Origin of the sequence: Blautia sp. AF34-10, from assembly GCF_003477865.1 — a bacterium.
Taxonomy (GTDB): Bacteria; Bacillota; Clostridia; order Lachnospirales; family Lachnospiraceae; genus Fusicatenibacter; species Fusicatenibacter saccharivorans.
This window is the reverse complement of sequence record NZ_QUED01000005.1, coordinates 1-57,671: the sequence shown is the minus strand read 5'-3', so window position 1 is coordinate 57,671 and position 57,671 is coordinate 1. Positions and strand designations below refer to the sequence as shown.

General features: G+C 48.3%; 49 protein-coding genes, 2 pseudogenes and 1 riboswitch (1 of these 52 running past the window's edge). Of the genes and pseudogenes, 11 read left to right on the top strand and 40 right to left on the bottom strand.

The features are described from left to right. From DWZ60_RS04435 to DWZ60_RS04420, 4 genes are all read right to left on the bottom strand, one after another. Positions 1–2,030 carry the 5' portion of a YfhO family protein gene (locus DWZ60_RS04435; RefSeq protein ID WP_119221308.1) on the bottom strand. It extends 730 nt beyond the left edge of the window, so the window shows 2,030 of its 2,760 coding nt (coding positions 1–2,030); it begins with the start codon at positions 2,028–2,030; its stop codon lies off the left edge, out of view. Next, positions 2,027–3,118: a glycosyltransferase family 2 protein gene (locus tag DWZ60_RS04430; protein ID WP_118595911.1), complete on the bottom strand. Its 1,092-nt coding sequence runs from the start codon at positions 3,116–3,118 to the stop codon at positions 2,027–2,029. Before DWZ60_RS04430 ends, DWZ60_RS04435 begins: the two co-directional genes overlap by 4 nt. A gap of 90 nt (positions 3,119–3,208) precedes the next feature. After that, the gene (locus tag DWZ60_RS04425) at positions 3,209–4,969 is read right to left on the bottom strand and encodes a sensor histidine kinase (RefSeq protein ID WP_118699790.1); all 1,761 of its coding nucleotides are present in this window, start codon (positions 4,967–4,969) and stop codon (positions 3,209–3,211) included. After that, the gene (locus DWZ60_RS04420; RefSeq protein ID WP_118640573.1) at positions 4,935–5,648 is read right to left on the bottom strand and encodes a response regulator transcription factor; all 714 of its coding nucleotides are present in this window, start codon (positions 5,646–5,648) and stop codon (positions 4,935–4,937) included. Before DWZ60_RS04420 ends, DWZ60_RS04425 begins: the two co-directional genes overlap by 35 nt. Positions 5,649–5,706: 58 nt before the next feature. Between DWZ60_RS04420 and DWZ60_RS04415 the strand changes: the two genes are divergently transcribed. From DWZ60_RS04415 to DWZ60_RS04385, 8 genes are all read left to right on the top strand, one after another. Then, positions 5,707–5,937, top strand: a complete 231-nt coding sequence (locus DWZ60_RS04415) for a hypothetical protein (protein ID WP_119208260.1) — start codon at positions 5,707–5,709, stop codon at positions 5,935–5,937. A gap of 75 nt (positions 5,938–6,012) precedes the next feature. Beyond that, positions 6,013–6,948, top strand: coding sequence for an ABC transporter permease (locus tag DWZ60_RS04410; protein ID WP_226906422.1), 936 nt, complete (start codon positions 6,013–6,015; stop codon positions 6,946–6,948). A gap of 12 nt (positions 6,949–6,960) precedes the next feature. Next, positions 6,961–7,176: a hypothetical protein gene (locus DWZ60_RS17865; RefSeq protein WP_243038209.1), complete on the top strand. Its 216-nt coding sequence runs from the start codon at positions 6,961–6,963 to the stop codon at positions 7,174–7,176. Beyond that, positions 7,164–7,823 carry a carbohydrate ABC transporter permease gene (locus DWZ60_RS04405; RefSeq protein ID WP_243038208.1) on the top strand — a complete coding sequence of 220 codons (660 nt, stop codon included), beginning with the start codon at positions 7,164–7,166 and terminating at the stop codon, positions 7,821–7,823. The genes DWZ60_RS17865 and DWZ60_RS04405 overlap by 13 nt, the downstream gene beginning before the upstream one ends. A gap of 102 nt (positions 7,824–7,925) precedes the next feature. Further along, on the top strand, positions 7,926–9,644 hold the full coding sequence (locus DWZ60_RS04400; RefSeq protein WP_117812980.1) for an extracellular solute-binding protein: 1,719 nt from the start codon (positions 7,926–7,928) through the stop codon (positions 9,642–9,644). A 195-nt stretch (positions 9,645–9,839) separates the two neighbouring features. Then, entirely contained in the window at positions 9,840–10,628 is a 789-nt protein-coding gene (locus DWZ60_RS04395) for a glycoside hydrolase family 3 protein (RefSeq protein ID WP_119221307.1), read from the top strand. Then, complete coding sequence (locus DWZ60_RS04390; RefSeq protein ID WP_119221306.1) at positions 10,613–12,802, top strand: glycoside hydrolase family 3 C-terminal domain-containing protein; 2,190 nt, start codon at positions 10,613–10,615, stop codon at positions 12,800–12,802. The genes DWZ60_RS04395 and DWZ60_RS04390 overlap by 16 nt, the downstream gene beginning before the upstream one ends. Positions 12,803–12,880: 78 nt before the next feature. Continuing rightward, a riboswitch (FMN riboswitch) is annotated at positions 12,881–13,009 on the top strand. A 215-nt stretch (positions 13,010–13,224) separates the two neighbouring features. Further along, positions 13,225–13,866, top strand: a complete 642-nt coding sequence (locus tag DWZ60_RS04385; protein ID WP_022461231.1) for an ECF transporter S component — start codon at positions 13,225–13,227, stop codon at positions 13,864–13,866. A 288-nt stretch (positions 13,867–14,154) separates the two neighbouring features. Here DWZ60_RS04385 and DWZ60_RS04375 read toward each other — a convergent pair whose 3' ends face one another. The 16 genes and pseudogenes from DWZ60_RS04375 to DWZ60_RS19250 form a co-directional block, all read right to left on the bottom strand. Then, positions 14,155–15,144 carry a hypothetical protein gene (locus DWZ60_RS04375; protein WP_119221305.1) on the bottom strand — a complete coding sequence of 330 codons (990 nt, stop codon included), beginning with the start codon at positions 15,142–15,144 and terminating at the stop codon, positions 14,155–14,157. Then, the gene (locus DWZ60_RS04370; protein WP_117812976.1) at positions 15,144–15,875 is read right to left on the bottom strand and encodes a putative ABC transporter permease subunit; all 732 of its coding nucleotides are present in this window, start codon (positions 15,873–15,875) and stop codon (positions 15,144–15,146) included. The genes DWZ60_RS04375 and DWZ60_RS04370 overlap by 1 nt, the downstream gene beginning before the upstream one ends. Then, positions 15,868–16,593, bottom strand: coding sequence for an ABC transporter ATP-binding protein (locus DWZ60_RS04365; protein WP_055221955.1), 726 nt, complete (start codon positions 16,591–16,593; stop codon positions 15,868–15,870). Before DWZ60_RS04365 ends, DWZ60_RS04370 begins: the two co-directional genes overlap by 8 nt. Before the next feature lie 380 nt (positions 16,594–16,973). Next, positions 16,974–18,280 (bottom strand): annotated as a pseudogene (locus DWZ60_RS20630) (alpha-L-fucosidase). Between the two features lie 45 nt (positions 18,281–18,325). Next, positions 18,326–19,696: an MATE family efflux transporter gene (locus DWZ60_RS04355; RefSeq protein WP_119221304.1), complete on the bottom strand. Its 1,371-nt coding sequence runs from the start codon at positions 19,694–19,696 to the stop codon at positions 18,326–18,328. A 200-nt stretch (positions 19,697–19,896) separates the two neighbouring features. After that, positions 19,897–22,116: a beta-glucosidase BglX gene (gene bglX, locus DWZ60_RS04350; protein ID WP_119221341.1), complete on the bottom strand. Its 2,220-nt coding sequence runs from the start codon at positions 22,114–22,116 to the stop codon at positions 19,897–19,899. A 248-nt stretch (positions 22,117–22,364) separates the two neighbouring features. After that, a complete protein-coding gene (locus DWZ60_RS04345; protein ID WP_119221303.1) occupies positions 22,365–23,960 on the bottom strand; it encodes a response regulator transcription factor in 1,596 nt (531 codons plus the stop codon). Beyond that, on the bottom strand, positions 23,938–25,680 hold the full coding sequence (locus DWZ60_RS04340; protein ID WP_119221340.1) for a sensor histidine kinase: 1,743 nt from the start codon (positions 25,678–25,680) through the stop codon (positions 23,938–23,940). The genes DWZ60_RS04345 and DWZ60_RS04340 overlap by 23 nt, the downstream gene beginning before the upstream one ends. A gap of 191 nt (positions 25,681–25,871) precedes the next feature. Continuing rightward, positions 25,872–26,774 (bottom strand): carbohydrate ABC transporter permease, encoded by a 903-nt coding sequence (locus DWZ60_RS04335; protein WP_117510373.1) that lies wholly within the window; start codon positions 26,772–26,774, stop codon positions 25,872–25,874. Between the two features lie 12 nt (positions 26,775–26,786). Further along, positions 26,787–27,725 (bottom strand): ABC transporter permease, encoded by a 939-nt coding sequence (locus tag DWZ60_RS04330; protein ID WP_117761461.1) that lies wholly within the window; start codon positions 27,723–27,725, stop codon positions 26,787–26,789. Between the two features lie 150 nt (positions 27,726–27,875). Then, a complete protein-coding gene (locus tag DWZ60_RS04325; RefSeq protein ID WP_117812971.1) occupies positions 27,876–29,399 on the bottom strand; it encodes an ABC transporter substrate-binding protein in 1,524 nt (507 codons plus the stop codon). A 142-nt stretch (positions 29,400–29,541) separates the two neighbouring features. Then, positions 29,542–31,332 carry an ABC transporter ATP-binding protein gene (locus tag DWZ60_RS04320; protein WP_119221302.1) on the bottom strand — a complete coding sequence of 597 codons (1,791 nt, stop codon included), beginning with the start codon at positions 31,330–31,332 and terminating at the stop codon, positions 29,542–29,544. Beyond that, a complete protein-coding gene (locus DWZ60_RS04315; RefSeq protein ID WP_119221301.1) occupies positions 31,304–32,620 on the bottom strand; it encodes a nucleotidyltransferase domain-containing protein in 1,317 nt (438 codons plus the stop codon). The genes DWZ60_RS04320 and DWZ60_RS04315 overlap by 29 nt, the downstream gene beginning before the upstream one ends. Next, positions 32,617–33,108 carry a S24/S26 family peptidase gene (locus DWZ60_RS04310; protein ID WP_117801268.1) on the bottom strand — a complete coding sequence of 164 codons (492 nt, stop codon included), beginning with the start codon at positions 33,106–33,108 and terminating at the stop codon, positions 32,617–32,619. The genes DWZ60_RS04315 and DWZ60_RS04310 overlap by 4 nt, the downstream gene beginning before the upstream one ends. Continuing rightward, positions 33,105–34,028, bottom strand: coding sequence for a hypothetical protein (locus DWZ60_RS04305; RefSeq protein WP_117801267.1), 924 nt, complete (start codon positions 34,026–34,028; stop codon positions 33,105–33,107). Before DWZ60_RS04305 ends, DWZ60_RS04310 begins: the two co-directional genes overlap by 4 nt. Positions 34,029–34,188: 160 nt before the next feature. Beyond that, a complete protein-coding gene (locus tag DWZ60_RS19250; RefSeq protein WP_330422100.1) occupies positions 34,189–34,800 on the bottom strand; it encodes an AAA family ATPase in 612 nt (203 codons plus the stop codon). A gap of 205 nt (positions 34,801–35,005) precedes the next feature. On the opposite strand from DWZ60_RS19250, the gene DWZ60_RS04290 reads away from it, so the two are divergent. From DWZ60_RS04290 to DWZ60_RS04280, 3 genes are all read left to right on the top strand, one after another. After that, positions 35,006–35,344 (top strand): PqqD family protein, encoded by a 339-nt coding sequence (locus DWZ60_RS04290; RefSeq protein WP_022462364.1) that lies wholly within the window; start codon positions 35,006–35,008, stop codon positions 35,342–35,344. Then, on the top strand, positions 35,341–35,748 hold the full coding sequence (locus tag DWZ60_RS04285) for a hypothetical protein (RefSeq protein WP_118640580.1): 408 nt from the start codon (positions 35,341–35,343) through the stop codon (positions 35,746–35,748). The genes DWZ60_RS04290 and DWZ60_RS04285 overlap by 4 nt, the downstream gene beginning before the upstream one ends. Positions 35,749–35,868: 120 nt before the next feature. Further along, the gene (locus DWZ60_RS04280) at positions 35,869–36,990 is read left to right on the top strand and encodes a radical SAM protein (RefSeq protein WP_119221300.1); all 1,122 of its coding nucleotides are present in this window, start codon (positions 35,869–35,871) and stop codon (positions 36,988–36,990) included. A gap of 194 nt (positions 36,991–37,184) precedes the next feature. Here DWZ60_RS04280 and DWZ60_RS04275 read toward each other — a convergent pair whose 3' ends face one another. The 20 genes and pseudogenes from DWZ60_RS04275 to DWZ60_RS17230 form a co-directional block, all read right to left on the bottom strand. Further along, the gene (locus DWZ60_RS04275; protein ID WP_279220312.1) at positions 37,185–37,604 is read right to left on the bottom strand and encodes a glycoside hydrolase N-terminal domain-containing protein; all 420 of its coding nucleotides are present in this window, start codon (positions 37,602–37,604) and stop codon (positions 37,185–37,187) included. A 97-nt stretch (positions 37,605–37,701) separates the two neighbouring features. After that, a complete protein-coding gene (locus DWZ60_RS04270; RefSeq protein ID WP_442857790.1) occupies positions 37,702–39,879 on the bottom strand; it encodes a glycoside hydrolase family 3 C-terminal domain-containing protein in 2,178 nt (725 codons plus the stop codon). Positions 39,880–40,078: 199 nt separating this feature from the next. Then, on the bottom strand, positions 40,079–40,684 hold the full coding sequence (locus DWZ60_RS04265; RefSeq protein WP_022462444.1) for a type IV toxin-antitoxin system AbiEi family antitoxin domain-containing protein: 606 nt from the start codon (positions 40,682–40,684) through the stop codon (positions 40,079–40,081). A 316-nt stretch (positions 40,685–41,000) separates the two neighbouring features. Then, positions 41,001–41,956, bottom strand: a pseudogene (locus tag DWZ60_RS17855) (pyridoxal phosphate-dependent aminotransferase). Between the two features lie 245 nt (positions 41,957–42,201). Further along, the gene (locus DWZ60_RS04250; RefSeq protein WP_119221296.1) at positions 42,202–43,866 is read right to left on the bottom strand and encodes a peptide ABC transporter substrate-binding protein; all 1,665 of its coding nucleotides are present in this window, start codon (positions 43,864–43,866) and stop codon (positions 42,202–42,204) included. Between the two features lie 92 nt (positions 43,867–43,958). Further along, on the bottom strand, positions 43,959–44,984 hold the full coding sequence (locus DWZ60_RS04245) for an ABC transporter ATP-binding protein (protein WP_117801253.1): 1,026 nt from the start codon (positions 44,982–44,984) through the stop codon (positions 43,959–43,961). Next, positions 44,977–46,020, bottom strand: a complete 1,044-nt coding sequence (locus DWZ60_RS04240; RefSeq protein WP_119221295.1) for an ABC transporter ATP-binding protein — start codon at positions 46,018–46,020, stop codon at positions 44,977–44,979. Before DWZ60_RS04240 ends, DWZ60_RS04245 begins: the two co-directional genes overlap by 8 nt. A gap of 5 nt (positions 46,021–46,025) precedes the next feature. Beyond that, positions 46,026–46,568 carry an ABC transporter permease gene (locus DWZ60_RS17850; RefSeq protein ID WP_243038207.1) on the bottom strand — a complete coding sequence of 181 codons (543 nt, stop codon included), beginning with the start codon at positions 46,566–46,568 and terminating at the stop codon, positions 46,026–46,028. A gap of 8 nt (positions 46,569–46,576) precedes the next feature. Continuing rightward, positions 46,577–46,930 carry a hypothetical protein gene (locus DWZ60_RS17845; protein WP_243038206.1) on the bottom strand — a complete coding sequence of 118 codons (354 nt, stop codon included), beginning with the start codon at positions 46,928–46,930 and terminating at the stop codon, positions 46,577–46,579. A 12-nt stretch (positions 46,931–46,942) separates the two neighbouring features. After that, positions 46,943–47,857 (bottom strand): ABC transporter permease, encoded by a 915-nt coding sequence (locus tag DWZ60_RS04230; RefSeq protein ID WP_118601248.1) that lies wholly within the window; start codon positions 47,855–47,857, stop codon positions 46,943–46,945. A 96-nt stretch (positions 47,858–47,953) separates the two neighbouring features. Further along, positions 47,954–48,292, bottom strand: coding sequence for a P-II family nitrogen regulator (locus tag DWZ60_RS04225; RefSeq protein WP_022462439.1), 339 nt, complete (start codon positions 48,290–48,292; stop codon positions 47,954–47,956). A gap of 42 nt (positions 48,293–48,334) precedes the next feature. Next, a complete protein-coding gene (locus DWZ60_RS04220) occupies positions 48,335–49,546 on the bottom strand; it encodes an ammonium transporter (RefSeq protein ID WP_119221294.1) in 1,212 nt (403 codons plus the stop codon). A 75-nt stretch (positions 49,547–49,621) separates the two neighbouring features. Further along, positions 49,622–49,960: a P-II family nitrogen regulator gene (locus DWZ60_RS04215; protein WP_055221847.1), complete on the bottom strand. Its 339-nt coding sequence runs from the start codon at positions 49,958–49,960 to the stop codon at positions 49,622–49,624. A 249-nt stretch (positions 49,961–50,209) separates the two neighbouring features. Then, a complete protein-coding gene (locus DWZ60_RS04210; RefSeq protein ID WP_158581214.1) occupies positions 50,210–51,019 on the bottom strand; it encodes a 2-hydroxyacid dehydrogenase in 810 nt (269 codons plus the stop codon). Further along, on the bottom strand, positions 51,016–51,243 hold the full coding sequence (locus tag DWZ60_RS17840) for a hypothetical protein (RefSeq protein ID WP_243038205.1): 228 nt from the start codon (positions 51,241–51,243) through the stop codon (positions 51,016–51,018). Before DWZ60_RS17840 ends, DWZ60_RS04210 begins: the two co-directional genes overlap by 4 nt. Before the next feature lie 88 nt (positions 51,244–51,331). After that, positions 51,332–52,705, bottom strand: coding sequence for an MATE family efflux transporter (locus DWZ60_RS04205; RefSeq protein ID WP_119221339.1), 1,374 nt, complete (start codon positions 52,703–52,705; stop codon positions 51,332–51,334). Between the two features lie 689 nt (positions 52,706–53,394). Then, positions 53,395–53,664, bottom strand: coding sequence for a hypothetical protein (locus tag DWZ60_RS04200; protein WP_022462435.1), 270 nt, complete (start codon positions 53,662–53,664; stop codon positions 53,395–53,397). A gap of 1,002 nt (positions 53,665–54,666) precedes the next feature. Next, positions 54,667–55,824 carry an FprA family A-type flavoprotein gene (locus tag DWZ60_RS04195; RefSeq protein WP_118640593.1) on the bottom strand — a complete coding sequence of 386 codons (1,158 nt, stop codon included), beginning with the start codon at positions 55,822–55,824 and terminating at the stop codon, positions 54,667–54,669. Positions 55,825–56,179: 355 nt separating this feature from the next. After that, the gene (locus tag DWZ60_RS04190) at positions 56,180–57,247 is read right to left on the bottom strand and encodes a helix-turn-helix domain-containing protein (protein WP_119221293.1); all 1,068 of its coding nucleotides are present in this window, start codon (positions 57,245–57,247) and stop codon (positions 56,180–56,182) included. Between the two features lie 187 nt (positions 57,248–57,434). After that, positions 57,435–57,671, bottom strand: a 237-nt coding sequence (locus DWZ60_RS17230; RefSeq protein ID WP_158576303.1) for a hypothetical protein, incomplete at its 5' end; no start/stop codon positions are given.

Below are 57,671 nucleotides of genomic sequence, written 5' to 3'. Positions count from 1 at the left end.
ACCACCTGGTCTGTCACGTAGGCAACCGGCGCTGCGGATATGGCACGATAAACCTGAAAGTCCCCGTAATCCCGGTACAGTTCATACCCTTCCGGCCGTGTTTCTGCCAGAATGTACTTCACGCCCATGAGCTGCCAGAACAGCGGATCATCGGAAACCGTCTGCATCATGCGGTTGCGGAAGGCTTCATTAATCCCATACGTCTCGTCCCGGAATTTCTTATATTCTGCATTGTATGCCGAGGAATAAATCGTCGAAACATTCTGCCCAATATCCCATATCCGGTTGACGTTCGCAAGGTTCTGTCCGCCGTCTCCATACTGCTCCATACGGTACCAGCCGGGATCCTCCGCACGGATCTCGCGGATTGCCGCTGCAATCTTGCTGTCCGTCAGAGCTTCATACGTTTTGCGCGGGATCATCACATGCTTTTCCTGATTGATTGCTTTTCCGGCAAATGCAAGAATCACAGCACTAAAGACGAGCGGTAGAAACGGAAGCTCTCTGCCCCGCAGCTGTTTTTTTGCCGGAAACCACCGCCATGCCAGATAGCACGCAGTCACACAGATCACATCCAGTATGCCGAGATGCCAGTATGGTTCAAAGTATGTCTCTTGCTTTGCATTCCACATCAGAATCAGAACTATGAGGTACGGAAACAATTCTCGCAGCTCTGTCATGACTTTGCGCTTAAAATTCCCGGTGCTTCGATTTTTTCCACACTCCCGCTTCCGGACAAGCTGGTTTTCCACATAAAGCCCGACTTCTGCACAGAGGACCGGAAGAAACGGGATGAATACTTTATCTTTGCTGTACAGGCCACCGTTCAGCAGATAGCCGAACAGGGGAATACAAAAGAATACCAGCAAAAGGAAGGACAACAGTTTCTCACGCAACCGGCTCTTTCCGATCACTCTGCCCAAAAGCGCCACCCCCGCAAATGCGGAGAGGCCAATGCCATACGGCGTGTAGCAGAGACGCAGGATCAGAAACTGCGGTTTCCACATCGCCGGATCGGTAAAAAGTCCTGCGATGCCGCCCGCTGCGGTGCCGCGTCCGCCCTCGCCGCTGCCGCCGAACAAGGCGGCAGCCGATGGGATCAGCAGAATACCGGAAAGAAGGATTCCTGCGAGGACCGGAAGCGCAAAGCGGATTGCTGCGCCAAAAAAGCTCCGCAAACCCACCAAGGTTTCACCCGTTCCGGCAGATTTTTCACCTGCCCTCTGCTTTTTCTCTGCCCCGGCCTTTTGATTCCGCGACACTTTTCGATTCTCCTGTTCCGCTTCATACGCAGCATTTTCTGTACCGCATTTCAAATACTCCGTCACCGCATACGCCGTGAGCGCAAGCAGCCCGCCGACCGAAAAATAAAAGCTGGTCAGAATCATCCCAAGAACGGAAAGAATCAGCAGACCGCTCTTTCTCTTCTGAAAATGGCGGTCCACGCCCAGCAGAGCCAGCAGCAGAAACGGCATATAATTGACAAACATAAGCTGATTATAGGAATGATATAGAAGTGCGGTAGAACACGTAAAGAAAAGTGATGTAAAAAGACAGTTGCCGTAATGCAGACCCTTTTTGCTGATCCATCGATAAAAAAGCACTGCATCCGCCGCATACAGCAGCGCGGAGGAACCCATCACCCACAGGTCCATCGGGATGAACGGGAAAAGGTAGGATAACAGCATGGTCGGACTCAGCAGTCCGTAGTAGGCAAAATGGTAAATATTCTGACCTCCTCCCAGATTCCATGCGAAATCCGGGAAGAGGTTTCCGGTCGCGTAAAACCGCTTCCGGAAGTAATCGGCAAGGGTGCTGTGCTGGCTGATCCAGTCAATCGAGGAGCCGAATACGCCGTATTGCAGGACGAACAGCCGGCACAAAAGCAAAGAAAAGAAAAACAGACCAGCCGCCGTAAAATCCTTTCCGGTAAGACCTTCCAAGAAGCCGTTCCGCCGTCCTTTCGGCTGGCCTTTCTTTTTCCGTGATTTTCCCGGCTCTCTTATTTCCTTTAAGATTTCCTTTTTCATGCCCGGATTTCTCCTCTTTCAGACGCATGGCGTTTGTCGGCATACTCTGGAAAATACACGTTTTTCTTTTCTGCCGTATGGGTATCTTTTCTTCTCTTTGCAGCACTCTCCTGCTTTTTCACCGGCTGCACACTGTGCATCTTGACCGTCTCTTCACTCGTCTCCTTTAAGAGATAGATCGGACGGTGCTTTGTTTCAAGATATGTCTTGGAAAGATAAATGCCTACAATGCCCGTGCAGAAAAGCTGTACACCGCTCACCAGAAAAAGGATGCATGCCATCGACGGCCAGCCCGCAACGGGATCGCCAAACAGCAGCGTTCTTCCGATGATGAACACGATCAGAATCATAGAAATCAGGAAAAAAAGCACGCCCATGACAGATGCAAGTGACAGCGGGGCTACGGAAAAACCTGTGATGCCGTCGATTGAGTACGCAAGGAGCTTTCGAAGTGGCCACTTTGATGTTCCGGCGCAGCGGTCCTCGTGCTCAAATTCCAGCCATTCTGTGTGAAAACCGACCCATCCGAAAATCCCTTTGGAAAAGCGGTTGTACTCACTCATTTCCAGCACGGCATCCACCATTTTGCGGCTCATCAGACGGTAGTCCCGTGCACCGCTTACAATCTCTGTTCTGGAAAGGCGGTTGATCACACCGTAGAAGGCATTTGATAAGAAGGATTTGATTTTTCCCTCGCCCTCCCGTGAACTGCGGCGTGCCGCTACACAGTCACAGGTGCCGCTCTGCAGCATCGCGTACATTTTCGGAAGAAGGGACGGCGGATCCTGAAGGTCGACATCCATCACCGTTACGTAATCGCCTTTGGCCGCCTGCAGTCCGGCGTACATGGCTGCCTCTTTTCCGAAATTTCTCGAAAACGAGAGGTAACGGCAGCGCATATCCTTCTGCGCAAGCCGGCGCATCTCAAACAGGCTGTGATCCTTCGAGCCGTCGTCAACAAAGATCAGCTCGAACTGAACCTTCTGCTGTTCTTCCATCTCATCCATCTGACGTACCATCGTCTCGTAGTAAACCGGAATTGCTTCCTCTTCGTTGTAGCATGGTATGATAATACTGATTGTCTCCATTTTTTTCCTCCCGGGGATTACATACTCTCTCAGAATCCTTCTGCAGATCCTTCCTGCTGCAATCCCGCTTCTGTCTCATTCTTATGCAAGTCAGGTTTTTGTGGCTGTTTCTCCCGCTGCAGAATCCTCGCCTGCCTCCGGGAAACGCAGGATGACTTTAAACAGATCGCCGTCTGCCGCAAGCTCCATGCGGCCGCCCATGTTGGCCGTGTAGCTTGATGCAATCGCAAGGCCAAGGCCGTGCCCCTCGCTCGTCCGTGATTCGTCGCCGCGCACAAAGCGTTCCATCATTTCCTCCGCTTCAAAATTCATCTCATAGGCGGAAATGTTTTTCATCGTCACGAAAATCTCCCCGTTTTCCTTCCCTGCGTCAATGTAAACTCTCGTTCCGCCCAGGCTGTATTTCAGGATATTTTCCACGAGATTCTGTATCACGCGGTACATTTTCCCATTATCCCCAAGGAACGGAAGCGGCTCATCTCCGAGCGCCGTGCGAAACGACAGATTGCTCTGCGCAATCGCATCGTCCATATCGGCGAGGGTCTGCTCGATCAACCGTTTCATATCCATTTTTTCCATCTGGAATTTTTCGGTTCCGCTTGTCGATTTGGAGAGCTCGAAGAGGCTTTGGATCATCTCCTTTAGCTGTTCCTGTTTCACAGAAATCACTTCGACGTAATCCTGTGCCGCCGGTGTCAGATCCTCTTTTTTCAGAAGATCCGTATAGCCGACCATCGAGGTGAGCGGTGTTTTCAGATCGTGCGATACATTGGTAATCAGGTCAATTTTGAGACGCTCCGCCTGCATCTGTTTTTCTACGCTCTTCTGCATAGCGCTCTCAATATTTTCCAGCTCTGCAAATGCCGGATACAGCAGAGATTTTTCGGATATTTCATGGATCCGGCTTTCCATGCTGCCTTCTGCCATCGTATGGATCTGTTCCATCAAAAGACCCATCTCCCGGTTCAGGCGACTGCGGTATGTTTTCCAGGCAAACAGAATTAAAATCAGCGTGGTCAGCCCAAGAAGAATGACAAACAGTACCTCGCCATCCATTCCGTTTATCAGTCCGGTGATCATGGTAATCACGATCAGAAGTTCCGCAATCAGTGCCACACGGAACGGCCATTTACTCTGACCGGCAAGCTGCCGTTCCAGGCTGGTCCGATCTCTGTAACGCTTCCTTTCTCTGCAAAAAAAGGACATTTCTCTCAGTTGTTTCTTTTCATAGCGACAGACAAGAATGCCGGCACTGAGAAGGAAAACGCCACAGATTCCAAAAAACAGAAGACCTGTCTGCACACACTCTATTACAGTACCCCATTCGGCAACAATGCGGTATCTGGCATAGCTGTGCCGGAGCGGCTGAAGCCATCTGAAAAAAGCAAATCCTCCGACAAGAACCAGAAGCTCATTTGGCACCTTTTCGGATTTTTTCAGAAACAGCTGCTCTTTCTCTGCTTCCGCAGCGGCTCTTGCCTCAAACTGCATCTGCCGGGATTTTTCTATTTCATCTGTCTCGGACTTATCTGCGGCTGCCCCTTCGCTGCTTTTTGCTGTTTTTCCCGCTTTTTCCGGTTCGCTGCCGGCAAAAGCAGTCATTTTCGAGTTCCCGGTATTTTTTCGGAATTTCCATACCAGATACAAGGCTGCGGCTATGCCCAAAACGCCGACTACCGTCACTCCAATGCCGATACCCCATTCGATGCTGCGCCACATTCCCCATTCGAATTCACTGGCCCATTTCCGCAGAAGCTTTCCGCACAAAATCAGTACCATAGAAAGATCGAGAAGCATCCACAGCAGGATGCGTTTTTCAGTCTCCGTTAATTTTTTCAATTTTGTATCCAATTCCCCACACCACCTTTAAATATTTCGGATTTTTCGGCGTAATCTCAATTTTCTCACGAATGCGCCGGATATGAACCATGACGGTATTTTCTACACTGTAAGCATCCTCCTGCCAGACCTGACTGTAGATTTCTTCGGCCGAGAACACGTAGCCGGGATGCTCCATCAAAAGCTCCATAATTTTGTACTCGGTTGCGGTCAGGCGGACAGGTTCGCCGTCCACCAGGAGTTCTTTGGTGTTTCGGTTCAGCAGCAGACCACCGTTTTTCAGGATATCCTGGTCTGGCATGGTTCCGTTTGCGGCGCCTAAGGAAAAGTAACGGCGGAGCTGGGATTTGACACGTGCCATGAGTTCGGCGGTATTATACGGCTTTGTCACGTAATCATCGGCGCCCATCGAAAGTCCGATGACTTTATCGCTCTCTTCGGTTTTCGCGGAAAGCATGATAATCGGGATGTTGTTTTTTTCTCTTATTTTCATCAGGGCGGAAAGGCCGTTCATTTTGGGCATCATGACATCGAGCAGGATCAGATGGATCTGTTCGGTCATGAGGATGTCGAGTGCCTCCATGCCGTTGTAGGCTTTTTTTACCCTGTAGCCTTCCAGTTCTAATAGTTTGCCGAGAGATCTTACGATTTCCCGGTCGTCGTCTACGACTAATATGTTGTATTGGCTCATCTCGTTTTTCCCCTCTTGGTTCTATGGTGTTTATCATAGCAGAGAAAACGGAGATTATTTGGATAAAAAACTGACATTTTTCTTAAAATGTAATCCCCCATTACGTTTTCCTGCTTTTTTTACAAAAAAAACACTGATTGGTAGAGTTGTAAGCTGGTGTAAAAAAATAAAAACAAACGCATATAAATTAGTAAAAATGCCTGCCATAGCACCTGAAAATGTGGAAAAAGATAAAAAAAGTCAATATAAGTGGACAAAATACACAATATCAAACGGGGATTTTATTTGATATGATGTAAATATCACAAACAATCAAAGAAAATGCGTAATAAAAACGCACAAAACAACGGAAAGGATGGGGAGTATGGCGAAGGAAAAAATGAAAAAGAAAAAAGGAGAGAAAATTACCCCTGCAATCTTGTGGAAACAGCGTTGGCTGCTTGTGATGTCAGTACCATTTGTAATCTGGCTGATTATCTTCAAGTACATTCCGCTGTGGGGATGGACCATGGCATTTCAGGAGGTAAAACCTGCGACATTTGCACTTCCGATCTGGGAGAGAACCTGGGTTGGATTTCAAAATTTTACAGATGCATTCAAAGACCGTCTGTTCACACAGACATTAATCAACACATTGGGAGTAAGCTTCCTTGACATCGCGGTTGGAACGATCGCAGCAATCGCATTTGCGGTTCTTCTGAACGAGATGTTCTTTATGAAGTTCAAAAAAGTAACGCAGACCATTTCTTATCTGCCGCACTTTGTATCCTGGGTTATCATTGCAAGTATTGCAAAGAATATTTTCAACGACGGCGGTGTTGTTGACAGTATCTTCGGCAAGAACCTGCACCTGATGAGTTCCAACTCACCGCTTATCTGGGTAACCATTATCCTGATTAACTGCTGGAAAGAGGTTGGCTGGAACGCAATTATTTATCTGTCCGCCATGGCAGGTATTGATCCTGGTCTTTACGAGGCCGCTGATATGGACGGTGCAAGCCGTCTGCAGAAGATCTGGCACATCACTCTGCCGGGTATCCGACCGACCATCATTGTACTGCTGATTATGAGCATCGGTGGCGCCCTGAACGTAGGTATGGAGCGTCAGATGCTTCTTAGTAACCCGCTGGTTGAGGATCACACGATGGTACTTTCCTGGTTCTCTTATAAGAGAGGTATCGGAAACAGCAACTACGGTCTTGGTACCGCAATCGGTGTATTCCAGTCTGCAGTCAGCGTTACCCTGCTGCTGATCGCCAATAAGATTGCCGGTCTGGTAGGCGAAGATAAACTTATGTAGGAGGACGCGAATATGAACAAGAAAGCAAAAAAATTTGACTACGTACTGGCGGTAATCTTCGTATTCCTCGTCATCATCACCATTTATCCGTTCCTGAACGTACTGGCGATTTCGTTCAACGATTCTACGGATACCATTAAGAATGTAAACTTCATCATTCCGAGAAAGTTTACATTAAGCAACTATAAATATGTATTTAAAGACGGCGCATTGCAATGCCGGCTGTGATTTCTGTAGCAAGAACCATCATCGGAACAATCGTAGGTATTGTATGTACCTCGATGGTTGCTTACACATTAAGCCGCAGAGACTTCGTACTCCGCAAACCATTTCAGCTTCTGTTCGTTGTTACCATGTATGTCGGTGGCGGAATGATTCCGGAATACCTTCTGATTATCCGTACCTTAAAGCTGGGCAATAACTTCATGGTATACATTCTGCCTGGTCTGATGTGGGTTTATAATATGATTCTGGTCCGCTCTTATATCGACGGACTGCCGATGGCTCTGCAGGAGGCAGCAAAGCTCGACGGAGCAAACGATTTTCAGATCTGGTATAAAGTCGTTATGCCGCTTTGCAAACCGGTTATCGCAACCGTAGGTCTGTACTATGCAGTAGGACAGTGGAACTCCTTCATGGATACTTACCTGTATGCGAAAAAACTCCCGACTCTGCAGTACAAACTGTATGAGATTATGAACCAGGCGACCATGAAAATGGACGTTCATGCAGGAACCAATGTACAGACGGCCGTAACACCAATGTCCGTACGTATGGCCGTAACGATTGTAGCAACTGTGCCGATCGTTATTGTATATCCGTTCCTTCAGAAATACTTTATCGGCGGTATGACACTTGGTTCTGTTAAAGACTGATAAAAAGCAGTATTAAAAAATTTTCAGAAAAAGATGATGTTTATTCCTGCCAGGCGAAAGAAAGAGTGCAGGATGACATAAACCATTTTAAGGAGGGCTTTTATGAAAAGAAAAGTAGTATCACTCATGTTAGTATCTGCTATGGTGGCCGGAATGCTCGCAGGATGCGGTTCCGACAGTGGCAGCAGCAAGGGAGGGTCCAGCACAGAGACTGGATCAGCGGCAGAGGCAAGTTCTTCAGGCGAGACAGCAGATGATGCAGATGACAAATCTCCGATTACCTTTGAGTATTTTAACGCTGATGGTAAAAACGGCAACTGGGATAACCCGGTAGCAAAAGCAATCACAGAGGCAACAGGCGTTACACTTGATGTTTCCTATCCGGTAGCATCCCAGGGTGATGCAAAAGAAGATGTTGCGCTGATGATCGCAAATGATGAGTATCCGGACATGATTTATGCAAAAGGCTCAGCAACGGATTTGTATCAGGCAGGCGCGCTGATTGATATGACAGACCTGATTGAAAAATATGGTCCAAACATCAAAAAAATGTACGGAGCAGAGATGGAAAAACTGAAATGGAGCCAGGATGATCCTGGAATCTATCAGCTTTCCTACGCAGGTGTAAACCAGAAAACCCTGACAACAGGCGGAAGCTGCCAGATTCAGTGGGCTGCATTAAAAGAGAACGATTATAAATATCCGAAGACACTGGATGAGTATGAAAAAATGATCAAGAGCTATCTTGCAGCACATCCAAAAACAGAAGATGGTCTGGATATGATCGGTATCACCATGAGTGCTTCTGACTGGCACTGGATGATTACCCTTGGAAACCCGGCAGGACTGATCGCTGATGCATCCCCGGATAATGGACAGTGGATCATTGACGACGAGTACAACGTACATTACAAACATGTAACAGATGAAGAGAAAGAATACTTCAAATGGCTGTGCCGTATGTACAACGAAGGTATCCTGGATCCGAACTTTGCAACGCAGACAGATGATGACTATATTGCAAAAGTTGCCAGCGGCCGTGTTGTTGCCATCACCGATGCTGAGTGGCATTACAGCCAGTGCGAAGCTACTCTGGTAGCAGACGGAAAAGTAGATCAGACTTATGTTGGACTTCCTGTAACCTTAAGAGAAGATCAGGTAGAAAAAGCCCTTCTGTATCAGGGAACTACCGTTGGCTGGGGTATTGGAATTACCAAGAGCTGTGAAGATCCGGTTCGTGCCATCAAATTCCTTGACTATCTGTGCTCCGATGAAGGACAGATCCTGTATCACTGGGGTATCGAAGGCGAGAACTACTTCCTTGATGATGATGGACAGCCATATCGTACTGATGAAGAAGTTGCAAAAGCTCAGTCTGATCCGGATTATGCAAAGAACACCGGTATTGACAACTACACTGGATTCCCGATCTACGGAACAGGTTCCTACTCTGAAGACGGATTCCCATACACTCCAACTACCAAAGAGTCTGTTATTGCAAACTACAATACAGCAGAAAAAGAAGGATGCGAAGCGATGGGATTTGAGATGCTGACCGACATGTTTGCACAGCCGGAAGAGTTCGATCTTCTTCCATACTCTGCACTGTGGGCATATCAGCAGCCACAGGAACTTGCTGAGAAACAGACAATTCTGGACGAAATTGCTTGGCCGGGACTTGTTAAATGCGTAACTGGTACCGAAGATGAGTTTGATGGAAACTGGGAGACCATGGTACAGGAGCTGACAGACAATGGTCTGGCAGATGCAGAAGAAGCTATGACAGAGTTCCTTGCTACCAAACTTGTTGATGTAGAGTAAGTAAAGCAAAAACATAAGGTTTTGCCGTTGAACGGAAGGCGGCATAAAAACATGGTCTGATATTATTAAATATCAGGCCATGTTTTAAAATACAGCGACAGTAATGGGAAATGTGAAACATTGTAAAAAGATAACAGTATATGGAAAATCTGCAAACAATTTCATGAGACAAAATCATAGGGAGGTTTTTGGAAAATGACAGAAAAGAAGGAGTTTCAGGTAAACAAAAACACACCGTTCTGGGATGCATCACTGACGGATCAGGAAAGAATCGACTGGCTGTTAAAAGAAATGACGGTCGAAGAAAAACTGGGATACCTCGCCAGCTCTTCCCCGGATCTGCCGCGCCTTGGCATTCCGGGCGTCTCTGTGGGCGGTGAGGCGGCACACGGCGTTGAGGGCAGAAACGATCAGAACGGTCTTGGAAAACCGGATGTGACAACATCCTTCCCACAGCCGATCGGTATGAGTGCATCCTGGGACCCGGAGCTGATCAGACAGGCCGGTGAAATAACAGGAACCGAGGCGCGCGTCGTATGGCACCGCCATCAGGGCCATGGACTCAGCAGATGGGCTCCGACCGTTGATCTTGAGCGCGATCCGAGATGGGGAAGAAACGAAGAAGGTTACGGAGAGGATCCTGTGCTGACCGGAAAAATGGCCGGTGCTTATATCCGGGGAATGCAGGGCGATGATCCGAAGTATCTGCGCTGTGCAGCGACCTTAAAGCATTTCTATGGAAACAACACGGAGGTCGGCCGCGGATGGAAAAATTCTTCCATTGACCCGCGGAACAAATATGAGCTGTATCTGGAGCCATTCCGCAGATGTATTGAGGATGGCGGCGCAGAGGGCATCATGACGGCATATAACAAGATCAACGGAACGATCGGTATCCTGAATCCGGAAGTGACCGATATTCTGAAAAACAGTACGGTCTCCGTCACGTTGTCAGCGACGGCGGTGCGATGGGACTTGTCGTGAATCTGCATCACTATTTCGGACAGCATGCGGAGACGATCGCAACGGCGCTGAAAGCCGGTGTGGATGCCATGTCTGACGATCCGCGTATGGTAGAGCAGGCGGCACGCGAGGCATATGAGCTTGGCATTCTGAAAGAAGAGGATATGGACCGCTCTATTCGCTGTATGATGGAGACGAAGCTTCGTCTCGGCGTTTATGATCGGGAAAATCTGAATCCGTATGACCGTGTGACCGAGGACGATATCGATTCCCCGAAGGCACGTGAAATCTGTAAAGAGCTGAGCCGCGAATCGATCGTACTTCTGAAAAATGAGAACGGAGCGCTGCCACTTGACAAAGCCCTGAAAGCAGAAGATATTGCCATTGTCGGACCGCTTGGTGATACATGGTATCAGGACTGGTACGGCGGAACGGCACCATACCGCACAACCTTCCTGCAGGGGATGGAAGTACTGAAGCAGGAGAACATTACATTCGCGGATGGTCTGGATCGCGTTGTTTTCCGCTGTGATGGAAAAGGTCTTGCCGTAGCAGAAGACGGAACACTTCAGATGGCAGATGAGCCAGATGTGTTTATCAAGGAATACTGGGGTGAGGGAAGCTATACGTTCAAGAGTGTCCGTACCGGAAAATACCTCGGCGCAAGACTCTCAGAGTCGCAGGGAGAAAAGCCGAAAATGGGACAGATTGCGGCAGACCGGGAGGAAGCCTTCGACTGGTTTGTGATGGAGATTTTCCACGTGGAGCCGCAGGACGATGGCAGCGTTGTGCTGACCAACCGTTTCCATTACCCGGTTTATAAGGATGCAGAGGGATTTTTCTCCTTCGAGCAGACGGAGGGAATTCCGATTACGATGGAGGTTGTCGAAAACGGAATTGAAAAAGCAGTTGCTGCAGTCCGGGGCAAAAAGCAGGTTTTACTTGCGCTCGGCTGTAACTCCGTGATCAATGCGAAAGAGGAGATCGACCGCAACACACTGGAGCTGCCAGAGGAGCAGGAGATGCTGCTTGACCGGATCGCAGAGGTCAATCCGAATACCGTTCTGGTGCTGTTTACGAATTATCCGTACACACTTCAGAAAGCGATGGAAAAACTGCCGGCGATCATCATGTCTGCAACGGGAAGCCAGGATATGGGAAGCGCAATGGCAGAGGCTGTGCTTGGAATCTATGCACCGGCCGGCCGTCTGAATATGACCTGGTATGAGAGTATCGATCAGCTGCCGGACATTGACGATTACGACATCATCAAAGGAAAAAGAACGTACCGCTATTTCGACGGGAAGGAATTGTATCCATTCGGCTATGGCCTGACGTATACCACATTTGCGTATGAGAACTATGAGGTTTCCTTAAAAGACGACCGTCTGCTGCAGATCTCTCTCGATGTGAGAAATACGGGCGATACCGCAAGCGACGAGGTCGTCCAGATCTACGGTTCCGCTTTGGAATCCTGCGTGAAGAAACCAATCTGCCAGCTGCTTGATTTTGTCCGTGTGAAAAACATTGCCCCGGGCGAGACGAGACACATCGCACTGGAAATCCCGGTGGAGGAGCTTCGCTTCTACGATGTCATCAGCCGCAGACTGATGGTAGAAGAAGGAACGTATGAAATCTATGCGGGCGCATCCTGCAAGGATAAAGCCGTTTCCGCAGAAATCTTTATTCCGGGCGGAAAAAGGGGAGTACGCGATCTGAGTGCATTTACCGCGGCAGACCACTACGATGATTACGAGAACATGTATCTGACGGAAGGCCACTTCAATTTCAAGGCAGTCCGCGTGCAGGATGAGACGAAAGAAGGTGTTCTCGTTTACCGTGACTGTGATCTTTCCGATGCTGCTGTTCTGGCGCTTCATGTGAAGAGTGAACGCGGCGGCAGTGTGGAAGCCTTTGTGGACGGTGTTTCGATGGGAAGCTTTACCGGTGACACAAGAACCTGTGAGTTCCGCAGCGCCCCGAAACTGGACCGCTATGCGGAGGAAGAAGTAAAAGAGCGCAACCGGTACCGCGAGCCGATTTATGAGGATGTTGAAATTTCCCTCGCAGACAGACCGCAGACGGACGGCGTATCTGAGATCCGTCTTGTTCTGAAGGGAGATATGCGGATCTGCTATCTGCGTGTGCTGAAAAATAAGAGCACAGGAAAAATTCAGATGGGCGTAGCAAACTAACCAGATCATGTATTGTCTGAAAAAAGTATTGACAAATTGTGTGAATATGAATAAAATGTTCCTGTAAAAACAAAATACGGAGATCTTCAGGGCAGGGTGTGATTCCCTACTGGCGGTATAGTCCGCGACCCGCTGCGATATCAAACAGCGGCTGACTCGGTGCAACTCCGGGACCAACAGTTAAAGTCTGGATGAAAGAAGACGAAATAAAGTTTATTTGCATGGAAATATTTTTGGTGCCCTGAATTCAAGAAAAGGAATTCAGGGCACTTTTTTTTCGCGGGCAACGAGCCAAAGTCCGTGCTTGCACGAGACCTTGGCGACTGCCGCGAAAACGAGTTCAAATTCGTGGAGCGTATTTGGACTCGTTACTTCCGGCAGAACCGGTCAAGATCTCCAGAAAAAAAAGGAGAAATGCAGTTATGAATGCACAGACAACAGCAAAACAGACATCAAAGATGTCACAAATCGGAAAAACCCGTTACATGGTACAGGTGGCAATGCTCGGCGCAGCCGCAGTCGTATTGATGTTTTTTGACATCCCGCTTCCGTTTGCCCCGAGTTTCTACAAGATTGATTTAAGCGAAGTTCCGGTGCTGATCGGAGCCTTTGCGATGGGACCTCTTGCCGGAGCTGCGATTGAGCTGATTAAGATTCTGCTTAACCTTGTCATGAAAGGAAGTACCACCGCAGGTGTTGGCGAAGTGGCAAACTTCCTGATCGGCTGCGCGTATGTTATGCCGGCCGCATGGATCTACAAAACACAGAAAACAAAGAAAAATGCCATGATCGGTATGGCAGTCGGAACCGTATTTCTGGCAGCAGCCGGCGGTCTTCTGAACGCTTTTGTACTGCTTCCGGCTTATGCAGCAGCCTTTGGAATGCCGATGGATGCCCTTGTGGGAATGGGATCTGCAGTCAACAAAGCAATTACAAGCCTTCCGACCTTTGTTCTGTTTGCCGTTGTACCGTTTAATATCATCAAAGGTGTTGTGGTATCACTGGTAACCATGCTTCTGTACAAGCACATCAGCAGACTGCTGAAGGGTGAGGCGATGAATTAGTTCATCATTTCCGAAATCATTTCCGTAAACGGAGAATCCAATAAATACGTTGTAGAGAGACGGACAAAATGCAGAGAGAAATCCTCTGTTTTTTGTCCGTCTTTTAAAATTTTCGGGGAATGGCGGCAATGGATTGCCCACACAGGTCTTTTAGTAGTACAATGAAGCATAATCGATAAAAGAAAATACGCAGCGAAATTGGAAAGGAGCGCAAAAAAAAGAGATCCGCACATTGGCTGAAATCTCTTTTCTATCACATTTTAATATTGTTATTATGTCTCGAAACTGTTAAGCGCTTTCCAGATGTTCCATCACTTGAACGCCCCATTTAAAAAGGGCGGTTCGCATGGCAAAGGTCAGGACTGCGGTAAGCAGAATCATCACGCTCGTGGTGATGTGGATGTTGAGGTGAAGTTTTCCGTACAGCAGGTAGCCGGCTCCGATCAGGATTGCGCCGACGGTGAGGTCGATGAGGACGGAGATCAGGGAGCGGTTGTTGGATTTTATGGCGGCGGTTTCGTTTTCCCAGTTTAATTTCGGAAATGCAAGGTCAAAAAGGAGCTGTTCATAGTTTACGAACAGGGTAAATAAAACCGTGATCGCCGTGGTGTAAAGAAGGGTCGCCGGGTGCAGACCGAAAACGACCGCGATGATGTTGAAGACCAGAGCGTACGGCAAGGTGCCAAGGAGACTGATCAGGATGCCGCTTACCAGCATGGCACGGATCTGGTCGTGATAGCTCATCGGAATGCATTTCATATAGATGTATTCGCTGCCCTTTCGGGACATCGCTGTGGCGGAGATCACGCAGAACATGGACATCATGACGGCGATTCCGGCGGCGGTAAGGACGGCAACTGCGACAGGCAGTTCTCCTTTCAGGAGGCGGAATATGGTGCCATCGGCGACAAGCCGGGTCCAAAGGCCGGTGGTTTTAGCCATGCCAAGGCTGGAAATGACCGAAACGAGGGCAATGCCAAGCATGAAGACCGGCCAGATGAGAGGCATCAGAACACAATTCATGAACCAGGCCGGGGTTCGGTACAGTTTTTTCCATTCGATCATCGCGTAGGTGCGGATCGGATTTTTGCTTTTGACCGTTCTGGTCACTTCTTCTTTGGATAAGATGCGTTTTTCGCTGGTGGTCTCGCTCATGCCGAGGACAGCCGGAAGGTAGATTTTCCAGGCGAGGGCAAAAAAGACAGCAAGGATGACGGCGGTTGTAGCGATGTAGAGTATCATTTTGAGAAAGGATGCGTCTGCAAGGCTTCCGGTCATCAGGGCAGGTTCGGAAAAATGGTCCGGAAGGCACGCAGAGTACCCTTCTGGCTTTCCATCAGGTTCATGATATCCTGCATTTCAAAATTTCCGATACTGCGCGAAAATACGTTGATGCCGATCGCAAAAATCAGGGATGCGGCGAATCCGAGGTAGCTTAAGAAATCCTTGTTTCGGATATTTTTGAAAAGACGCATCACGAGCATCGTCAAAACTGCGGCGTAAACGAGCGGCACAACCGGGAAAATAAGGCAGGCGAGGATCATATTGATCCAGTAAAAAATGCCCATTTTGGCGCTGATCCCGTACCCTAACAGAAACGGAAAGAACAGCAGTACAATAAGATAGTATTCGTTCAGCAGACAGCAGAAGCCTTTCGCACCGACAATCTGCGCCGGGGTAAACGGCAGCGGCAAAAGCTTTACGAGGTCAGAGTCCATGTAATACTCGCTCAGAAACAGCGGCAGGCCATAGAAGAAAATGACCATCATGCCAATGGCACAGACGAACTCGATCAGCAGGGTTTCCAGCCCGAGCGGCTGCAGGAAGGTATAGCCGGAATATCCCAGAAGAAACAGTAAGACCGACACGGGAAGGAGGCAGACACCAAGCAGAAGGTATACAACGATACGTCCTCCGTCCGAAAATGCTTTCTTTTTTCCGCTCTTCTGATTGCTTTTTCCTGGTCCGCTTTTCAGAAGGAAACGGGTGAGAATCCATAAGTTACGCATGTTCGGTGATCTCCAAAAAGATATTTTCAAGTGTCTGATCCGGATAGGCCGCTTTTAATTCTTCCAGGGTACCCAGGTATACCTGGCGGCCGTGATGGATAATGGCGATGCGGTCGCAGAGTTTTTCCGCTACTTCCAGCACATGGGTGGAAAACAGCACGGCGTTTCCGGCATCGGCGTGTTCACGCATCATCTGTTTGAGCTCGTGCGCGGAGCGCGGGTCAAGACCGGTCAGCGGCTCATCGAGAATCCAGACCGGCGGCTTGTGGATCAGTGCGCCCATCACCATGATTTTCTGACGCATGCCATGCGAGTAGCTCATGATACGGCTCGAAAGGTTCTCTTCCATCTCAAAGCGTTTTGCGGTTTCTTCGATAAAACGCTGACGCTCTTCCGTTCCGACACCGTAGATATCTGCCATAAAATTCAGATATTCAATTCCCCTGACGCGAAGAAACGCATCCGGGTCGTCGGGCACAAAGCCGAACTGGCGCTTGGCTTCGAGCGGATCCTTCTGAATATCTTTTCCATTGATTTCAATCGTTCCTTCGGACGGCGCTAAGATACCGGTGATCATTTTTAACGTTGTCGTTTTTCCGGCCCCGTTAGGACCGATGAAGCCGGTGATCTTTCCATCTTCGATATCCCAGGAAAGATCATCGACGGCTTTTTTGCTTCCATCGCCGTAAATTTTGCTTACGTGGTTCAGACGAATCATGTTTTATTCCCCCTCTTTTTTTCTTGTAAAACGAAACTGTGATTCTCTTGCTTTGTTTCTAAAAACAGACTGCCCTTTTCCCACTCCGAAAGCTCTTATCCTTCCCTGTGCAGGAAAAGGAGTCAGGCAGATCTTCGCAATCCGCTTCGCTACTTGCTTGATTCGGTTAAATTTCGAAGCACGGGCTGTGATCTTGTGTTTTTTTCAGTATGCATTCTTCTGCCAGAACTGTCAATCAGCGGAACGAAAAATACAGAATTTTGTAAGAACTTGTAAGACTTTTAGAGCGTGTCTGAAAAAAAAGATACCGCAAAGTGAAGCCTGCAGATTGCGGAAATGCTTTTTCAGACACGCTCCAGAATCAAATCCGATTTTACCCTCTACTTTTTCAGAATCACATCGATGACTGTATCGACTCCATCCGGCAATACCGGGTCTTCGCCGAGATCAGCGAATGCCATGGTCGGATAATCGCTGTGTACCCAGCTTGTGGAAACCGGGATTTCCGCGCCGGTTGCGACGTAGCGGATCGCCTGGATTTCTTCTTTTTTCACGCCGGGCAGCGGCAGCGGCCCAACGGTATTTTCATAGACATGAAAATACAGATGGTTTCCGTGGCGCGTCACACGGCCAAAGTCCGGTTTCTCAATACCGGCTTTTCCGCAGCCGTAAATGCTCTCTCCGTTTTTCTTCATCCACTTTCCAATCTCAGCCAGCCGTTCGATCGACTCCTCCGGGATATTTCCCCTGGCGTCCGGGCCAACGTTCAAAAGCAGGTTTCCACCCTTCGATACGCACTCGACCAGCTTTTTGATCAGCATCGGTGCCGGTTTGAAGAAGTGGTCGTTGGCACAATAACCCCAGTGATTATTCATCGTAACGCAGGATTCCCAGGCGATATCGTTTCCATTTACATCCTGGATGCCATTCGGCGGAATCATCTGCTCCGGCTCACAAAGTCGCCGTGGTACGGGGTCGGATTTCCGGCCGCCAGAGAACCGTAGCCCTCTCCGCTCACCTCGAGACGGTTGTCGATGATGACATCCGGCTGGAGCTTCCGCACCATATTGATCAGCTCCGTCGCTTTCCATGCTTCGCCGCGCAGCGTATCGTAGGAAAAGTCAAACCACAGCACATCGAGCTTTCCGTAGTTTGTGCAGATCTCGCGTACCTGATTGTGCATGTAGGTCAGGTAGCGGTCGAAATCGCGGTCATCGTTTTTGTATGCCGGGTTGTTCCGCATCGGGTGGTTCCGGTCGCCGTAATGTGGGAAATCGTCGTGGAACCAGTCGAGCAGGGAGAAATACAAACCGACCTTCAGTCCTTCTGCGCGGACGGCATCAACGTACTCTGCAACGAGGTCGCGGCCGCATTTCGTGTTGGTGGATTTGAAATCGGTATACTGGCTGTCGAAGAGGCAGAATCCATCGTGATGCTTGGCAGTCAGAACCATGTATTTCATGCCGGCCTCTTTCGCCGCTTTTGCCCATTTCCGCGGCTCGAAATCAACGGGATTGAACTCCTCAAAATATTTCATGTAATCTTCTTTTGGAATCTGCTCGGTACTCCGCACCCATTCTCCGCGCGCCGGGATGGCGTAAAGCCCCCAGTGGATAAACATGCCGAAACGGGCGTCGCGGTACCACTCCATCCGCCTGTCATAGGCTTCTCTGTCAAATTTGTACATCGTTTTGCTTCCTCCTGTTTTAGTTTTATATTGGTAATGATTCGGTTAAATCTTGATTTTCACCCATTTTCCCTGTTTGAATCGGATCGTCGCAAAGATAAACCGCGACATCTGATCCGCCAGCACACCGAACCAGATTCCGACGATGCCAAGCCCCAGCGTGTAACCGCCCAGATACGAAACGATCGTACGAATAAATGTAACGCTGATCATGGATGCAACTGCCGTATAGAGCGTATCTCCCGCACCGCGCAGGCATCCCATGTAAATAACCTGACAGATCTGGAAAATGACGACGAAGATAATGACATGGATGATGCTGACACCGATTTCAATGATATGCTGTTCTTCGAAAAACAGGCTGTACAGCCATCTTCCGCCGAAAAGATAAATGGCAACGAGGCATACTGCGATGTCCGCGCCGATCAGACGGCACGTTCTGCCGTACTCTTTCGCCAGCTCCGGCTTTTTTGCGCCAAGGCTCCTGCCGATCAGTGCAACCGCTGCGGACTGGAGGCCATCGCCGAACGCAAACGAAAGCGACATAATATTCATGCCGACCTGATGTGCCGCCATCGCATCGGTGCCCTGTTTGGCCGCCATGATCGCCGTCATCATAAAACCGATGCGCATGAAAACCTGCTCGAAAAACACACTGTAGCCGACTTTAATCAGGCTGCTGAATGCTGTAAACGTCGGTTTGATTTTATACTTCAGAATATAGCTGATATTCAGAAATCCGTCTTTCTTCGTGATGGAACGGATGCTCATCACACATCCGACAACCGTTCCTGTGACGGTTGCCAGTGCCGCACCCTGAATGCCGAGTGCCGGGAACCCGAAATGGCCGTTGATCAGAAGATAATTTAGGATAATATTAATCGTATTTGATGTTACATTTGTGCGCATCGTGATTTTTGTATTGCCCGCACCGCGCTGTGCCGAGTTGATCCCCATCTGGATACAGTTAAAAATCATACCGCCCATGATGATACGGAAATATGTTACTGCGCCGTTATGCGTCTCCGCCGTTGAACCGCACAGATGGATAATCGGACTTGCAAACGCCACAAATCCAACACTGAATGCAGCTGCCGCAAGGATAATAAATACAAGCGCAGTTACCAGAGTCTCATTCGCCGCACCCTGCCTCTGCTCTCCGCGCCGCCGCGCAACGAGAGCAGAAATCGACACATTCAGCGCAAAGAAAAACGCCAGGCCAAGCAGCTTCGGCTGTGTCGTCAGACCGACCGCGGCAACTGCGTAGGAGCCAAGCGAGCTTACCATCAGCGAATCTACAAGACCCGCAAATGCAATGAAAAACGACTCCACAATCGCCGGCCACGCCATGTTGACGGCGGTCTGGAATGTGTCTTTGTGGTATTTCCCCTGTAACTTGTTTCCTAAGTACCCCATTTCTTTTCCTCTCTTTCGTCCCAATACCAATTTCTATTTTACTTTGTTTTAACAGAAGGGTCAATACGGTACCAGCAGAAAAAAGCCAGCCGCAAAAGCAAAATTCTTTTCGCTTTTTGTGGCTGGCTTTTCTTTTATCTTTCCGTAGCGATTCAGACCCCCATCTTGATTCCGCTTACGCTACATCCCAGTATTGCTTCTTATTTTTTCAGCACAAATTCTGCCTTATTCTCTGTCGTGCTGTCGCTTCCGATGAAGACTTCGAAAGCACCGTTTTCACTTTCTACACGCTCATTTTCTGTCAGGAAGCGAAGCTCTTCTTCTGTGATTTTGAAGATGACTTCGGTTTCTTCTCCCGGCTGAAGGGTTACCTTGCAGAAATCTTTCAGCTCTTTCACCGGGCGTACCACGGATGCGGCTACGTCGTGGATGTAAAGCTGTACGGTCTCGGTTCCCTTTGTATCGCCGGTGTTTTTCACGGTTACGGAGGCTTTAATCTCATCTTCCATGCCAAGCTCTGCCTTGTCCAGTTTCACATCTGAAATTGCAAAGCTGGTGTAGCCAAGGCCATATCCGAACGGGAACAGTGGTGCGTTCGGGATATCGAGGTATTTGGAACGGAAACGGTCTTTGTCCTTGCCCGGCACATGCGGTCTTCCGGTGGAATACTCGTTGTAGTGAACCGGCACCTGGCCTACAGAATACGGGAAGCTCATGGTCAGCTTGCCGCTTGGAGCGTATGCACCGAAAACAACGTCTGCGATTGCATTGGCACCTTCGGTACCCGGCATCCATACTTCAAGAACGGCTTTTGCTTTCGATACGACATCGCGCAGGTCGAGCGGACGGCCGTTGAAGAGAACAACGACAATGTTTTCATTGACCTCCGAAACGCGCTCAAGCAGTCTCTGCTGGATTTCCGGAATGCGAATGTTCGCGTTACTGGTTGCCTCGCCGGACTGCAGACGGTCCTCACCGATCGCAAGAACGACAACCTCGGCCTCCTTTGCTGCGTTTACAGCCTCAAGAAGCATTGCCTCCTCTTCCTCCGGTGTATGGGACTGCTCCATCGCTTCACCGAAGCCCTCCAGACGGATGTCGGAGCCGAGCATCGGGGAACCTGCATGGAAGCTCATGTTTGTCGTATCTGCCTGCGCTTTTACGGCCTCTTCCAGATTTGTCACATCCTTTGCATCTCCGATGAAGGACCAGGCACCCATCAGGTTTCTGCTGTGGACATACGGTCCGACCCAGGCAATTTTTTTCTCCTTGCCAAGCGGCAGGATTTTCTCTTCGTTTTTCAGCAGTACAAACGATTTTCTTGCGGCTTCTCTTGCCAGATCGCGGTGCTCTTTGCAGAGAATGACCTCTTTTTCTTTCGTCTCGTCTGCGTCTTTATACGGATTTTCAAACAGTCCCAGTTTGTTTTTCAGTTCCAGAATACGCATGCAGGACTCATCGATCAGATCCTCGGAAATCTTGCCCTCTCTTACAAGACGGCACAGGTTTTCGCAGTAAATGCCGGTCATCATATCAATGTCAACGCCTGCCTCGGCGGAGCGGACAGCTGCCTCCTCACGGTCTGCGCAGTAGCCGTGGTAAATAATCTCCTCGATTGCCGCCCAGTCGGAAATCAGAACGCCGTCAAATCCCATCTCGTCACGCAGGATGCCGCGCATCAGTTTCTTGTTTCCGGTTGCCGGAACACCGTTTACCGTGTTGAAGGAAGTCATTACCATCGCTGCGCCTGCATCAATGCCGGCTTTGTAGGACGGCAGATAGAAGTCACGGAAGGTATGCTCGGAAAGCTCTACGGTGTTGTAGTCTCTTCCCGCTGTCGGAGCGCCATAGCCTGCAAAATGTTTCACGCAGGAAGCAATTTTGTACGGCTCCTTCAGATCGTCTCCCTGGAATCCGCGCACCATTCCGGCACAGAACAGACCGTTCAGATACGGATCCTCACCGGTAGACTCCATGACACGGCCCCATCTTGCATCGCGGACCAGGTCGGTCATCGGTGCGAAGGTTACGTGAAGGCCGGAAACGGCTGCCTCTTTTGCAGCAACTGCCGCACACTTTTCGGAGAGCTCCGGTTCAAACGTTGCGCCCTGTCCCAGCGGAATCGGGAAAATGGTCTTGAAGCCGTTGATGATATCCAGCATGAACAGCATCGGGATGTGATGCGGGTGCTGCTCCACAAAATCCTTCTGGATTTTCTTTAACGTTTCTGCACCCATGCTGCCCAGGATGGAACCGGAAAGCGCTACATTTTCCGGCGTAAATCCTTTATCCGCCATCGGTCCCATCGCCGTGATGTCCATATCTTTATTGAAGAAGGCACCCACCACCTGGCTCATCTGGTTCACTTTTTCTTCCAGCGTCATGTCGGCCAGAAGCTCTTTTAATTTCTGCTCGGTCATTTTTTCTCCTCCATACCTCGTTTTTGCTGTATCTGCTTCTTCAGAAACCCCTAAAATGTCAGAAAAATATCGTTTTTCCGTTTTTTTCTGAATCTTATACTGAAATTTTACCACATCTGACTTGAAAAAAATATCCCCTGATCCGACCTTTTTCTTTCACTATTCCGACCTGTTTGCTGCTGTTCCGGTGCGTAAGAAAGTGATAAAATCCTCTGTTATTTCCCGAACATGTGAAGGGTGGCTTTCCGCTATTTTTCACTAAAACTTCTTCGGTATTCCAGCGGTGCGTATCCCGTATTGTCCTTAAACATCTTCGTAAAGTACGAGAAATTGCTGTACCCCACATACAGCGACACCGTATTGATCGGCAGCGTGCTCTGTGTCAGAAGCTTTTTTGCCTCCTCCACCCGCTTTTGGATAATATAATTACTGATCGAAATACCCTTTTCTTTTTTAAAAATCCGGGACAGATAATCCGTATTCAAAAAGACAAGCTCCCCAAGCTCCTCCCGGTGAATCTCCTCCCTGTAATGTGCATCGATATAAGCGCATACCTGGCTCGTAACCGAATCTGATTTGTTGATGTACTGTCTGTACTGAACTGCTTTCCGAACCAGTACCCCGGCATATTCCATCATCTCTTCTCTGCCATAAAGGGAATTCCGATGCAGGTTTTCCATATCCGCATCTGCAAACAGTGCATACGCCTTGATCTCCCGTTCCGAAAGCCATGCATACACCACCTGCGTCAGATCGGTACGGAGTGCTACCAGAAGCTCCCTGGTAATCATTCCTTCCCGCTCCGTCCGGTCAAGGTATTTCTGCAGCCGCTCCAGCAGTTCCTCCGGTTTTTCCTCCGAAAGCAGCGCTTTCCATACATCCAGCTCCTTATTTTCGTAGCTGGTCTGCGGAGCCTGAAATTCGTTCAGAAACAGCACCTCGTTCCGCACGGAAAGGCTTCCCTCCCGCATTTTCTGAAGATTCCGGCTCTGCTTTTGCATCCCCAGTACAGATTCCCACTGCCCGGCGCCGCACCACAGCTCCGGATAGATTTTTTCATTCATCCACGCAACAAATTGCTGCAGAATTTCACAGTCCCGCCCGCCGTCCTGCGGGAATGCTTTTTCCCTTGACTGTGTAACAATCCAGTAGCTGCCCGGTTCCTGGTAAAAAACAGTATCTACCGCAATATCCGTTTCCTCATACAGTTCCGACAGCACATTTTCGATCACAAATTCCATGGTCGCCGTATCCCACATTTCCCGCTTATTGCTCTTTATTTCCGGCATCAGACAAATCAGCCGGAAATAGTGTCCCGGTCCGTATGGCAACTGACGCTGTGCCGCCGTTTCGCAGAATTTTTTCTCAGAGAAGCCGTCTTTCAGCACATTTTTCCAGATATCCTGCTGCAGAATTTTTCTGTTCCGGTTCCACTTGATGCTTTCCTGCCTGAGATCCTGTATTTTCTTTTCTTTCGCAACGGATTCCGCCGCACGCTGTACGGCCTCCTTCAGCTTTTCAAAATCAATGGGCTTCAGCAGATAATCGACACTGTTCAGCTGTATCGCTCTTCTGGCATAGTCAAACTCCGCATAGCTTGTCAGGAAGATGACCTGGACCTTCAGCTCCTCTTTCCTGACCCACTCCACAAAGTCGAATCCCGTTCCGCCCGGCATCACGATATCGCTGATTACAATATCAATGTCCACCATTCCCATGATGTTCTTCGCCTGCTGTACGGAAAACGCGGTATACACCTCGTTCACCCCGGTCTCTGTAAGATCGAGGTTTCTTTTGATACTTTCAATCACGTACTCTTCATCATCCACGAGCAATAGTTTCATGTTCTTCTCCCCCTGTCCTGTATGGAATATGGATATCTACAATCGCTCCGCCGAGCGGACTGTTATCGAAATGAATCTCTCCTGTATCACCATAGTAATAACGGAATCGTTTCAGGCAGTTTTCAATCCCGATATGCTTTCCATGCTCGGAAATATCTTCCCCTGCTTTCAGCCTTTGCAGCGTCTCCTCCGGGAAGCCGTTTCCGGTGTCTGAAATATAAATGTTGACATACTTTTCGTCTCCGCGGTCCTCCGGGTAAACCGTCACGGAAATCAGCGGAACCGTCTCCAGCGTCAGGGCATGTTTTGCCGCATTCTCTACAAACACCTGAATCAGAAACGGGAAGATTACCGCGTCTTTCACTTCTTCATGGACTTCAAAATAATAGGTGAATTTTTCCGGATAGCGCAGCAGCAGAATTTTGAGGTAATTTTCGCAGTGGTTCGTCTCCGCCGTCACCGGCACCATCTCGCTTGTATTGCGGAAAATATAGGCGAGATAATCGGATGTAATACGGCTCATCGACTTTGCATGATCGTACTGTCCGAAGTCAATCATGCTGTAAATAAAGTTCAGACAGTTCATGTAAAAATGCGGACGAATCTGGATTTTGAGGTAATCCATCTCGATTTTCTGTTTTTCCAGCTCCTGCTCATACAGCGTGATCTTCAGACGTCGGATCTGATGAATCATGTTTCGGAATTTATCGTCAATCCGCTCCAGCTCTACCAGATTTCCTTCCGACATCTGATAGGTGAGATCCCCATTGTCATATTTTTGAAGATTTTCCGTAAACATAGCGACCGGCTTCAGGATTTTTGTTTTCAGATGGAACAGCAGCACGGAACCGGCAATCACCATCAGAAATGCAACGCCGAGAAGAGCAAACACACTTCCCGTCATCAGATTTAAGACTCCCGTCCAGGAGATTTTAATCCGTATTTCAAACGGTGCCTGTGAAAGCTCCTGCCGGAACGTATAATTGCCGGTATCAAGCTTCGAACCGTCCGTTACAATTCCTTTTTCCGTCAGTGTTCCGATGCTTTTTCCGTTCTGGTCAACGAGACTGACATAGCCGCTCTTCCCAAGAGACAGCTCAGAGAACGGTTCCAAAATCGTCTTCAGATTGACGTAGCAGCCGAATCCGACGCCCTGACTCTGTGCTACCTTGAGCATATAAACCTCATCGCCCTGGCGCATCACGGTCCATTTTTTCTTGACTGCATACGTCTGCTGGGACAGACTCCTGATCCGGCGCTTCAGCGCTTCCTGCAGATACGGATCAACGGCATAACGCCCGTCGGAAGAAATGCTCAGCTGATATAAGCTCTCATCCTTCTGCGTATAGAGAAAAACATTGTAATCCGTTCCGAAATCCCACGCTGCAGATACATAGTTCTTTCGCAGCTGTGTGATGACATATTCCTCATACTGATCCTTCTCCATCAGATCCATATATTTCCAGAACGCAGAATCCGGGTTGGAGCTGTCCATTACAGTCGAGAACAGGTTTCGGCTGATTCGAAAAAAACGGTTATCCAGCTCATCCGTATACAGCTTTGAAATCTCTTCCAGCTGCTCATATACCTGCTGCTGCGTCCGGTTCAGAATAATCATGCTCCCAGCCAGAAAAAGCAGCAGCATACTCAGCAGGCAGATCAAAAGATAACGCCCCTGCTGCGCCAGTGTTGTTTTTTTCGTCTGTTTTGAAATACGCATGATATTTCCTCCTTTTTTCTGTTCCGGTACGCTCGAAATTTTTCCGTGTTTGATTTTACGAACTGATCTTTTTTTCTGAATATAATACAGCAGAAAAACAGTACACCTCATGTTTCCATGAGTCTGTACTGTTTTTCTGATTTATGTCGGAAACACCGAAATGTTTCTCTTTTTTATTCCTGCATGGAAAATCATCCCTTTACCGCGCCAAGTGTGATACCTTCTGCGAAGTATTTCTGAAGGAACGGATAGATGATAAACAGCGGCAGCATGGCGATAAATGCGATTGCCATACGGATCGAGGTTGTCGGCAGCTTTGCCACCTCCGCGCCGATATTTCCGGTTACTTTTCCACTTGCCAGGTACTGAATATCGGTGATCATCTGATTCAGCAGGTTCTGGATACTGTAAAGCTTCTGACCGTCATTTCCTGATAAATAGTATAAACCATTTGTCCAGTCATTCCAATAGCCAAGTGCGGAAAACAGTCCCATGGTTACCAGAATCGGTTTTCCAAGCGGCAGTGTGATGCTGGTGAAAATCTTCATGTGTCCTGCGCCATCGATTTTGGCCGCCTCGAACAGCGCGTCCGGGATACTGGTGTTAAAGTAGCTTCGGATCATCAGCACGTTGTTTGCGCTTAACAGGAAGCCCGGAACAATCAATGCCCAGATCGTGTTTTTGATGTGAAGATAATTTACATACATCAAGTAGGTCGGCACCAGTCCGCCGTTGAACAGCATCGTAAAGAATACGAAAAAGGTAATTGCTCTGCGGTACGGCAGTTTTTTAACCGAAAGCGGATACGCCAGAAGAGAGGACATCGCAATATTTGCAGCCGTACCAACGATCGTTACAAAAATGGTGATTCCGTATGCTCTCAGAATTTTCTCGCCCTGGCGGATGATATAGGAGTAAGCATAGAAGCTGAATTTCTCCGGGAAGAACGAATATCCGTTGCGGATCAGTGTGTTTTCATCGGTCAGCGAGGAAATAAATACGAGTACAAACGGCAGTACAATGGATAAGGTAATCAGAATGAGTACTACATTAATCCAGAACTGGAAACGTTTTGCTTTTTTTGAATTTGTCATACTTCCATCCTCCTAGAATAATGCCTGGTCTTTGTCTACTTTGCGGACAATCCAGTTGCTCAACATTACGACACAGAAGCCTACCAGAGACTGGTATACACCGGCTGCAGATGACATACTGATATTTCCCTGTTCAATCAGGGCACGGTATACGTAGGTATCGATAACGTTTGTGGTCGGGAACAGAACACCGGAGTTCATTGGTACCTGATAGAACAGACCGAAATCGGAATAGAAAATTCTTCCGATGCTGAGAAGCAGCAGGGTAATGATGGTCGGAACGAGGCTCGGCAGTGTGATTTTTGTGATCTCCTGCCATTTGCTTGCACCGTCCAGTCTGGCAGCCTCATAGAAGGAAGGATCAATACCGATCAGCGATGCGATATAAATCAGGCATCCGTATCCTACGCCCTTCCAGCAGTTCGCGATAATCAGGATCGCCGGCCAGTATTTCGGTTTCTGGTACCACTGGATCGGGTCAATATGGAAGAACGGAAGGATCGAATTGTTGACAAGACCATTTTCCGCACTCAGAAGCGCATATACGATGTAGCTTAAGATAACCATGGACATCAGGAACGGAAGAAGAATTGCACTCTGGTACACTTTTTTGAGCTTTGTATTTCTTACCTCCGTAATCAGAATCGCAATGGCAATTCCGACTACCATGTTTACAAGAATAAATGCAACGTTATACAGCAGCGTGTTTCTTGTAATGATCCATGCATCCTTCGAGGAAAACAGGAATTTGAAGTTGTCAAGTCCTGCCCACGGGCTTGCCCAGATACCTTTTGCAAAGTTCAGTTTTTTAAACGCAATCACCATACCTGCCATCGGGATGTAGTTGTTGATCAGCAGATACAGAAGTGCCGGAAGCATCATCAGATAAAGCGGCCAGTATTCCTTCAGCACGTTTTTCTTTTTCTCTTTTTTAACCTCTGCTTTTTTCATAAAGCGTGTCTCCTTTTATGAGGGCTGTTTTTTCAGGTTCTTTCACAGAGAAAGCTCCACATCTTTTCGGGTAAGAGTGGAGCCTTCGGTTACTGTATCACACCGGATTTTCTTTTGCCCCGGTCGTGTTCTTTTTACAAATTATGGTGCTTATTTCGCTGCAAGAAATGCATCCAGCTGCTCCTGCTTTGCAGCAATGACATCATTGATTCCCGCATCATCCAGTGCCTCCAGGAACTGTGGAAGCAGTTCTTCCGGATCTCCAGAACCGCTGTAAAGTGCTCCGCTGTACTGTTTTACAACGTTGGACAGAGCCGATACCTGATTGGTATATTCGCTGTTATCAAAGATAAATCCAAGTGCTTTCGACTCGATACCGGAATCATTAAACTCCTGCATTTTGTCCCAGAGCTGCGGGTCAGATCCGTTCCATTTGTATGCGATAAACTGGTTCGGAAGCTCCCATCCACAGTTAAAGCTGTAGCCTACGTTGTCTGCTGTTACGCCATCCGGGTAGTTGATGATTCCGTTTTCTTCATCTTCTACTACGTAGTCGGTTCCCTCTTCGCCCCAGTTCAGAAGGTTCATGACCTCCGGGCTGCCATAGATATAATCCAGAACCTGCATTGCTTTTTCCGGATTTTCGGAGTTCTGTGCTACAGAGAAGATAATTCCGCTGTAGGAGGAAGAGTTGATTATCGGTGCATCATAGAACGGTACGATTTCAAAATCATATCCGGTAGAACTCTGGAACTCAACCGGAGTACCTGGATGATAGGCGAAGAACAGGGAGAACAGGTTTCCTGCTTTGCATACGGTTCTCCAGTTTTCTGTGTTTGTTCCGGCATCCTTGCTGATATAGCCTTTCTGATACCAGTCATACAGCATCGTTGCGGTATCTTTGAACCAGTCGGTCGCAAAGAAGTTCTCTACGGTTGTGCTGTTGGTCTGATCCATCAGAACGCCCGTGTTGGCATCGCCAAGTGCATCACCACGGAACAGACGGGTCAGTGGGGTATCACCTTCGTTGATGGAATACAGCATTGTCATGTCAGGCTCGCCTGCCTGTACGGTCTCAAATACTTTCTCCATATCCTTCGGCTCTTTGATTTCATCGGTATTGATATTATACTTTTCTACCAGGTCTTTTCTCATGAAGATGGCTGGAATGCTGCCTCGTTCGATCTGGTTCGGAACGCCATAGACAAACCCATCAATCTGATTTGTTTTTGCAATATCCTCGCCATAGATATCTTTCAGGTTTGTGCCGTATTTGTCAATCAGTTCAGACATATCCATGATCTGGCCGGAATGCATATACTGTACAGCTGTTGTTGCATTTGTGTACAGAAGATCGATTTTCTCATCGCCGGAAAGCATCAGCTGTAACTGCTGTGTTGCGCTTGCCCACGGAAGAACAACGATATCGAGCTTTGCGTTCAGCTCCGGCTCCAGAATCTCGTTGATTTTTTCTTCGATTCTCTCTTCATCCTGCTGCTGGCTGCCCTGCAGTACCATAGTTACAGTGTACGGCTCGCCTTTTTCCTCTGTCTTTGCTGTGCTTCCGGAAGCTGCGGAGGAACCGGAATCAGAACTGGATCCTGTGCTTCCGCATGCTGCCATGGAAAATGCCATGGTTGCTGCAAGAATGCCTGCTAACACTTTTTTCTTCATACTTTTTCTCCTTTTCACGTATCGTGTTGTGTGACCTTTGATGATTGTATTATAGCAGAATTTTGACTTACAACTCTATAACTGATTTGACTTCGAAGTATCACTCTTCCGACCTTTGTGTCCTTTTTGTGTCTTTTTTCTGTCAAAAATCTTCCACCATCTTTGCCCCTTCTGCCCCATCGAGTTCGGTCACGGTTCCATTCATGACACGGTAGACTCTCTGGCAGAGGCCGAGGACACTCGGACGGTGCGTCGTAACGATACAGGTTTTGTTGGGACGCTGACGGATGATGTTTCGGAGGACGTTTCGTTCCGTCGTGACATCCAGTGCCGAGGTGGCTTCATCGAGAAGCAGCACCGGGGCATCGCGGAGGACGGCACGGGCGATGGCAAGCCGCTGGGACTGGCCTTCGGAGAAACCGCGGCCACGTTCCCCGACGCGGCTGTTGATGGTATCCGGAAGATGCTGGACGAAATCCCACGCGCAGGAGATTTTGAGTGCTTCGATAATCTCCTCGTCGGTCGCATCCTCTTTTACCATGCGCATATTTTCGGCGATTGTGCCGGAAAGGATCGTATTTCCCTGTGGAACATACGCGAAGAGATGACGCGTTTCGGCGTTCATGGGAACCGTCTTTCCGTTTGAGGCAATGATCACGGTTTCCCCCTCCTGCGGGCGGATAAGGCCGAGAATCAGGCGGATCATCGTTGTTTTTCCCTCGCCGGACGGGCCAACCAGCGCTACAATCTCGCCGGGGGCGGCCTGAAACTCCGATCTGGTGATTACTTTGTTCCCTTCTATATAGGAAAATTCTACCCCATGCATCTGTACCCGGAAGCCATCCTTTGCCAGTGGATCGAGCTTGGCGCTATCCGGGATATGGACTTCTTTTGGCAGCTCTACGAGCTCACGGATCCGGTGCGCCGAGACGGAGCTGTTGAGGAAGGACGGAATAATCGAAATCACGTTTCCAAATGCGCCGGAAAGGTTACTCCGCTGCTGCAGGAACAGTGTCATGGTTCCATAGGTAATGTCGTGCGTCCACAGACGGAACAGGCAGTATCCGAACGCCGTAAACTCCACCGCACTCCCGAGAATAGACATTACGATATTGGTTTTAATCGTAAACAGATTATATTTCAGGCTGATGTCTTTGAAAAGTCCCTGCCACCAGCGCATCTTTTTGCTGTAATACGGTGCGATGCCAAACGACTTGATCGTATCGAAATTGTAGAATGCTTCTACCTCAAAGCTCATCAGATTACTGCTCATCTCGCGTACTTCTTTGCTGTATTCCCGCTGACGGCGGATCATAAACCGGGACATTAGAAGCAGGAACGGTGCGCTTAAAAAAGCAATCAGTGCCATGACCCAGTCATAATGCAGGATTACGAAAAAGGTGGCAATAAACCGATACACGGCAATGATAATCGTCGGGAGCCAGCTGATTGCGTTGCCGCTGACCGTTCCAATGTCGCCGTTGAAACGGTTGAGTACGTCACCGTTTGCGTATTTGCTGATTTCCAGCCAGTCCGCATCAACGATTTTGTCAAAAATATCCGCCTGGATGTCGTTGTTGATGGCGATACCAAGCTTCGTTGAAATGCGGTTGATGACACTCTCAAACCCAAGGCTGAACACGGTGCTTCCGATCATGATACAAAGCAGCAGCGGGAGCTTCTGTATCTGGTATCCGGTGATGATATCGATCAGGTATTTTCCTGCCACGCTGCCGACAAGCCCAAGCGAAGTGCTTAAGATACCGAGAATCGTATAAAAAACAATCGCACCCTTATAGCGCGCGCTGTAGCCAAAAATCCATTTCCAGTCATCGATGATTTCCGAGAACGTTCCGTTTTTCCATCGCTCCGACAGGATACGGAGAGACTCAAAGGAAGCGTCTTTACTTTTCTCTTTGGATTCTTCCTGCATGCGCGTCTCCTCTCTTTTTCCCGTCTGCGGTACGGATCATATCGTATTTTTTCAGCAGCTCGACACGTCCCGCACCCACTTCAATGCTCAATTTCTGTCCTTTTTCTCCCTGCCCCAGCCATTTCAGGATTCGCTCCACGTATGCAGCCGGGAGCAAAAACGGATACCTCGCCGCATAGGGATACTTGTTTTTCATATAGGAAGCTTCCGGAACCAGCGATTTCCAGATTCCCCCCGCCGTGTGCTTTTCCGCCCCGTTCTCTGCCGCATACAGGGTAATGTTTGCGCTGTGGATCCGCCCCGCGCTCGATTTTCCGAACGAACCGGCATCGAGAATATCGATCAGAAGCGCTTCGGAATCCGGGTGAAGCTTCTTTGCGGCACGGACTGCCCCACTTGCTTCATAAGAAAAGCCCAGATACCGCTCGCCGATATCCAGCAGATTGATACAGAAGCACGTCATATGATACTCTTCGCACAGCTGCCAGAACATTTCCCAGTCTATTTTTCTTCCATATACACGAATCATCTGTACCATGTCACAGATCTGACGGATCCCGACGCCGCCGTGAAGAAAGTGCTTGAAGCTGTGACAGAGAAGATAGAAAAGATGATGCGTTTCTTCTAAGGTAAAGATGCTCTGCCCCCGCACTTCCACTTTGGATGGATGCGCAAAAACATCGGAAAATGCACGATTCAGATAACTATAGGCAGAGGATTCTGTGCTGAACAGCCTGGTATGTATTTCATAAAAGGCTCCTGTTTTCGGATGAATATAGCCCATCTCTTCCGGGACATCACCGTCTTTGATGCCATCCGGCATTGCGGTTTCTTTGTCCCGCACAAAGCCCTTCCGCATAAAATAGGCATCCACTGCTGCAAAATCCTTTTCCGGAATCAGCAGATCCTCATCCCCGGACGGGCGCAGATCCGGCTTCGGATAGAGATTTCTGCACACAATTCCTTTCATCACCAGCGGCTGCACGCCCAGCTGCGTCAGCTCCTTTTCATCGGAAAGAAACCGCGCTGTACGCGAAACCTGCTGCAAAATACTCTGCATCGCCTGCGTTTTTACCTGTCTGCGAAGCTCGTCCGAAAGCTCTGCAAATTCCGGTGTTTTTCCCACAACATCGTAGACCGCTGACAGCAGCGAATGCTGTGCCGCGAGGACAAACAGATGATTCCATTGTTTTTCTGTCAGCCCCTGAATTTCCGCCGGCGATGCTTTTTCTTCTGTCAAAAACGCACGAATCACCGCAAGGAATGCGGTTTCTGTTTCTGTAATCATCTTTTTTTCCTTTCATTTTCTCTGCACGCATCATTTTTCTTTTTATCCACACCGAATAACCAGGCATATCCATGCATCAGAATCGGACGAAGCGGGATAATGCGAATCCAGACCTGTGCAAAAAACTCCCACCAGAACGTTCCCGGTACAAGTATTTTTCCTTTTCGTTCCACTTTTGTCACCCGTGCAAAGATCTGCTTCCGTTGCACATGATGCTCGATTTCCGTCTGTGCATCCCCGATTATGTCATAACCGTCTGCATGAACGCGGCAGATCCGATGCACCACAAACTGTCCGCCCGGCCGCTCATAAAATACGATATCACCTCTCCGAAGTTCCCGCTCCGGCGCTCGGAAGAAAATACTGTCGCGTCCATGAATCAGAAACGGCGCCATGCTGCTCCCAGAAATCACCATACGCACTTCTCTGCCCTGCTCTGCAAGTTCTTTCAGCATTCCGACATAGGCACGTGTATCCATCATTTTCATGCATGTTTCTCCCTTTTCTGAATCATGTTTTTGTGCAGTGCAGCTGCATATGTTTCACTTTCGAACGAGCCGGCCCCGATCTCCTGCTCCAGCGTTTTCACCGCATCTTCTGAAATGTCGCACGCCAGATGATACACCGGAACTTTTCCAGCAAGCTGTTCGAGAAGGTCGAGACTGTGCACCATTCCCTCCCTGTCCCAGCGGTTCATGGTGATCTGTCCGTACAGACTCGTAAATGCCTCTGCCGGACGCAGCCGCCACGCCTGATTCGTCTTTGCCTGGCTCAGCATTACAATGCATCCGACCGGGAGCTTTTTGTTTTCGCAGACTCCTGAGGTTCCGCAGACCGGCCAGCCGTTTGCTGTCCACGCTGTGCCGTCATATTCCAGCAATGCCTTATCCCCATTTACGGTACGGCTTCCCCGGTACTGTTCCCAGAGTCCCGCCTGTGTGGTTTTGCCCGTTCCCGATGGTGCAGAAAAGAGCATTGCTTTCCCCTGATACTCCGTGTATGCACAGTGCAGAATCAGGCACGGCTGCTCTGCCAGACGGCGCTCCAGGGCAAGGAGGGAAAGAAAAACAACTTCATACTTTTCAACTTCTGCCAGATACCACCTGCCGACGAAAACCTCTGCACGATTTTGCGCAGTCTCACGGTAGAATGCATAAGGACGCGCTTCTCCTTTCACACCGATCCGGCGGCTCTCCAATCCTTCTTTTGTATGAAACACCTGCAGATCGACCCGATCCACAATCAGCTCTCCCTCCGCTTCCGGCAATATGTCGACGGCCGTAATGATATATGTATAATCCGCAGAATCCGTTTCCGCCAAAAATTTTTCCATATCCACCGGAAGTACCAGCTCTTCCGGAAACTTCAGCCGGAAGGAAAAACTCCCTGTCTGAAATGTTTTTTCCATCAAAAACTCCTCTTTCTCCCCTTGATCTTCCCTTCTCTCCGCCACGTATCACGATCCCTTTTTCCGCATTTATGATAACAAAAAAAAGAAACTCCGTCAATCTTTGTGGCTTTTTTTGTAATTAAATACGTAATTTTATTTTTGACTGATCTGCAGCGTTTTATAGCCATGCCGGAAATACAGGATCTCCGCCGCACCGGTAATTGTCCACGAAACGATATACAGCAGATACAGTGACGTAATGGTATGGAAATACGCGAAAATCGTGTACACCCAGATCACACGGAACACGCAGGAACCGAGAATAATGATAAAAATATTCTTCACAGCGAGCCTTCATCGTTGTATTGCAGAATGGAAATCTGCTGATTGCGTTGATATACTCCTGGGATACTTCACGGTTTGGAATGGATACGTTTTCTTTTTCGTTATCGTATGTCAGATCTTTCATTACCTGTACCAGATTCTTTTCATCACGGAAGCGCACCTGACTGTACTGCTCTCTGAGATCAAAAATCAGATAGTCGTTCAGCATGCGCAGCATTTCGTCAATGCCGCTTGTTGCACTTAAAAATTCCTGCATATTGATTTTTATTACATCATACTGATTCCGATGTTTTTTATATGTTTCACTTCTGCCGATTTTTAAATTCTGAAATAGTGCATCGGTGTCTGTGCTTCTGTCATAATAAGCCGCCAGCATATCCGCTGCCATAGATTTTCCAAATCGTCTCGGACGGCTCACGCACAGATACCGCTGGAGTGTCCGCACACAGCGATTTGTTTTTCGTTTTTGAGCAGATTACATTCCCATCTTTTTCCAGTTTTTACTTGACTTTTCCTAGTTCTTCTTCTATAATCTTTTTGTAATGATAAATGTAATTTATTTCTGCGAACATTCTACATATTTTTCTTGCTGACTGCAGAAATACTTTCTGCCTGAAAAGGCACAGCATTTTGCAAGAGGGGAGTTTGTGATGGAACCGATTGCTTCTCCGACCCGGTCGGATTTGTTACAAAAGATAAATGAAAAAAAATATCGTGTCAATTCCGATTATCTGCTGCGTGAAATTGCAGGGGAATATGCGATTATTCCCGTTGGGACTGCCTGTCAGATTTCGAATGCAGTGATGGTTCCAAACGATACCGCTGCATTTCTCTGGAATGCTTTTCAGCAGCCACGTACCATTTCGGAAGTCGTTGCACAGGCGTTAGAGGAATATGAGGCTGCGGAAGATACGATTCAAAATTCTGCTTTAAATTTTGTGCATGATACTTTAAGGTATGCATTATTAGAGGAGGTTATATCGTTATGAAGAAAGAGTGGATGGAACCTGTTGTTGAGGTTCAGGAATTTGCTGCAAATGAATATGTGGCGGCCTGCGGGGATAGCGGGAAAGTTTATAAATTTGTCTGCGATGCTGGACAATACGGTCATAATTATAATGTTTATTATTATGATGGATCTGGGCAAAAAAAATATATCGCAAAAGAAGACTCATGGGGAGGCTGGGGCTCTCAAGCTCAATTTTCTGGATATCATCCTTGTAACAAGACTCATGAAGCGGAATCTGACAGTGGATTTATCAGTGGTTTTATAGATGACCAGTCTACCCGCAATGATGAAGCAACCCCCGTTGTCATCTGGACCGAAAATGGTACAAACGTTCATTGTACTACCAGATTAGACATCAATACTTGGGAAACCGCCAAATCCTGATTTTTCCACTAAATAATAATTTTTCAAACCACAGCAAAAGGATCGAACCCACTCGTTTCGATCCTTTACTATACCTATTAATAATTGGTTCATCAAACCACTTTTTTCGGAGGAACCTTTATGAACTACATGGACGACGCTTCCACCTTCGAGCGTTCTTTTCTCCAGAAAGCGCGCCAGCAGCACATTCCTATTACCGGCGCGCTTGAACTTCTGCCACTCTGCAATATGAACTGCGACATGTGTTATGTCCGTCTGTCCCATTCAGAAATGGAATGTCAGGGACAACTCCGCACAGTTGATGAATGGATTCTGCTTGCACAGCAGATGCAAAAAGCCGGTACACTTTTTCTTCTTCTGACCGGCGGTGAACCACTTCTCTTTCCTGATTTCAAAACACTATATCTTGAGCTTCGAAACATGGGTATGATTCTTACCATCAACACCAATGGAACCCTGCTGGGCGAATCCTGGGCTGATTTTTTTGCTGAGTACAGGCCGCGCCGCATTAACATCACGCTCTACGGTGCCGATGCCGCTTCCTATAACCGTCTCTGCCATTACCCCCAGGGCTTTGATCAGACCGTCCGCGCCATCCGTCTGCTCCGCGAACGAAACGTTGATGTCAAAATCAGCTGTAGCGTCACTAAAAAGAACGCGCATGATTTTCCAAAAATCTTTGTTCTCGGAGAAAAGCTTGAAGTCCCCGTTCATGCCGATCACTATATGATGCCCGCCGTCCGGGAACGCTCCCTTCCTTTTGATGCTCAGGTCCGCCTGAACCCGGAAGACGCCGCTGCGCTTGCCCTGCAGACACTGAAACTGCAGCTGACCAGCGATATTTTCCGGCAGTACGTTCATGAATCCATCCACCGCGTCAACAATCCGTCTTTTCCACGGGACAATGGTCATATCTCCTGTCTTGCCGGAAACTGCTCCTTCTTCATCAACTGGCAGGGCTTTCTTTTCCCCTGTGTGATGTTATCCGAAATCTCCGCCCCTGTTTTTGATCTTGGATTTATTTCCGCCTGGGAAAAAGTTTCCGCCGCTGCACAGAAGATTTCCCTAAGTTCCCAATGCTGTCAATGCCGTTTGCAACCGATATGCCGCACCTGCGTCGCAGCCGCGTTTTTAGAAACCAGTTCTTATCGGGGAATGCCTGGTTATCTCTGCCGCTATTCCGAGCATTACTATCACCTGCTGCTGGCAGAAGAAGCTTCTTTTTCCTCCATCGCCTTATAGTCTTTACATATGCTGAAAACGCCGGACAGATTTTTCTCTGCCCGGCATTTTCTATCTTCATGTTTATGATTCAAGCAGCTGCAATACCGCATCCAGCATAACTGTCTCACCTTTTTCCAGCTTTACCGCTTGACGCATCTCTCCATACACAACTTCCCCTTCATACGCCTGATCCGCCGTAACCGCACACCGTGTCAGTTTTCCATTCTCCCACGCAAGTGCAATCGATGCATTTCCAACCAGCCGCAGGCTTTCACTTCTCCATGATCCCACGCCTTCGGCAGCGCCGGAAGGAGAATGATTTTGTGTTCTCTGCTCTGCGCCATCGCGCGCTCCAGCTTTTCGGTAATCTTCTCTGCCTCTTCGATCACCAGAGTATGACCCATGGTATACACACGGCCGCCCGTTGCTTTTGCCGACAGGCACATGGCAAATTCCAGGGCATTTTTTCCTAGGTTTCCGCTCAGATAAATCGTGTGATCGTTGACCTTTCCTGTACGGTCAAAATATTTTGCACGGTTCAGCATCCCCTCAACCGACACTTTTCCCCTCGGTGCACGAAGATGCAGCACCATACAGTCCGCCGGTCTGGAAATGAAGCAGGTTCGGCAGATTTCCAGCGATCATCGCACCAAGCCGTCCATTCTGTCACCAAAAGAGGGAGGCAGACGATTCCACCTCCCTCTTCGTTTTTCAATTTCTATCTAATACTTAATACTCGACGTTCTCTTCATTTCCTTCTTTTCTGACCGTCAGAATCTCTGCCTCACGTCCTGTCAGCGCGCGGCTTCTTTCGCCCGGCTGCTGTCCACCGATGGAGATTTCATACTCGCCCGGCCGTACGACACATCCGCCGTCCTCTGTGATAACAGCAAAATCTCTTGCATGCAGTGTCACGGAAACCTCTTTTTCTTCTCCTGCCTGCAGTTCCACGCACGCGATGCCTTTTAACTGGAAGCCTGGCTCACCCGGCTGTGCGTGTTTGTATTTCACATAAACCTCTACGCTCTCATGCAGCGGATATGCACTCTCATTCTTCACCTTCGTGCACACGGTCACATCGTCGAGCACCGCGCTCGTCTCCTGCTCCGTTTTTGCGCCGCTGTAGGAAATTGTTCCATACGTCAGTCCATATCCAAATGGATACAGAATATTTTTATCAGTATAGCGGTAAGTTCGTCCTGCCATGCTGTAATCGGTGAACTCCGGCAGATTTTCTGTTCCCTGATAGAAAGTCACCGGCAGTTTTCCGTTCGGTGCATAATCGCCGAACAGCGCCTCTGCCACGGCTTTTCCGCCGCGCGCACCCGGATACCAGCTGTCAAGAATAGCCGGTACATGCTCCTCGGCCCAGGACAGGTCGATGGCACTTCCTGCCGAGAGAACGAGGACTACCGGTTTTCCAACCGCTGTGATTGTCTCAAGCAGTTCCTCCTGTAAGCCCGGCAGATTGAGACCCAGCTTATCGCCGCTCGCGTATTCGTTTCCGGCATCGCCTTCCTCGCCCTCAACAGTTGCATCAAGTCCAAGGCACAGAACGACAACGTCTGCGTGCTCAGCGGCAATGACAGCCTCTTTGAAACGGTCTTTGTCCTCGCCGAGTCCTTCGACTTTATTTTTATACAGATGGCAGCCCTCTGCGTATGTCACTCTCACATCATCACCGACATACTGCTGAATTCCTTCCAGCGGCGTGATGTATCTGGACGATGTTCCCTGATAGTTTCCAACCAGCGCTGCTCTCGAGTTCGCGTTCGGTCCGATCACGGCGATACTGCGGATCTTCTTCACATCGAGCGGCAGCATGTTGTTTTCATTTTTCAGCAGAACCATACTTCTTCTCGCTGCCTCGACGGACAGATCAACATGCTCCTTGCACTCGACTAGATCGTAGGACAGATCTTCGTACGGTGACGGATAGTCTTTCATCATACCGAGGCGGATGCGGATTTCCATCAGGCGCTCAACTGCCGCGGTGATTGCCTCTTCGGATACCAGGCCAGCCTCGTATGCTTTCGGCAGATGCAGGAAAGCAACGCCGCAGTTCAGGTCACAGCCGTTGTTGACGGCACGCGCTGCGGACTCCTCTACATTTTTGGTCACTCTGTGGTGCTCATGGAAATCTACGATTGCCCAGCAGTCGGAGACAACATGGCCTTCAAAGCCGAACTCATCGCGCAGGATGTCCTTTAACAATGTCTTGCTTCCGCATGCCGGTTCACCGTTGACACGGTTATACGCGCCCATGACTGCCTCGACTTTTGCATCCTTGACACAGCGTTTGAAGGCATACAGATAGGTGTCATACAGATCATGTTTGCTGACTCTTGCGTCAAACTCATGGCGGATCGCCTCTGGGCCGCTGTGGACGGCGAAATGTTTGGCACACGCCGCTGCCTTCGGGTGATCCGGGTCCGGTCCCTGTAATCCGCGGATGTAGGCGCATCCGAGCTCACCAGTCAGATACGGGTCCTCACCATATGTCTCATGGCCACGGCCCCATCTCGGATCACGGAAAATGTTGACGTTCGGTGCCCAGAAGGTCAGGCCTTTGTAGATGCCGCGGTCGCCTTTTCTCGAAAACTCGTTGAATTTTGCACGTCCCTCGGTAGAAACAACATCACCGATCTCCTGCAGCAGCTCTTTATCAAACGTTGCTGCAAGGCCAATAGCCTGCGGAAATACCGTTGCCACACCAGCTCTTGCCACGCCGTGCAGCGCTTCATTCCACCAGTTGTATGCCGGAATGCCAAGACGCTCGATCGCCGGTGACTGATAGACCATCTGGCTCATTTTTTCTTCCAGCGTCATCTGGGAAACCAGCTGTTTTGCATACTCTCTCGTCTCTTTACTCATAGGTAAAATCCTCCCGAAATTTGTTGCCTCTATTATATCGCCGCGTTTCCCGTTCGGCTAGTCAAGTATTGCTCTTTGCTTCTCATTTTATGCGATTTTTGCGAACAACACAGGGGAACATACGAGGAAATCGTGTATGCGTAACCATCCGATATACACGCAGAAACTCCCGGCAGAATTTCTCGTATAAGATCTTCCGTCGGGAGTTTCCCTTATCTATTCCTGTGAAATTTTATTTCTGATACTCTTCCTCGATATTTTTTACCGCACGGAGCTTGTTCGCGTATTCCAGAATCTCTTCTTTGGAATATTTCTGTTTCCGGCACCAGGTGAGGATTTCTTCTTTTACTTCCTCCGGCATCTTGTTGTTCATGCGCAGACAGTCACAGAAGGTTCTCTTCGGAGAATAATATTTGTAGGAACCAAACTCTGTCTTTTTCTCACAGATTTCACCCGGGACATCGGCATTCTGGAAATAAAAACGTCTGATTTCAAAATTTTCCAGATCCATTTTTTTTCGGTCTGTCCGTGCTGTTGCAACTGCAATCGTAGCCGGCTCTTCTTTCAGCATTCCGGCAAGCCATGCAGCACTGTCCATGCAGATGACTGCGCGTGGGTTTACTTTCGCAATTTCAATATATTGATAGTCTTCCGGTTTTTCATAACCACAGTCCTTGCACCAGTACCAGCCGCGTGCAAATCGTTCCAGACTTCCTTCCTCTTCCATTTCTGCCAGCTGCAGTACAGTCACCTGATGATCTCTGAGGTCTGCGAAGCTCATATATCCATGATGTTCTTTAAATAACGTCGTGATCTTCTGGTATGTTTTAAAAAGCATATTTTCTTTCCCCTTTCAGGATGTGATACATGTTTTTTCATCTATAGGCGTTTGCACATATAATATTCCAATTTTCATGGAATGGCAAGCACTAATTTGCAAAAACCATGTTTTTTCTCTGTTTTTTTCTTATTAGCTGCTGCTAACATATTTCTCTTTTTATCACTTATAAGTATACCTTTTTTACCTGAAATATGCAACCTGCTGATCCGCTTTTTCTGTTCTCATACCAGCAGAAAAAGACCGGATTTTTTACTTCTCATCCGGTCTTTTTCTCTTTCATTCTATCTTTTAACGTTTACCGTAAAACCTTTTTTCACTCTGCCGCTTCCAGAATTTCTTTTAATGCTTTGATATAAAGTTTACACTCCTCCATCGTTCCCACGCTCACACGGCTCATCTCAAAAGCGCCGATACGGATGCCCTTTTCCATCAGCTGTTCCTGAATCCAGGCAGGATCTTTTCCGGTATCGAAGTAGATGAAATTCGACTGGGACGGATAAACCCTGCAGCCAAGCGCTGCCATCTCTTTTTCCAGATATTCTCTTCCCTCCACGATTTTTGCTTTCTGCTCCTGATAATATTCCTGGTCTGCCAGGCCTGCCACTGCCGCTTTCTGGGCACAGACATTCAGGTTCCAGGAAGCGGAACATTTCCGCATGATTCCAATCAGCTCTTCGGAGCCCAGCGCATAGCCGACACGAAGGCCTGCCATCGCATAATATTTGGAAAAGGTACGGAGAACCAGAATCGGTTTTTCCGGATGCGCTTTCATATAATCAACCATACTGCAGCAGTCCGGCTCGGTGGCAAACTCCATGTATGCCTCATCCATCACCAGCAGAACGTCCTCCGGAAGGGTATCTGCGAATGCTTCCAGCTCCCCGATCGCACATACGTTCCGGTCGGGTTATTCGGATTGCAGATCACCACGATTTTTGTTTTTTCACCAATTTTTTCTTTCATGGCAGGGAGATTAAATTTCTGCTCTTCGGTAACCGGTACGGAAACCGGCACACCGCCGTTTAAGTATGCCATATCGGCAAATGCCCCGTAGGTCGGCGCGGAAAACAGCACCTCATCTCCCTCGTCCAGAAAGGTCAGTCCGATCATATCGATCATCGCACTCGATCCGGCGCCGGTCAGTACATTTTCTGCTTTTAATCCGTACTGCTCTGCCACCTTCTGTTTCAGCAGTACTGCCGCAAAGTCAGGATAAAAATGGCTTCCCGCCATAGAGTCCTCCAGTGCCGCCACTGCCTTCGGTGACATTCCGTAATTGTTTTCGTTTAATCCCATATGGATCAGTTTTGAGGTGTCCTTCGCAAATGCTTTCTGACGTTTGCTCGGCGGCATACTCTGTAATACGTGGCTGATGATTTTATTTACTTCCATATTCATTTCCTCCTGTTTTCACGGCTTCTATTGTTTTTTTTCCGGAAAATTACCGTTTTACGGCTCCCCTCGAAACAGCTGCTAAGCCATCTGCGGAGCCTTCCCGTTTTCCGATTTTTTGCTTAAGACTCAGAAGAGCTGTCTCCTAATACCAGATATTTGGTACGGATCATGTTTCTGGACGGGTCAATCTCAAAGTTTGTGATGTCGGTGCTTACCAGATAAATATTGGAAGAGTTCAGTACCGGTACGCCGAAGCAGTAGTCGTTTACCAGTACGCTCTCAGCCTGGTGCAGCAGCTCAAATCTGGCGGTCGGATCGCTTTCCTCATTCGACTGTGCCATCAGTTCGTCATACTCCGGGCAATTGGTCTTGTTATCGTTGTAGCTGTCGTTGGAACGATACATGGAAAGGAAGGTGAACGGATCGGTAAAGTCTGCAGTCCATCTCATGCGGGCAAGCTGGAAATCACCGGATCTTCTCTCTGCTACCTGTACCTGCTGCTCCTCTGCCTGAAGCTCCACCTCGATGCCAAGGTTTGTTTTCCACTGTGCCTGCAGGGCCTGTGCCATATCGCTGTCGAGCTGGAGGCTCGGGTATTTGTAGGTGATGGCCGGGAAGCCTTCTCCATCCGGGTAACCGGCCTCTGCCAGAAGCTCTTTTGCCTTGTCCGGATCAAAGCCGATCGGATCTTCCTCTGCTTCCTCTGCCCAGTCCTTGCCGCTTGCGGAGGATTTCAGATGTTTTGCTACGAAGAAATCACTTGCCTCATAAGAGGAACCGCACGCGGAAGCTACCTCATCGCGGTTGACTGCCATAGAGAACGCCTGGCGGACGCGGACATCGTCAAACGGTGCTTCATTTACATTAAACAATACGTAGTAGCTTGTCATGGCCGGAGAAGTAATCAGCTCATCGCTGTCTTTATACTCGTCCATAACAGTATAATCTGCTGAGATAAAGTTCAGCTCACCGGATTTATACGCATTGATGATGGACTGTGTATCGTCCATAACCATTTTTTTGATCGTATCGGTTTTAATCCGGTCTGCCTGAACGTAATTTTCATTTTTCTTATAAACGCTGTATTGGTTCGGTACATACTCTGCGAGGTAGTACGGTCCGCAGCTTACCAGCGCATCCATGTCATTTCCCATTGCCCAGTCGCCGTTGGTTTCGGTCTGAAGCTCGCGATGCGTCGGCATATAAACCGGAAGTACAAAAAGCTGTTCAAAGTAAGCGCATGGCTCCTTTAAGTTGAACACGATGGTCTTGTCATCGCCGGTGTCTACACCAAGACCGCTCTCATCGCCGGTTCCGTTGTACATTTCCTCAGCTCCCGCAATCGGGTAAAGCATTGAGGAATAACCACTCTTGCAGTTCGGATCCAGTGCGCGGACAATGGTATTTTTGAAATCGGCACTTGTCACATCGTCTCCGTTACTCCATTTTGCATCGCTGCGGAGGTGTACGGTGTACTGTGTCATATCCTCATTGACATCAACGCTTTCTGCCAGAATGTAATCCCAGGAACCGTCCTCTTTCATTTCCATGATCGGGGCCATACACACATCATCGTAGGACCACCACCATAAACCGCTCTCTCCTGCACTGTCCAGGCTTCCGGCCTCGGTATTCATTGTTGTCACAATCATATCGGAAGTACTGCCGCTTTTGCCTCCTCCGGAAGAGCTGCTGCTTCCTCCGCTGCTTCCGCATCCGGCAAGGGATCCTGCCAGAAGAACAGCCGCTGCCACTGTCGCTGTTGCTTTCCATAATTTTCTCATAATGTTCGCCTCCTTTTGCTGCTGATGCTTGTTTGAAACACAGCTCCGCTCCCCGGAACCTCTGTTCCCGAACCTGCCGCACCGGAATGGTTCTATTTTGCTCCGGCCAGCAGCGGTTCGATTGCCAGACCCTCCCTCTGTCTCAAATACCGCGGGGAATATAAGAAGCAAGCCACTTTCCTGCCCTCAATATCATACGTTGCCGGGCGGGCCTGGCTGCATTCTTCCATAGCGTAGGGGCACCTCGTGTGGAACGGGCATCCTTTCGGCGGATGGATCGGACTCGGGATTTCGCCTTCCAGCAGGATTCGTTTTCTGCTTCTTGCGGTCTTCGGATCCGGGATCGGCTCTGCAGAAAGCAGTGCCTTCGAATATGGGTGAAGCGGACGGCGGTAAACATCATTGGATTCTCCGATCTCTACCATGTGTCCCAGATACATGACACCGATCCGGTGGCTGATATGCTTTACCATGCCAAGATCGTGTGCGATAAAGAGATAGCTGATACCCTCTTTTTTCTGAATATCCTCCAAAAGGTTGATGACCTGTGCCTGGATGGAAACGTCGAGCGCCGAAATCGGTTCGTCGCAGACGATAAAGTCCGGTTCGAGTGCCAGCGTTCTCGCAATTCCGATTCGCTGTCTCTGGCCGCCGGAAAATTCATGCGGATATCTTCGGATGTGGTCCGGTTTTAATCCAACCGTTTCCAGCAGCTCCTGCACGCGTTTTTTTCGCTTTTTTTCATCGTACATGTGATGAATCACCATCGGCTCCTCAATAATCTCACCGACGGTAAAACGGGGATTTAAGGATGCATATGGATCCTGGAAGATCATCTGCAGCTTCTGCCGGTAGGGAAGCATCTTTTTCCGGGAAAGCCTGGAAATATCTTCTCCCTCGAAAACGATTTCGCCCTTTGTCGGCTCATAGATCCGTAAAATCGTGCGGCCAAGTGTACTTTTTCCACAGCCGGATTCTCCGACCAGTCCGAAGGTTTCCCCTTTTTTTACCTCGAAGGAAATACCATCTACGGCAATGACCTTCTGTGCTCCCTTCATTCCTCTGTTCACATCAAAGTATTTACACAGGTTTTTTACTTCCAGTACATTTTCACTCATTGGCAGCCGCCTCCTCCCCGGAAACTGTGATTTTTGTTTCATCCATACATTCCAGCCAGCATCTGCAGCAGTGCGTCTCGCTGTAGGTTGTCACCGGAGAGGCCTGTACCTCACAGATCTTCATAGTGTAAGGACAGCGGCTCATAAATGCGCAGCCCTTCGGAAGCTTTAAGAGGTCCGGCGGTGTTCCCGGAATCGGAACGAGCGGTTCGTCGTTATCCTTTGCCGAATTGTTGATACTGTTCAGAAGACCTTTCGTGTACGGATGATGCGGTTCGTAGAAAATCTCATCGACGGTTCCCTCTTCTACGATCTGTCCTGCGTACATAATGGCAATCCGGTCACACATAGAAGCGACAACGCCGAGGTCGTGGGTAATCATAATAACGGAGGTTCCTTTTTCCTTCGTCAGCTTTTTCAAAAGCTCCAGAATCTGTGCCTGTACGGTCACATCCAGTGCGGTTGTCGGCTCATCTGCGATAATCAGCTTCGGATCACACGCCAGCGCCGTCGCAATAATGATTCTCTGCCGCATGCCGCCGGAAAATTCAAATGGATACTGATCGAGCCGTTTTTCCGGACTTGGAATTCCGACCTGCCGCATCAGCTCAATGGCTTTCGCTTCCGCTTCTTTTTTAGAGCAATTCTGATGCTTTCGAATTCCCTCTGTCATCGGAATTCCGATTTTCAGGATCGGATTCAGAAATGTCATCGGATCCTGGAAAATCATGCCGATGCGGTTTCCGCGGATCTGCTGCATTTTCTTTTCATAAGCCCGTTTTTCTTTCCGGTCCTTCGTGTGCGGCGGAGAAATGTTTTCTCCGTCGAAAAGGATCTCTCCTTCTTCCACTCTGCCGTTCGATGCCAGAAGCCCCATCAGGGTCAGCATGCCGACACTTTTTCCGGAACCGGACTCGCCGACAATACCAAGTACCTCGCCCTCTTCCAGATGGTAGGAAACATCGCGGACTGCGCTGACGGTTCCCTGCTGCGTTTCAAATTTTGTTGTGAGATGGCTGATTTCGAGTAAACTCATACGCTTCACCCCCTGGTTTTCTTTGGATTAAAGGCATCGCCGATTCCCTCACCGAGAAAGTTCAGGGAAAAAATGGTGATACAGATGCAGATGGTCGGCAAAAGCAGCTGTCCCGGGTGCATGGTAAGCACCTGACGGGCATCTTGTGCCATGGAACCCCAGCTTGCCATCGGAGCGGAAATGCCGATTCCGATGAAGCTTAAGAAGGCTTCGGTGAAAATGGCATTCGGAACAAGGAAAGTAATCTGTACAATGATCGGTCCGATGGCATTGATCAGCAGGTGGCGGAACAAAATCCGCGCATCGCTTGCTCCGATGACGAGTGCTGCCATGGAAAACTCCTGCTCCTTTAAGGCGATCAGCTGGCCTCTTACCTGACGAGCCATGCCGATCCAGCCCGGAATGCAGATACCGATCAAAATGCTTCGTACATTCGATCCGAGAACCATCATGATCAGAATAACGTAGATCATAGATGGCATTGCGTAGATGATATCCACAATACGCATCACAAAGTTATCAAATTTTCCACCAATGTAGCCGCACAATCCACCGATCACCACACCGAGTACGGTGTTGATGACGGCTGCTCCGAAACCGATCGCCAGGCTGATACGGCTCCGTAGCAGAGTCTTGTAAATACATCACGGCCGAATTTGTCGGTTCCGAAAATGTGCTGTGCCGAAAAGCCTGCGTACTGATTGGCTGCGTCCTGTGCATCGTATGCGTAGGGGCTGATCATCGGCCCGAAAATGGAAACCACCGCCAGAAGGAGGATGACGACCAGTCCGAGGACTGCCATTGGATTTTTCTTAAATCTTCCCCATGCCGCTTTCCAGAAGCTTTTGCTCTCCACGGCAATAAACTCGCTGTTCTTTTTGGATGGATCAATCGGTGAAAACCAGTCCATAACAGTCACCTCCTAGTTTGTCAGTTTGATTCTCGGGTCAATGAGCGAACAAATGATATCCACTGCCAGGTTTGCAACGGTGATAATCACACCGATGAAAACACTGAAGCCAAGGACTACGGTGTAATCACGGTTCGTGATCGCATTCGTAAATTCACGTCCGATTCCGGGAATGGAAAAAATAGATTCTACAACAAAGCTTCCTGTGATCAGAAATGCGATGGCCGGTCCGAAATAGGTGACAACCGGGATCAGTGCATTTTTAAGGACGTGACGCGCGGTGATGTACAGATTGCTAAGTCCCTTCGCTCTTGCCATCGTTACGTAATCCATCTGAATCGCCTCGGAATACGTACTCTTGGTCAGTCTGGCAATCGAAGCGATCTGTCCGAATGACTGTGCTGCCACCGGAAGAATGTAGTTGGCCGGAGAACCAAGACCGACGATCGGGAGTACCGGCCACCAGACACCGAAAACCATCATCAGCAGGATCGCTGTGACGAATCCCGGGATACTGACTCCCAGCGTCGCAATTCCAAGCAAGGTATTTTTCACTGCCAGCCGCTTGCTCGTCGCCATCCAGATGCCCATCAGAATACCGATGAAAGCGGATACCGCGATAGAGAGAAGCCCGATGCTTAACGTATACGGAAATCCTCTTGCGATCAGTGTATTAACAGAAACGTTCTTTTTATAGGAAATGCCGAGATCCCCGTGCATCAGATTTTCCATGTAAAGGATATACTGTTTCCACATGGGTTCATCCAGTCCGTAGGTCGATTCAAGCTGTTCAATCGCGCTCTGGGAAAGATTATCTGCCTCGAACGGGCTGCCCGGCATAATCCGAATCAGGAAAAAGGTAATGGTGATCAGTGCCCAGATCGTCACCACTCCGATGAATAAACGTTTTATGATGTATCTTACCATGCAGCATTCCTCCCGTTCCGGCTTTTTTAGCTCAGAAGAGGCAGCCGAACGATCTGTTCTGGCTGCCTCTTTGCACCTTTTTACTGTCTTTTGTTTTTATAATGCTTCCTCGCCGCGCTGGCCGGTACGAACCCGGATGACATCTGCCACTTTCTCGACAAAAATCTTTCCGTCTCCGATATTTCCGGTACACAGCTTCTTTTCCAGGAAGCCTTTTAATACTTCAATTGTCTTATCGTCACCGACGGTCTCGAATTTGCATTTCATCAGTACATTCGGTCCGCTCATGGTTCCGCGGTACATCACCCGGTAACCCTTCTGGTTTCCATATCCGGTGATATCCGTTTCCATCACGCCGTACACGGCACACGATTCCATGATGTCGATGACATCCTCCCGGTTCGCGGGTTTGACAATAACTGTCAGCTTTTTCATATCCGCACCACCTTTTTATTGATCCTTTTTCATCGATTCTTTTTATTTGTCATTGTGGAAGTGGAAGTTTGCATAAGCGCTGCATCCGTGCTCGTGCATATCCAGTCCGTCGATCTCTTCCTTCTCGGTTACGCGAAGTCCGATGGTCTTTTTCAGGACGAAGAACAGGATAAAAGCCAGGATCAGGGTATATGCTGCAACTGCTACAAAACCGATCAGCTGGGTGATAAAGCTGCATCCCTCGCCGAAAATACCGGTAAATAAGGTTCCGAGTGCTCCACAGACACCGTGTACACTGATTGCACCAACCGGGTCATCGATTTTTACGACTTTATCAAAGAATTCAACCGCAAATACAACAACGACACCTGCAACTGCTCCAATGAACAGTGCCTCGTAGTCGTTCACTACATCACAGCTTGCTGTAATAGCTACCAGTCCGGCCAGTGCGCCGTTCATTGTCATACTGATATCCGGTTTTCCATAACGTACCCAGGTAACAATCAGGGTAACAAGTGTTGCTGCTGCTGCGAGGTTTGTGGTCATGGCAATGTCGCCAAGATTGTAGGTTGCTGCTGTGGTCGATCCACAGTTAAATCCGAACCAGCAGAACCAGAGGATAAAGACGCCAAGTGCTCCAAGCGGAAGGTTATGACCAGGAATAGCAACCGGTTTTCCCTCTTTTGTGTATTTTCCGATACGAGGTCCGACCATTTTTGCACCGGCAAGGGCACACAGACCGCCGACCATATGAACTGCCGTAGATCCTGCAAAATCATGGAACCCGATCTGGCTTAACCAGCCGCCGCCCCAGATCCAGTGTCCGGTGATCGGATAAATGAAAACGCTGATGGCTGCGGAGTAAATCAAATAAGAGATGAATTTGGTTCTCTCTGCCATAGCACCTGATACAATCGTGGCCGATGTTGCACAGAACACAGTCTGGAAAATCATAAATACGCCGATCGGCAGTCCGTTGAACATGCCATCTGCATCTGCCAGCGATTTCGGATGAAAGAAACCTGCTGTTCCGATAAAGGCATTGCTTCCTCCGAACATCAGCGCAAATCCGATGATAAAGAAGAAAATAGAGCCGAGCACGAAATCCATCATGTTCTTCATCAGAATGTTTCCGGAGTTTTTCGCTCTTGTAAATCCTGTCTCCACCATGGCAAATCCGGCCTGCATAAAATACACCAGAAAGGCTCCGACCATGGTCCATACGATATTGAGTAATACCTGTGTGTTTTCCATAATAAGTTCCTCCTCATTCTCATCTCTTACCTGTTCCCGTCTGCAGATCTTCTGAAACGGTAACTTTAAGATTTTTTAAAGTGCCTGTTCGCCGTGCTCACCCGTTCGGATCCGCACTGCATCTTCGACATCGTAAACGAAAATTTTTCCATCGCCGTAGTTTCCGGTTGACAGGTTTTTTACAACAAAATCAACGATTTTCGGAACCTTGTCATCCTCCACAACGGTTTCCACTTTAACCTTCGGAAGCATTTTGGCCACGATTTCCGCTCCGCGGTACATCTGACGATATCCCTTCTGGTTTCCATATCCAAGGATATTCGTGATCATCATACCGTTTGCCTTCTGCTCCTCGAGGAGTAGCTCCAGGTTTTCAAGGCTCTCCGGACGAATTACAATTTCCAGCTTTTTCATGATTTTCCCTCCCTTTCCGAACCGGCTCCTGTACAGCTTCTGATTTTTCCGGCTGCGGATTTCTTTTTTATCCGCCTTCCCGGTTTTCTCTTCCATTCATTTACCGGCTCTGCTGCTTCTATATAGAAATCTGTTTTCTGACAGATTTTCTAACCTCTTCTTTCATGCCCGGACTGTTCCGCAGCTCTGCTGTTTTTACAGTTGTTTTTACAGTCGTTTTTTTGCAGCTGTTTTCACAATCCGCTGTTTTTAATTAATCACACTCGTCGGCATTCCCTCCAGGTAAGACCGGAAGTTTTTCACCGCCAGATCTACTGCGCGGAGTCTTGCTGCCTTCGGCTGCCAGGCGATATGGGAAGTAATAAAGGTGTACGGCGACTGCATCAGCGGAATCTGATACTGCGGCGGCTCATTTGCGACAACATCGAGTCCTGCCATATAAACCTTTCTCGATTCCAGCGCCTCAAGAAGCGCCTCCTCATCGATGATGATGCCCCGCGCGGTGTTGATAATGATGACACCGTCCTTCATTTTGGCAAACGCTTCACGGTTCAGCAGATTTTCTGTTTCCTTTGTATGTGGACAGTGGATCGAGATTACATCCGACCGTTCGAAGATTTCTTCCATGCTGACCTGCTCGATGCCGTCATACTGCGGCCCCGCCTTTTTGTGACGGCTGTTTGCGATGACCTTCATGCCAAAGCCCTTTGCCATTCTTGCCGTCCAGAGGCCGATTGCGCCAAGTCCGATGATTCCCATCGTTTTCTGGTAGAGCTCAATCTGCGGCACGAACAGTTGATTGTAGCTTGCCTGCGGATTCGTTTCTTTTTCTTTCCAGTACCCTGTTTTGGTGTAATCGCTCTGTACCGTCACGTTATGACAGATGTTCATGAGCAGTGCCATCGCATACTGGGCAATGGTGACATCGCCGTAAATCGTATTCGTTATGGTCACGCCCCGGCGTCTTGTCATTTCCACATCGAAGTCTTCAAATCCATGTCCCAGCGTTGCGATATATTTCAGATTCGGATGCGCTTCAAAGAGCTTTTCGTTGATCACTCCTTTGTGGACCCAGATACCAAGTGCTGCGTCGGCGTTCCCGATCTGACTGCTGTAATCTTCGAGGTGTACCTCTTTTTCTCCTGATGGATGATACGGAACTTTCCAATCTGCGGTACGGTCTGCAGCATTTTGTTCCACTCTGCTTCTATTTCTTCGTACGTCAGATCGATGGTTCCCGGGTCTCCCTGAAAAACGACTACCTCATAGTTTTCTTCTTTCATACGCCTCGCCTCCTGTTGTACTTCTGTCTTTTTATGTTCCGATTTCAAGATGGATTTCCAGTATGCCGACAAGTTGATTCTTCTGTTTTTATTCTGCAAGAATTTCCTTTTCCTGTTGCCTTACAACGGATTTATTTTCCCATTTATGACCAAGATACCGGACAATGTAAAATCCTGCACGGACTACCCAGTCGAGGGTCTGTGCAATCCAGACACCAAGGAGTCCCACATGGAGGGAAACACCGATCAGATACGCCAGTGCAATTCGAACGAACCACATGGACAGGATGCTGACCGTCATCGTAAACTTGGCATCGCCGGCAGAACGCATCGTGTTCGGAAGGGTAAAGGCCAGCGGCCAGATCATCATACAGCAGATGCTGTGGTATCGAATCACAATCACTGCCATCCGGTAAGCGCCATCGGAAAGGTTATATGCTCCGGCGAACAGTGGTGCTGCTGCCAGAAGCAGGATATTCAGAATCCAAAGGAATGCGTAGGCTCCTGTGATCAGCTTCTTTGTATAGCTTCTCGCCTGCTTATAATCTCCCGCTCCGACACACTGGCCAACCACGGTTGTCATGGCAAGTCCCATCGCCGATCCCGGCATAAAAGCAAGCTGTTCCACGGTCATTGCACAGGCATTTGCTGCAATCGATGCTGTTCCAAATCCGGCAATCATGCTCTGGGTCAACAGCTTTCCGATCTGGAACATACTGTTTTCCAGTGCCTGCGGAACACCGATGGAAAAGATCTTTTTCATCATCTCCTTGTCCCATCCGGCCAGGGACCATTTCGTACAGTGGATCTCGTATTTTTCCTGATGCAGCAGTACAAGAATCACAATACTGGCAAAGGCTCTGGAAATCAAAGTGGAAAGTGCCACGCCTGCAACTCCCATGTCAAAGCCGAAAACAAAAACAGCATTTCCGATGATGTTCAGCGCATTCATCACGATGGAAGTAACCATTGAAATATTTGAGTTTCCCATAACCCGGAAAAGCGCCGCCCCCGCATTGTAGATTCCAAGAAACGGAAACGAAAGCGATGTAATGAAGAAGTATTCCACCGCGTAGGCCATAACCTGCTCTTCCACCGATCCGTAGACTACCCGGAGAATCCAGCGGTTTCCGAAAAAGGAAATGCCGCAGATGACAAGTGCAATCAGTCCGCAGATCATAACGAGCTGTTCGGCTGCGTGACACGCTGTTTTCTTATCCCCGCTTCCGAGGAACTGGGCTCCGACAACGGAACCGCCGCTTGCCATCGATGTGAAAATCACGATCAGCAGTACACAGATCGTATTGACAAGTGAGATTCCGGAAACAGCCGTTTCACCGGCTCCGGATACCATCACCATGTCTGCCATACCGACGGTAACGGCCAGCACCTGTTCCACAATCAAGGGAACGATCAGCCGGACCAGACGCTTTCGGTCAAATAAGACGTTTGTGTTTTCCATCGGACTTTCTCCTTTCCGGTTCTGCATTTTTTCTGTCCTGTTTCTGACAAAATCAAATCTGGTTTTCAGAAGCAGTCCCTGATACCTTTGATAACAAAAAACGACCTGGAAGTCTTCCTTCCAGATCGCCCCGTTGCGAACTTTTTACTGCCATTTGCAGGTATCCTTTGGATGGAAAAACGCGGCACAAAGCTTTCCCTTCGTACCGCGCCTTCGCGAATCCATTACTTATATGGAGTTTATCTTGAAAAACAGACAGATCATTTTCTGGTTTCCTGAGAGTGTTTTCCGGGAGAAATTTAAACCTGGGAGAAAGGGAAGAAATAAAAAAACGGAGAGATTCTTTTTTCAGAACCGCTCCGTTGCGTTGTCTTTATTTTGTTCCATTGCTCTGCTGTTTTTCAACATAGGCACATTCTAACGGAATTCCCGCTTTTTGTCAATCCTTAAATTTTTCGATGATTTCCGGTCTTTTTCGTCAGTTCTGTCAATTCTATACAATTTCGCCGATATTTTTTCAGTCATTTCTGAACATTTTTCTCATGAACCTTTGAGATTTCTTTGTTTTCTTTTAAAATCGCGGAAAAACTCCGGTAAAATTCTGTGAAAATTCAGAGCGAACGCCAGACTTTGCTTTCATCAAATATCCGCCACCTGTCCGGCGCCTGTTTGAAAAAGACTCCGGTATATCAGATCCAGTCAAAATCTCCGCCGGTAATCGCAAGACTTAAGAGTGCATCCATCTTTTCCACTTCCTCTTCGCCCTCAATTCTTTGCAGCAGCACTGCGGTATCCAGCACATCCTCCAAAGATTCGCCAGGTCCGATCTCATAATCCACCTCTGCCTCGCAGTCCGGGCATGGGATTTTTTCCATCGTCTGAAGGGATAAAAAGCGGTTGCCGCATTTCTTGCATTCATAATAACCACATGTTTTGGTTCCGTCTGGTACGTAATACATAGATTCGTTTCCTCCTATCCATTTTCCGTTTCTTATTCTACCATACTTACCTTGCCAAAACCAGCCATCTGAAAAAGAATCGTTTTTGTAAAAAACAACTCGTAAACACATGCGTACAAGTATTACACTGATTCTTGAAAGAAAAATGCCTTTTCAAAATATAATTTATTTTCAACAACGTTGTTGTACCAATTTATTTTCAGGAGGATATGACGATGCTTTTAAATAAAAAGGACGCTGTATGCTCTCGTTTCTTTCGAGGCTGCAGCGTCTTTTCTGCTTTCACGGCTCGCGCAGACCGCAGGGCAGTCAAACAGATTTTTCAGCAGACATAGTTTAAGCCCGATCGATTTATTTTTTTCTCGACCGGGCTTTAATGAATTTCCAGTAATTTCATTTTATACACCTGCTGCTTTCATTGATTTCGGGGTATTTCGTTATGTTCCTTTTGGACCGTACCTCCTGGATTTTTTTGTTTTTTATTTTTTCCCTATGGGCCTCTGCCTTTCATTGGAATCATCTCCTTTAGGTTCTATATGTAAACTCTTCAGAGATTTTTTTGATGTTCAGATTAACTATGCCATTGGACTGTACCTCTTACTTTCTTAGATTTCGTTTTGATGTTTCTTTTTCGTCTTGATGTTTCTTTCTTGTTTTTATTTTTGTTCTCTTTTCTTTTGTTGATCTTATATTAACTCATCTTCTCTGTTTTGTCAATACTTTCTTTTAATTTATTTTGTATTTTATTATTTTCAGAATATTGTGACATTAAAATCGAAAGATCAGAAACCTGATGCAGTCTCACTTACAAAGAGGCGGCCGCAGGCTTTCGCAAAATTCAACCCCCGGCTTTTTTTGACCCACCGCAGGGCGATCCTGCTCCCTCCGGAACTCCACAGAATCTTCTTTCCAAAAGAGGAGAACGAAAGACTCCGCTGTCTTTGCCTTTCGCAAAGTCCAGCGGAGCATTTTTCCCATATTCTTTCTTCTCTTCTTAATTTCTTATTTGCAGAGTTCCTCGGCCAGTGCCTCGATCTCTTTTACGTTCTCTTCCTTCACAGCGGACATTACTTTTACATTATTCTCTGTCCAGGTGATATTTTTGCTCTTCTCAAACATACCTTTCATCACTTTCGCTGCGGTCGGTGCCCAGCTTCCGTTTTCGATCAGACCGATGGTGCGGTTCTGGAAGCTGCGCTCTGTCAGACGGTTGATGAAATCCTGCATGAACGGGTAAATGCCTGCATTGTAGGTCAGGGTTGCGAGAACCAGCTTACTGTAACGGAAAGCATCCGCTACGGCAGCAGACATATCGTCTCTTGCCAGATCGTAAACAACGACCTTCGGGCATCCTTTTTCTTTCAGCTTATCTGCAAGCAATTCGGCAGCTTTTTTTGTATTGCCGTAAACAGAAGTATAGGCAACCACAACACCTTCTTCTTCCGGGCGGTAGGAAGACCAGATATCGTATTTTTCAATGTAGTGGCCAAGATTTTCCGTCAGAACCGGACCGTGCAGGGAACAGATTTTCCGGATATCCAGCGTACCTGCTACTTTCAGGAGCTTCTGTACCTGCAAACCGTATTTTCCGACAATACCGATAAAATAACGGCGTGCTTCGTCATCCCATGGTTCCTCGCGGTCGAGTGCACCGAATTTTCCAAAACCGTCTGCTGCGAACAGAACCTTGTCCGTGCTGTCGTATGTAACCATAACCTCCGGCCAGTGTACCATCGGAGCGAACACGAAGGTCAGAACGTGTTTTCCGAGCGTAAGGGACTCACCGTCCTTTACTTCCAGTTTCCTTCCGGCGAGATCCATCTTTGGGAAAAAGTTTTTCATCATGGCAAAGGTTTTTGTGTTTGCAACAACGGTTGCTTCCGGATATGCTTTTACGAAGTTTTCAATATTCGCAGAGTGATCCGGCTCCATATGCTGTACGATCAGGTAATCCGGTTTTCTGCCATCCAGTGCTTTCGCAACATTTGCCAGCCATTCATCCGCAAAGTTTGCATCTACGGTATCCATAACTGCCGTTTTTTCATCGAGAATTACGTAAGAATTATATGCCATGCCGTTCGGCACTTTGTACTGACCTTCAAACAGGTCTACCTGATGATCGTTAACTCCCGCGTAGATAATATCCTCTGTAATTTTCATAAAAATCCATATCCTTTCCATCTTGTTTTTTCCTGCCCGGAACCTGCTCCGAACCGTATATTTTTATATTATCCTATGATGGAGGAAAAAGCAAGGAAAAAGCAAGTAAAAATAGTAAAGATTACTATTTTTACTTGCTTTTCTCCGTTCACACACACGATATCCCTTTTCCACAGCTTGCAAATCATCACAATACTTCTATTTTACAGGCATGTTCTTTTGTTTCTTTATCATAACTGATTCCAACCGCCAGTCGCAAAAGCAAGTGCAGAAAGATTCCGAGCGTACATGCTGATACTATGAGTATAGTCTTTTTCTGTGGGAGGCGCAAGAATGGAATCCCGTTTCTCACTTCTTATTTATTTTCCGGGAAAACAATCTCTTTCTCTGGTACGCCTTCTGATTTGATGACGTAGCCGTCAACATCATCAAAATGAATCTTGTACTGATATTCGCTTTCACGTCCCTCTTTTGAGTCATCGACATCAGCGTAATAGGTAAGGCGAATTTCGAAAGTATTTTTGTTTCCTTCGCGCCAGGACTCATCGCCGATCAGCCAGTCGTTTTCGAGGTTTTTGTTTCTTTTCAGCAGCACCTCGGCGTACTGCTGTGCGCCCCTCCAGATTCCTGTGTTTTTGTACCGGTTCTGCATGGTGTTCTGATACTGCCACAGTGTTACAAACATGATCGTCGCCATAATTGCCGTGAAAAGAACGGTTTTGTATTTCTTTTCTTTTTTCTGTCTCTGCCGGCGGATACATCGAATGGTTCCGATCATCATCATTGCCAGAACAAACAGATACCACAGGGTCCAGAAGATCTGCTCTTTTCGTTCCAGACCGCCGGGAATGAATTCTGCCAGCTGATCGCCCCAGACGAAATTTACCAGGGATGCCAGAATGCCGATAGACAGAATGGATGCTGCCCCATAGACTTTCCGGCTTTCTTCATCATCGAGGTTCTGGAAGAAATACCACAGCGATACAAACGCTGCTGCCACCAGACCGCCTAGAATCAGGCCGCCGCCCACGTTTACGATCTTTGCCGCCCACGCTGCCGCTGCCACACCGATCACCAGAAATCCCGCGATCACGTTTGCGTTCCGGTCCTGTTTTTTCTGCTGCCTTGAAATGTCACCTGCGTTCTGCAGCATTTCGGCCACCTCCTTCTGAGTATACTGAATTTCCGGCGCCGCCTCTTCCTTCGCCTTCTCCTGCCGTTCGGAGCGCATCAGTTCCAGCACAGAAATCCCAAGTGCCTGAGCCAGCGGCTCAATCGTCTGGATATCGGGAAAGCCAAGTCCCCGCTCCCACCGGCTGACGGCTTTATCCGTCACATGAATCTTTTCCGCAAGCTCTGCCTGCGTCATCTTTTTCTCTTTTCGCATTCCGGCAATAAACCGCCCGAACTCTTTCGCTTCCACGTCGTGTCCCTTCCTCCTGCTGTTCCCGCACCGTCTCATGTTGCCCAGCGGAGCGTTTTTACAGTCTCAGAATAGGCGAAAATAGGCTGTTTTGTCAATCTACGAATCCTTTACCTGCGTTTTTACGCAAAAAAATCCCCGATTCGGCACAAAAGTGCCAAATCGGGGATCTTGTATTTTCCTGTATTTACAGCCCGATCATATTTGCAAACAATACGATCAGCGGAATAGCAATGATGGTTCTCTCCAGAAAGATCACCAGCAGTTTCCAGAAAGTGAACCTCACATGACTAAAGTCACGTGCTTCAAACCGCTTTAGGCGGCAGACAAAATATCGGCGGATACGCCTGTTTCTTAGATCTTGCGCGGATACGCGCTTCTTCCATGCCGGATACGGCAGGTCTCCACATAACAGGTAGTCCAC

What these genes read in the sequence shown, in the direction of transcription:
- DWZ60_RS04430 (WP_118595911.1), bottom strand. Translation starts at nt 3,118, where the DNA reads ATGGAGACAATCAGTATTATCATACCATGCTACAACGAAGAGGAAGCA.
- DWZ60_RS04420 (WP_118640573.1), bottom strand. Translation starts at nt 5,648, where the DNA reads ATGAGCCAATACAACATATTAGTCGTAGACGACGACCGGGAAATCGTA.
- DWZ60_RS04410 (WP_226906422.1), top strand. Translation starts at nt 6,013, where the DNA reads ATGGCGAAGGAAAAAATGAAAAAGAAAAAAGGAGAGAAAATTACCCCT.
- DWZ60_RS17865 (WP_243038209.1), top strand. Translation starts at nt 6,961, where the DNA reads ATGAACAAGAAAGCAAAAAAATTTGACTACGTACTGGCGGTAATCTTC.
- DWZ60_RS04405 (WP_243038208.1), top strand. Translation starts at nt 7,164, where the DNA reads ATGCCGGCTGTGATTTCTGTAGCAAGAACCATCATCGGAACAATCGTA.
- DWZ60_RS04400 (WP_117812980.1), top strand. Translation starts at nt 7,926, where the DNA reads ATGAAAAGAAAAGTAGTATCACTCATGTTAGTATCTGCTATGGTGGCC.
- DWZ60_RS04395 (WP_119221307.1), top strand. Translation starts at nt 9,840, where the DNA reads ATGACAGAAAAGAAGGAGTTTCAGGTAAACAAAAACACACCGTTCTGG.
- DWZ60_RS04390 (WP_119221306.1), top strand. Translation starts at nt 10,613, where the DNA reads ATGGGACTTGTCGTGAATCTGCATCACTATTTCGGACAGCATGCGGAG.
- DWZ60_RS04385 (WP_022461231.1), top strand. Translation starts at nt 13,225, where the DNA reads ATGAATGCACAGACAACAGCAAAACAGACATCAAAGATGTCACAAATC.
- DWZ60_RS04375 (WP_119221305.1), bottom strand. Translation starts at nt 15,144, where the DNA reads ATGACCGGAAGCCTTGCAGACGCATCCTTTCTCAAAATGATACTCTAC.
- DWZ60_RS04370 (WP_117812976.1), bottom strand. Translation starts at nt 15,875, where the DNA reads ATGCGTAACTTATGGATTCTCACCCGTTTCCTTCTGAAAAGCGGACCA.
- DWZ60_RS04365 (WP_055221955.1), bottom strand. Translation starts at nt 16,593, where the DNA reads ATGATTCGTCTGAACCACGTAAGCAAAATTTACGGCGATGGAAGCAAA.
- DWZ60_RS04355 (WP_119221304.1), bottom strand. Translation starts at nt 19,696, where the DNA reads ATGGGGTACTTAGGAAACAAGTTACAGGGGAAATACCACAAAGACACA.
- bglX (WP_119221341.1), bottom strand. Translation starts at nt 22,116, where the DNA reads ATGACCGAGCAGAAATTAAAAGAGCTTCTGGCCGACATGACGCTGGAA.
- DWZ60_RS04345 (WP_119221303.1), bottom strand. Translation starts at nt 23,960, where the DNA reads ATGAAACTATTGCTCGTGGATGATGAAGAGTACGTGATTGAAAGTATC.
- DWZ60_RS04340 (WP_119221340.1), bottom strand. Translation starts at nt 25,680, where the DNA reads ATGCGTATTTCAAAACAGACGAAAAAAACAACACTGGCGCAGCAGGGG.
- DWZ60_RS04335 (WP_117510373.1), bottom strand. Translation starts at nt 26,774, where the DNA reads ATGACAAATTCAAAAAAAGCAAAACGTTTCCAGTTCTGGATTAATGTA.
- DWZ60_RS04330 (WP_117761461.1), bottom strand. Translation starts at nt 27,725, where the DNA reads ATGAAAAAAGCAGAGGTTAAAAAAGAGAAAAAGAAAAACGTGCTGAAG.
- DWZ60_RS04325 (WP_117812971.1), bottom strand. Translation starts at nt 29,399, where the DNA reads ATGAAGAAAAAAGTGTTAGCAGGCATTCTTGCAGCAACCATGGCATTT.
- DWZ60_RS04320 (WP_119221302.1), bottom strand. Translation starts at nt 31,332, where the DNA reads ATGCAGGAAGAATCCAAAGAGAAAAGTAAAGACGCTTCCTTTGAGTCT.
- DWZ60_RS04315 (WP_119221301.1), bottom strand. Translation starts at nt 32,620, where the DNA reads ATGATTACAGAAACAGAAACCGCATTCCTTGCGGTGATTCGTGCGTTT.
- DWZ60_RS04310 (WP_117801268.1), bottom strand. Translation starts at nt 33,108, where the DNA reads ATGAAAATGATGGATACACGTGCCTATGTCGGAATGCTGAAAGAACTT.
- DWZ60_RS04305 (WP_117801267.1), bottom strand. Translation starts at nt 34,028, where the DNA reads ATGGAAAAAACATTTCAGACAGGGAGTTTTTCCTTCCGGCTGAAGTTT.
- DWZ60_RS04290 (WP_022462364.1), top strand. Translation starts at nt 35,006, where the DNA reads ATGGAACCGATTGCTTCTCCGACCCGGTCGGATTTGTTACAAAAGATA.
- DWZ60_RS04285 (WP_118640580.1), top strand. Translation starts at nt 35,341, where the DNA reads ATGAAGAAAGAGTGGATGGAACCTGTTGTTGAGGTTCAGGAATTTGCT.
- DWZ60_RS04280 (WP_119221300.1), top strand. Translation starts at nt 35,869, where the DNA reads ATGAACTACATGGACGACGCTTCCACCTTCGAGCGTTCTTTTCTCCAG.
- DWZ60_RS04265 (WP_022462444.1), bottom strand. Translation starts at nt 40,684, where the DNA reads ATGCTTTTTAAAACATACCAGAAGATCACGACGTTATTTAAAGAACAT.
- DWZ60_RS04250 (WP_119221296.1), bottom strand. Translation starts at nt 43,866, where the DNA reads ATGAGAAAATTATGGAAAGCAACAGCGACAGTGGCAGCGGCTGTTCTT.
- DWZ60_RS04245 (WP_117801253.1), bottom strand. Translation starts at nt 44,984, where the DNA reads ATGAGTGAAAATGTACTGGAAGTAAAAAACCTGTGTAAATACTTTGAT.
- DWZ60_RS04240 (WP_119221295.1), bottom strand. Translation starts at nt 46,020, where the DNA reads ATGAGTTTACTCGAAATCAGCCATCTCACAACAAAATTTGAAACGCAG.
- DWZ60_RS17845 (WP_243038206.1), bottom strand. Translation starts at nt 46,930, where the DNA reads ATGGACTGGTTTTCACCGATTGATCCATCCAAAAAGAACAGCGAGTTT.
- DWZ60_RS04230 (WP_118601248.1), bottom strand. Translation starts at nt 47,857, where the DNA reads ATGGTAAGATACATCATAAAACGTTTATTCATCGGAGTGGTGACGATC.
- DWZ60_RS04225 (WP_022462439.1), bottom strand. Translation starts at nt 48,292, where the DNA reads ATGAAAAAGCTGACAGTTATTGTCAAACCCGCGAACCGGGAGGATGTC.
- DWZ60_RS04220 (WP_119221294.1), bottom strand. Translation starts at nt 49,546, where the DNA reads ATGGAAAACACACAGGTATTACTCAATATCGTATGGACCATGGTCGGA.
- DWZ60_RS04215 (WP_055221847.1), bottom strand. Translation starts at nt 49,960, where the DNA reads ATGAAAAAGCTGGAAATTGTAATTCGTCCGGAGAGCCTTGAAAACCTG.
- DWZ60_RS17840 (WP_243038205.1), bottom strand. Translation starts at nt 51,243, where the DNA reads ATGAAAGAAGAAAACTATGAGGTAGTCGTTTTTCAGGGAGACCCGGGA.
- DWZ60_RS04205 (WP_119221339.1), bottom strand. Translation starts at nt 52,705, where the DNA reads ATGGAAAACACAAACGTCTTATTTGACCGAAAGCGTCTGGTCCGGCTG.
- DWZ60_RS04200 (WP_022462435.1), bottom strand. Translation starts at nt 53,664, where the DNA reads ATGTATTACGTACCAGACGGAACCAAAACATGTGGTTATTATGAATGC.
- DWZ60_RS04195 (WP_118640593.1), bottom strand. Translation starts at nt 55,824, where the DNA reads ATGAAAATTACAGAGGATATTATCTACGCGGGAGTTAACGATCATCAG.